The sequence below is a fragment of the Pseudomonas sp. FFPRI_1 genome, from assembly GCF_055384485.1.
Window position 1 is genome coordinate 5,422,911 of record NZ_AP029168.1, and the last position, 57,671, is coordinate 5,480,581.

Sequence of the window (57,671 nt, forward strand, 5' to 3'; positions counted from 1 at the left end):
CAATGATGCGGCCGTTGAAATCCGCCACCAGCATCAGCTCGGTGGACAACTGCCAGATCCGGTCGCGCTCCTGGGTGCGGGCCTGGACCCGCTGCTCCAGGGACTCATTGAGGCGCCGCAGCGCCTCTTCGGCCTCGCGGGTGGCGCTGATGTCCCGGGAGATGCAGAGGATCTTCTCCGGCAGGCCCGCCGCATCGAGCATCGGCGTGACCTGCACGTCCCACCATTTGCAGGTTCCGGCCAGGGTCTGGGCGGCGCCCTGGAAACGCGCGGCCTGGCCAGCCCGAGCAGCGGCGATCGCCGCCTGGGCGTCGAGGCGGCCCTGGTCCTGCCAGAACTCCGGCCAGGGGCAACCGGCGATCGCGTTGAAGTCGCTGACCTCCATCACCCGCAGGCCGCCTTCGCTCATGAACGACAGTTGGCCATTCAAGTCCAGGACCTTGATGCAGTCATTGCTGCTGGCCAGCACCCGGGTATTGAGCTCGCGGGTTTCCCGCAGGCGCGCCTCGGTCTGCCGCGCATGCTCGGCCAGGAGCACGCGATCGGTGGTTTCCACCGTATGGCACAGCACCCCGACCACCTGCTCGTCCTGTTCGTCATACACCGGGCTCATGGAGAACGACCACCAGGTCAGCGCCTCACCAGGGTAGCGATGCATGTTCACCGGCAGGTCCACATGGCGACAGCTGTGGCCGAGAAAGGCCTGCTCCACCATGAACTGGACATCGGGCCAGGCATCCGCCCACAGGGTCTCGATGGTCTGCCCCAGGGCCGTGTCCAGGCGCGGGCCCAGTACCGGTCGATAGGCATCATTGAAGAAAAACAGTTTCTGCGGCCCCCACAGCAGGTACAGGCTCTCGGGGGACTCAAGCACCAGGCTCAAGGTGCTGCGCAGCAGGCTGGGCCAGTGTTCCCGAGGGCCCACCGAGGTCTGCGACCAATCGTACCGACGGATCGCGGCACCCGTCTCGCCGCCACGGGACGTCGGAGAAGCTGCATCGCCAGAAGAGGAAATAGTCATGGACCGCATCACAGAAGAAAAAAGGGGCTGCGCTGCCAGCCGGTGGCCAGCGCAGGATAACTGACCCCTGGAATCCACGGAAGTTGAACGCCTCCGGCACATATTCCGCCCTTGAGCGCCAGGAGCCCTGCAAAGGTCTTTAAAGCCGGGGGCATTTTGGGCATGCTCGCTCAACGCCGATTCCCCCACTTGCCGACGAGAACGCGCTGCAATGAACACCACGACCCTGCTGCTGTACACCTCGAGCTGCTTTATCGGCGCGCTGATTCCAGGCCCCACCTCGCTGCTGGCAATGGCCAACGGGACTTCGCGCAATCGCCGGCTGGTGGCGGTGGGCATGGTCGGCGCGGCGCTCTCCGACGTCCTGATCATCGCCGCCGTGGGCCTTGGCCTGGGGGCGATGCTGATGGCCTCGCAGCAGCTGTTCATGGTCTTGAAGTGGGTCGGCGTGTGCTACCTGGCCTGGCTCGGCCTGCAGCTCTGGCGCAGTACGCCCCAGGCCCTCGGGGCCCAGCAGGTGCGCGCCGGCTCACGCCATGGCGAGGTGTTCCGGCGCAGTTTCTCGGTGACCCTGACCAACCCCAAGGTGCTGCTGTTCTTCACCGCCTTCCTGCCGCAGTTCGTCGATCCCGGGCAACCGATCTTCGCCCAGTACGCCACCCTGGCACTGGTCACGGCGGTGGTCGAGGTGCTGGTCATGGGGCTGTATGCCGCCGGCGGGGTACAGGCGGCGAAGTTCCTCACCGCAACCGGCATGCGCCGGCTCAATCAGTGCTGCGGCGCGACAATGCTGGCGCTGGCCGGCTTTCTCGCCCTGTACCGGCGCAACTGAGGCGGCGCCGGGTCTCAGAACGCCAGTTTGTAGCCGATGGAGAACAGCATCACCGCCAGGCACGGCCGCAGGACCTCGTCGGAGATGCGACCGGTCATGTGGCTGCCGATCCAGATCCCCGGCAACGAGCCCATCAGCAGGTAGCCCAGCAGGTGCCAGTCCATGTTGCCCATGCTGGCGTGGCCCAGGCCGGCCACCAGGGTCAGGGGCACGGCGTGGGCGATCTCGGTGCCCACCAGGCGCTTGGTGGCCAGGAACGGATAGAGGATGAACAGCGCCACGGTGCCCAGGGCGCCGGCGCCGATGGAGGTCAGGGCAACCATGGTGCCGAGGATCAGCCCGGTGACCACGGTCAGGCCGTTGAGGCCGCCGGGGCTTGGCTGGTAGTCGCCGCCATGGCGCTGGGCAAAGGCCATGAGCTTCTTCTTGAAGACAATGGCCAGGGCCGTCAGCAGCAGGACGAAACCCAATGCCTGCTTGATCACCGCGTTCAAGGCCTGGGGATCGGTGTCGAGGTTCTTCAGGAACCACAGGGTCACCACCACCGCCGGCACGCTGCCCAGGGTCAGCCAGCCGGTGATGCGCCAATCGATGTTGCGGTTCTTCTGGTGCACCAGCACCCCACCGGACTTGGTGATCGCGGCGTACAGCAGGTCGGTGCCCACGGCGGTGGCCGGGTTGATGCCGAACCACAGGAGAATCGGGGTCATCAGCGAACCGCCGCCGACCCCGGTCATGCCAACGATGAACCCGACCACCAAGCCTGCAATCACAAAACCGAAATTACCCACATCCATCAATAAAAGCCCTACAGGTCGTACGTGGTCAGGTCAAAAACTGGCGGCAGCATAGCGGCTAAAGCTTATGTCCATTTATATGAATAAAATCTAACGTTATAACCAGGGTCTTTTAAACCATGCGCTCAGCGCATGGATACCCCCAGCCACTTGCGCCTCTCACACGCCCAAAGCCACCTGGCCGCCTGCTGGCCCGAGGCCTGAAACCGGGGCCCGGCCCCAGCTACGCGGTGCGTCTAGAGCGCACACTTGGGCCAGCTCATCCGGTATTCTGCTGGGCGCTTGCCGGCGCACCCGGCCCCTCATCCCCCGGCCCGTGCCCCACCGTCCCAAGGAAGGCCCATGACACCCGACGAGACCCCGTATCAAATCGAGCAGCAACGCATCCGCTTCCGACGCCTGAGCCTGCACCAGGAAGCCCCCGGGCAAAGCCTTCCCGAGCGTGGCAACTGGGGGTTGGCGCTGTCCGGCGGGGGCATCCGCAGCGCGACCTTCTGCCTGGGGGTTCTCCAGGCCATGGCCCGGGCACCGGCGCCCAGCATGAGTTCGCCACCGGCATCGCCCGCCACGGAAACGGAAACGGAAACGGAAACGGAAACGGAAAACAGCCTGCTGTCACGCTTCGACTACCTGTCCACGGTCAGCGGCGGCGGCTACATCGGCAGCTTTTTTTCCAGCCTGTTCCTGCCCGGGCGCCTGCGCGCCCCCGATCCCCGGGACCCCGTGGGCCACGCTGCGCGCAACGCCTACCAGGCGCTGCGCTTCGAGCCACCGGGGCGCATCAGCACCGGCGTCGACTATGCCGAGCAGCCCGTGGGCCAGGGCCCCGGTGCCTGGCTGCGGGAAAACGGCCGCTACCTGACCCCCACCGGCGCTGGCGACATGCTCTATGCCCTGGCCATGACCTGGCGCAACTGGCTGTCACTGCACCTGATGATCGGCCTGCCGATTCTCCTGGTGCTCAGCCTGCTGACCCTGTTCCAGGTGCTGAGCCACGCCAGCCTGCTGCTGTGGCCACTGATGGCCGCGCTGTTGTTCGCCCTGCCCTGCGCTGTGGCGTACTGGCTGGTCATCCCCCGGGGCGATCTGGATCACCCCCCCACCCTGGGCAACGCGGCGTTTCGCAGCACGCTGGCGATTGTCGCCGGTCTGTGGATCTGCGGCGCCCTGGCCTACGGCATGGCCCAGTGGCAGGCCGTGGGAGCTCTGACTCTGGCCGCCGCCCTGGTCGGCAGCAACGCCCTGCTGATCACCTCTCAGCTGGTACGCCGGCTCGCCGACAACCGCGACCCGGCCAGGAGCAGTGCCTGCAACAACTGTGTGCGCAACTACCGGGTGCAGATCACCCGCGCCTTGAGCCGGGCCATGGTCGCCGTCGCCGTGCTGGGCTTCTTCGCCCTGCTGGTGAGCGGTGCCGAACGCCTGTACCGCTACCTGCTGGATTACCAGGCCCTGGGCACTCCGGTACTGCTGGCGCTGCTGGTGTGGCTGATCCGCCGCCTGGTGCTGTTGAAGGACGAAAAACCCCTGCCCGGCTGGATGCGCAAACTGCCGCTGGACGTCCTGGCCCTGATTGCCGGAGGCCTGCTGCTGACCCTGCTGTGCCTGTGCTGGGCACTGCTGGTGCAGTGGATCGCCCATGACGCCGGCGCCGTGTCCAACAGCAGCGCCGCGGCCTGGCGCCTGCTGGCCCTGAGCCTGCTGGCGGCCTTGCTGGTGTGCGTCAGCGGGCGCTTCATCAGCTTCCTCAACACCTCGTCGCTGCAGGCGTTCTATAGCGCAAGGCTGATCCGCGCCTACCTGGGGGCTTCCAACGGCATGCGTTTCAATGGCCCGGCGCACCAGCGCCGCACCTACCTCAGCGTGGCCGAGCCCATGTCCAGCGATGACCTGTCGCTGCAGCAGTACTACGCCAGCCCCAGCGCCGGGCCGGTGCACCTGATCAACGTCACCATGAACCTCACCGTGGACCCCGCCGAACAGCTGGTACAACGTGACCGCAAGGGCAAGCCGCTGTGCATCGCGCCGAACTGGGCGCCCGCCCTTGGCGGTGAGATGCCCGGGAACAACGGCCCGGCGGAGCGCTACACCCTGGACGGCAAGCACTACCCGCGGGACCTGAGCCAGGGCCCGGCGGCGGAGATCATGCAACCCCTGTCCCTGGGCCAGTGGATCGGTGTTTCCGGCGCCGCCTTCAGCACCGGCCTGGGGCGCGCCAGTTGCCTGGGCATGTCATTGATCCTGGGGCTGGCCAACGTGCGCCTGGGAATCTGGTGGCCCAGCCACTTCCTCGATCCCGGCCAGTCGCGCTGGGTGCCCCGGGACCGGAAACCCTGGAGCTACTACAGCACCCAGAGCTACCTGTTCTACGAACTGACCGCGCACTTTCACGGGCACCGTCGCGACTACCAGTACCTCTCCGACGGCGGGCATTTCGAAAACACCGCCACCTACGAGCTGCTGCGCGAGGGGCGCGGCTTGGAACTGATCGTCACCTGCGATGCTGGCTGCGACCCCGACTACCGCTTCGACGACCTGGCCAACCTGGTGCGCCTGGCCCGCATCGACCAGGCCCTGGAAATCCGCGAGGACCCGGGGGTGCTGGCCCACCCGCAACTCAAGGCGCTGTTCGCCAGCCTGGAAGAGTTTCGCCAACCCGCCAGCGCCGACAACCGCAAGTGCGCGCTGCTGCTCAATGTGCATGCCCACACCCCGGGCGCCGAAGCTGAGCTTGCGGCCACGCCGCACTGCCGGATCCTGGTGCTCAAGCCGCGGCTGATTGCCGGGTTGAGCCCGGACGTCCTCAACTACGCCCGGGCCAATCCGGCGTTTCCCAACCAGAGCACCGTGGACCAGTTCTTCGACGAAGCGCAGTTCGAAAGCTACCGCCAGCTGGGCCTGAACATCGGCCAGCAACTGTTTGGCCGCGCCGGGCAATCCGACGAGATCGCCGAGGCCCTGTGGCGCTACCTGCAATGATCCTGGCCATTCACCGCCGGACGGCGCCAGGCACTCAGCGCGGCTGGTGGGCCTTGACCGCCTCCAGCCAGCGCGCATCAAGGCGCTCCTGCTGCGGGTCGATGCCTTGCTCGGCCAGCAGCGCCAGGTGACGTTCCACCTCGCCGAGCATCTGCCCCTGGGCGCTGGAATTGGCGTCCAGCTGGTGCATCTGGATCAGGCCCAGGTGATAGAAGCGCAGCAGCTTGAGGGCCGCCGGATCACCGGCCGCCACCCCGGCGGTGACCTGGTGCATGACGTTGGTCACGCGCATCAGGCTGCGCTTGAGGCGCCAGCCGTAAACCGCCGAGGCCATCCACGGCTGCGTCCAGAACACTGTGCGCAGCAGGGCCGCGCTGATCAGCAGAGCGCTGAACACGCCGGCCGCATTCCATAGCAGATTGTCGCCGCCAGGTTGGCCGAACAGCGCCACTGCGGCACTGGAAAGCAGCATGGCCAGGACCATGAACACCAGGGCGATGACCAGGGTGCTGCGACGGGTCTGGCGACGATAGGTCTCGGGATCCTGCGGGGTGATGACGAACATGGGCGCGACGGGCTCCGGTGGCTGAAAGAGAGTGGGCTGGCGTGCATTATCACCGCGAAGGCCCGGTCCGGTGGCTTAAATTGATCCTGCCTGCGCAAAAGCATGATCTCGGTCATTGCCCGGGGCCCTGCCCCGATGCAGCAGCTCTGGCGACCTGGTCCATGGATCGCCGGCCTGTGCTCAACGCCGGCGCGAACGCAAGGTGCGCCCCAGGCGCCGCCAGCCCAACACCACGCCACTGATGCTGATCAACAAGCCACCGGCGCTGAACAGCAGCATCCATAGATCCCACAACGGCCGATGGGCCAGCAGCGGCAGCCAGTCCCAACTGTGCAGCAGGGCGAACAGCCAGCGCGAAGCCCGCCGCGGCTGGTCCAGTTGCCCGACGATGGCGCCGGTGTAGAGGTCCAGGTGCAACCAGGTCTGGGCCGGGTCGTCGAAACCCACCCGCAATACCGGCAGGCGCTGCTGCATGTGCCCCAGCATGCTGTGGGGTTCACGGGCGTAGTAATAGAAGTCGTAGGCCTGCAGCAGCTGGACGGTCATCGGCCGCTGGGGGCGAATGGCCCAGGCGGCCTGTTGCAGGGTGTCCGGGTTGAACTGGCGCAATACCTGCTGCCCGGCCATGGACAGGATCCGCGTGCGCCCGCCCCCGTCGTGACCAATGATGTAGCCGTTGCCACCGATCATCCGCCACTCCAGCTCCCGGGCCCGCAGGCCGTCATCGGCGAAGCGCTGCAGGGCCTGGGCGGCGCTCAGGGGAAAGGCCGCGGCGTCGAGCATTGCGCCCTGGTAGGCCGCCACCGACAAGGGCTGGGCACTGCGAAACAGGTTCCACGGGTTCATCGACATCAGGCCACTGAAGATCCAGGTCATGGCCAGCACCCCAAACACCATGCCTCCCAGGTGATGCCAGCGGGCAACCCCCTGGTAGGGCGAGTGCGAGCCGTTGCGATAGGGCCGCCCGAAGCGCCAGCGCAACAGGCCCAGCGTCAGGCCGAGGGCAGTCATCAGGGTCGCGGCCAGGGCCAGGTAGGTGACGATCGTCCCCCAGGCACCATCGATGCCGATGCCCCGCAGCGGGTACAGCCAGTGCAGCCAGGCACCGATCCAGTTCCAGCCGCGTTCAGTGGCGGTGGCGTCGCGCACCACCTCGCCGGTGGTCCCGGAGACATACAGCAGGCGCCGTTCGGCATCGTCGATGGCCACCCGGTGCAAGGGCCGATCGGCATCCAGCCCACGGGACAGGCTCCACAGGTCCTGGTCCACCGCGCCACGATCCTGCGCCGCCACCCCGGGGGCAAACTGCCAGGCCGCGGCCAGGGCTTCGGCGCTGTCGGTGGGCAGCGCCAGCAAGCCGCTGCGCAGCTCGACCGCGACTTTGCGCGCTCCCGGGTACTCGAGGATGTAACGCGGTTCGCCGGCCACCGTGGTCAGGCGGATGCTCGACGGTGCTTGCAGAGGATCGGCGGCTTGCAGCACCTGGGCCAGCTCGGCGCCCTTGGCGTCCAGGGCCAGGGGCGGCAGGTGGGCCAGGTGCTCGGCCGGGGTCAGCTTGGGGTAGCCGACATACAGCATCACCACCCCGGACACGAACCACAGGGCCATGAACAGGCAGGCAAGGATGCCCAGCCAACGGTGCCAGAGATACAGGTAACGCTTCATTGCAGGCATCTCGCAGATGCGCGGGACGCCATCGGGCGCCCCGCGGTCTCGGTTAAAAGCGCGTTTGCAGCGCCAGCTCGAAAGTCCGTGGTGCGCCCAGGTACATCTGGGTCGGCGCGGTGGTGCGGGCGTAGACCTGGTCAGTCAGGTTGCGCACCCGGCCGGTAATCCGCGTGTCGCGGTCCAGCTGATAGCCCACGAAAGCGCCGAAGATCGTGTAGGCCGGCGCATAGCGGGTGTTGGCCGCGTTGGCATACATCGACGACACGTAGCGCGCATCGCTGCCCACCTGCCAGGACGGCGCCAGGTCGTAGGTCAGCCACAGGTTGCCGACCTTGTCCGGGGTGTTGGTCGGGCTGTTGCCCTTGCGCGACACCGGACGACCGCCGACGTTTTCATAGAACTCGTCGTACTGGGCGTCGACATAGGCGAAGTTGCCTTCGGCCAGCAGCTTGGGGGTTACCCGCAACGAACCGGCCAGCTCCACGCCCCGGGACGATTGCTGGCCCACCGGCTGGCTTGTGCCGGGATTGCTCGGGTCGGCGGTGGACAGGTTCTTGCGTTCGATGCGATAGGCGGCCAGGGTTGCCGAGCCACGGCCATCGAGAAAATCGAACTTGCTGCCGACTTCCCACTGATTACCGGTGCTGAGGTCAAAGTCACGTACCTGACCGTAGCTGGCGGTGGTCAGGATCCCCGCCGGCGGATCGGCGGCGGTGCTGTATTGCACGTAGACGTTGGCCGCTGGGGTCAGCTCGTAGACCAGCCCCAGGCGCCCGGTGGTGGGCCGGTATTTGCGCTGGAAGAACGCCGGATTGGCCTCGGTGACGGCGCGGTAGTTGGTCACTTGCAGGTCGATCTGGTCGTGGCGCAGGCCGCTGAGCAGGGACAGGCGCTCGGTCAGTTGCAGGCGGTTTTCCAGGAACATGGCCCAGGTGTCCACCTGGTTGCGGCGGTTCTTTTCAAAACCGCGCTGCATGCCCGGCAAGTCCCAGAAGCTGCCCGGGTCGAAGTCGTCCGGGTCGACACTGCCAGCCGAGGCCGACAGGGAGCGCGGGTAGTTGCTCATGACGTTGTGGCTGTAGTCGACGCCCATCGACCACTGGCTGTCCAGGCCGAACAGGCTGTTGTGATGCAACAGCTCGAAGCGATTGCCATTGAGTTCCTGGGCGTGGCGCTGGAGCAGGATGCCGGAGCGGTTCACCTGGGTGTTGTCGCTGTTGTAGGCGTAGGTTTCCAGGTTGCGGTATTCGCGGTCGGCGTTGTAGTGGTACAGGGTGTTGCGCAGGGAGGTACGGTCATTGACCTGGTAATCGATGATCGAGCGCAGCCATTGCACCCGCTGCTCGTAGCGGCCGTCACGCACGTTGTAGTTCTCGAAGCGCCGGCTCTTGTCCACTTCCATCTTGCCGCCCAGAGGGTTGAGCGCCGGGGTGCCCCAGTAGGGGCTGTCGACGCTTTCGTCCTGGTACTCGTAGGCCAGGGTGTGGGACAGCTGATCATTGAAATCCGTCAGCAAGGAAAATGCCGTGGTCCAGGCATCACGCTGCTCGCGGTCGACGTAACCGTTGCTGGTGGTGTGGCTGACATCGAAGCGCGCGTAGTGCCGCGGCCCTGCCCCCTGGTTCAGCGCGTGGTTGAAACCAAAAGAGGTTTCAGTGCTGTCGTAGGAGCCGTAGCTGACCCGCCCTTCGTTGAACGACTCAGTGCGCGAAGGCAGCTTGGTGATGTAGTTGATCGAGCCGCCCACGGCGCCGGCGCCATAGAGAAAGCTCGACGGCCCGCCCACGGCCTCGACCCGATCGTAGATCCAGCTGTCCACCGGACGCGCGGCAATCGAGTCGTACTGCACGCTGATGCCGTTGAACAGCTGGGTGATCTGCGCGCCGGAAAAGCCTCGATAGGAGACGAAGCCCGGCACCCCGGGGGATGAGGCGGCGTTCATCCCCGGCACGCCGGCGAGGATGTCCTGAGTGTTGGCGGCGCCGCGGCGCTCGATCTGCTGGCGGTTGACCACACTGACCGACGCCGGGGTTTCCCGCGGGGTCAGGCCCAGGCGCGAGCCGGTGCTGCTCTGGGTATCGAGCTGCAGGCCGACGCTGGGTTCTTCGTCGGCGCTGATGCGCATCTGCGGCAACTCCAGCGGCGATTCGGCCAGGGCATTGAACGACAGGGCGCAGCACAGCGCCGCGCAACGGGGGGAGCGATAGAGGAACTTCATGGACTCGGACTCGAAAAAAAATCATCGAACAGCGTCCGGCAGCCGTCGCCACAGCGACCGCGCAGCTATTGCCGGAGGACGAGAAAGCGCGACCGCCTGCTGCGGTCGCCAAGGCGAGTCAGCCCAGAGGAGGTGCCCGGGGGTTGAGCGCAGGCCAGGAACAACGCGGTGGCGCCTTGCTGCGCTGCTCGCCCCCCAGCCGTGGCGGGCGTTGGCGGCGCAGCATCCAGCCCAGGCAAAACAGCAGCGCGATGCCCAGGCTCACGGCCGAGCACAAGGGGCACATGAAGGTGCTCAGCCCACCGGCGGCGGCCTGATCGCTGAAGTCGGCGTTCAGCGCCGGGCCCGGGTTGCCCATGGCGGAACAGAACTGCCCGCCGACGCCATTGAGCTCCAGCCCGGCCATCTGCCCATGGCCCAGACCGCAGACGAACACGTTGAACAGCACGCAGAAATACAGCGTCCAGGCAATGTGGGGGCGGTGGCAGGAGGCATGGGTCATGGCGGCAAGATTAACAGCGAAAAAAGCGGCGGAAAATCACCAATGCATGGCAAACGAAACTCATGGGCCCGCCAACGGTGAGGTTGTGCCGAGCTTTATAGCCGACTCCCGAAGAACCGAGGATAGGACCGGAACTAAAGTGCTGGCGGTTGGGCTGTTACCCTAGGTTGGCGGCCCGTCCCCCGTAGGAGCTGGCTTGCCAGCGAAGGCGCCCGCAAGATCAGCGCCCCATCCAGGGGCCTCTTCGCCGGCAAGCCGGCTCCTACAAGCTCCGGCATTGCCGGCCCCAAAACGCCTCGCGGGCTAGCGTCCAGCAACGCCTCCGCCAGCGCCCGGGCCATAACCCCCGCTCGATGCCGCTGCCCTGCCGGGTGATTTCAGCGCAGACCTCCTCGGCACATTTGAGCAACAACGACACCTGCTCCAGCGCCTCTTCAGCGCTGATCGCTTGTGCGCCTTGGCAGAGTTCGAGCTTGCATGCCCCAGGCCCCCTAGCCCGGCCACCCGGCGCATTCAAGCGGGCCGCAGCTTCTCGATTTTGCCTTACCAAAGACAGCCAATCGCCCCACCTCAAGCCCGCGTTCGATCTGCCCTGCCCTTCGTCAGACGGCGCCCGTCGCTTTCACCGCCAGGATGCTGCCCGGCATCGAATACAGCGCCCGCTCGGTGGTGCTGCCGATCAACCGGCCAAAGCCGGTGCGGTGCACGGTGCCCATGACCACCACGTCCACCAGGTACTCGTCGACGAACTGGGCAATGCCCGGCACCGGCGGGCCCATGATGAAGTGGCGAAATTCCTGGGGCACGTTGTGGGCGTCCCCCAGGCGCTCGAATTCCTTGTGCAGGGAGTCGCGCAACTCGTCCAGGCAGTTGACGCTCCAGGCGGTGGACGCCACCGGCGCCACGCCGTCGAGCATCGGCGTCAGGTCGTAGGCATACAGCAGGTGCAACTGCGCATCGCATTGCAGGGCCAGGGCGTTGGCGGTCTGGATGATCAGGCCGTTGAGGCCGCTGATCTGGGTGTCGGACTGGGCCGGGTCGACCGCCGCGACAATCCGCCGGGGCAGTTTGTGCGGGGCATCGTTGACCAGGTGCACCGGCACCGGGGCTTCGCGCAGCAGGTGGCAATCCAGCGGGGTGACGAACACCCGCTTGAGGGCCGATTCCAGGGTCACGTCCTTGATCAGCAGGTCAGGCTGGAACTCGTCGATGTAATCGAGCATGTCCTTGAGCACCTGGGTGCTCCAGATCACCTGGGTGGTGACCTGCACCCCCTGCTCGCGCATCCATTGGGCTTCCACCTGCAGCCAGCGCTCATGGCGTTGCAGATAGGCCTGGCGTTCACTCTCTTCCAGGTGCTCTTCCCACAGGTAGGTGCGCGCCGGCGGTTCGACGAACACCAGGGCATGCAGGGCCGCTCCGCTGGCCTGGGCCAGGGCGGCAGCGCGGCGCGCCGCGGGGGACTGGTGCTGCTGCGGATCGGCAATCAGCAACAGACGCTGGTACTGGCTCATGGTTGACCTCCTTGGACGGTAATGGCCTGAGTGTCGAGGCAGACGGGCCCGGGCGCCTTGATATGCATCAAGGCCACCCGGTGCACGGGTCATGGCGTCACGGCAATCTTCATCACGCCGTCGCGCTGGCTGGCGAACAGCTCATAGGCGGCTTCGATGTCATCCAGCTTGAAGCGGTGGGTGACCAGGGGCTTGAGGTCCACCTGGCCACTGGCGACCACCTCCATCAAGCGGCGCATGCGCTCCTTGCCGCCGGGGCACAGGGTGCTGAGGATGCTCAGGTCGCCAAGCCCGGCGGCGTAGGCATCCAGGGGAATGCGCAGGTCGCTGGAGTAGACCCCGAGGCTCGACAGCTTGCCGCCCGGGCGCAGCACCCGCAGCGCCGACTCGAAGGTGCCCTGGGTGCCCAGGGCTTCGATCGACACATCGACCCCGCGACCGTCGGTGAGGTCCATGATCTGCTTGACCACATCGCCCTGCTTGAAGTCCACCACGTGGGTTGCCCCCAGGCCGCGAGCCACGCTCATGCGCGCCGCCACGGTGTCGACGCCGATGATGGTGGTGGCGCCCTTGAGCCGGGCCCCGGCCACCGCGCACAGGCCGATGGGCCCCAGGGCGAACACCGCGACGCTGTCGCCGATGTTCACTTCAGCGCGCTCGGCGCCGGAGAAGCCGGTGGACATGATGTCCGGGCACATCAGCACTTGCTCATCGCTCAACCCATCGGGGATTGCGCAGAGGTTGGCCAGGGCGTCCGGCACCCGCACGTATTCGGCCTGGCAGCCATCGATGGTATTGCCGAACTTCCAGCCGCCGCTGGCCTTGAAGCCGTGACGGGTGTCGGGGCCGTCCTGGGAGCCGCAGCCACACAGGCAGGCAAAGCTCTGGCCGCTGGGGGTGATGGCCCCGGCGATGACCCGCTGGCCTTCATGAAAACCCCGCACCTGGGAACCCAGCCGCTCGATGATGCCCACCGGCTCGTGACCGATGGTCAGGCCCTTGGCCACTGGGTACTCACCGCGCAGGATATGCACGTCGGTGCCACAGATGGTGGTGGTGGTGATGCGTACCAGGGCATCCAGCGGACCGATTTCAGGGATGTCTTTGTCGTCCAGCACGATGCGGTTCTTTTCGACGAAAATCGCCGCTTTCATCTTTGCCATGATCAAGATCTCCGTTGCCAAGGGGGCCTGCACTGCTCCACAGGTCTGCTGACAGGCTGCGCGGATGCGTCCGGCCAGGGCTTGATCATGGTCAAACAATGGGACCTTGAGGGGCACTGACCGACAACCGGTCACACAAGCCGAAGGCTCTGGCACAGGCTTCAGCAGCGTTTTGCGGCCTGGGCCAGGGCCAACCCCAGCGCCGCGACACCGCACAGCATCAGGCTCGGGCCCAGGGCCTGGCCCCAGCCCACCAGCAGCAGGCCGGCACCGATCAGCAAGTAATAGAACAGGCCGAACAGGGCCCCGGCACTGCCCAGGCGCCCGCTGTAGGCCACCAGGGCCGAACCGAGGATATTCGGGATCGCCAGGCCAAACCCCAGGACCACGGCGAACATCGGCGCCACCAGCCAAAGGCTATGGCGCAACCCCTGAACCCCCAGCCCCCCGAGCACCACCGCCAGGGCCGCCAGCACCAGCAACTGCTCGCTGCGCCAGCCCCGGCCCAGCAGGCGCCGGTTGAGCCAGGCCCCCAGACCCGAGCCCAGGGCCAGCAGGGCGCCGCTGTAGCCGAACCAGGTATCGCCCTGCCCCAGGTGGCGAAACAGAAAAGGGCCCAGGCTGTAGTAACTGAGCAGGGCAATGTTGAACAGTGCCACCAGCAGCGCCGAGCGCCAGATGCCCAGGTCCCCCAGCATCTGTTTCAGGGTGGCGCCCAGGGGCGCCGGCAGTTGCGCCGCCGGACGGGTCTCCGGCAAGGCCCGCAGGCACCAGCCCAGCAACACCAAGGCCAGCACCAGCAACCCGGCCAATGCCCCCTGATACCCCCAGGCGCGGCTCAGGCCGGCGCCAGCGAACAGGCCTATGGCCGGGCTGGCGGCCAGGACCATGCCCACCTGGGAAAACACCCGGATCAGTGCCTGGCCCGAGTACAGGTCGCGCAGCAGGGTCTGGGTCACCACCGATGCCGCTGCGACGCCGAGCGCGGCCAGGGCCTGGGCCAGCAACAGGGCGCCAAAACTGCCCGCGAACATGCCCAGCAGTGTCGCCAGGGCATACAGTGCCAAGCCCCCGAGCAAGGCCGGGCGCCGGCCCCAGCGGTCGCCCAGCCAGCCCCACAGCACCACCCCGGGGGCGAAACCGAAGACCATCACCGACAGACTCTGGGCAGCCTGCTCCGCGCTCACCCCGAACGCCCGGCCAACGTCCACCAGGGCCGGGCTGTAGAGGGTCTGGGCGATCTGCACAAACATCAGCAGGGCCATGGCCAGGATCAACAAGGGAAGGGATTTCATCAGGCGCGCACTCGGCAAAAACGATGCCGGCGATTCTAGGCAGCCCCGGTTGGCGTATTATCGCAATCCTGCCAACTAACAGTGAAAATCGGACAACCATGGCATGGCTCGACGCCCAGGCACGCTTTGACCCCGACACCTTCCAGGCGCCGGTGATCGGCATTGCCGCCACCCTCGGCGACCACGACTCGGGGTTGCATCAGCACCGCCGCGGGCAACTGCTCTACACCCGCCAGGGCTGCACCCGGATCACCCTGGCCGATCGCCTGTGCCTGCTGCCGCCGTCCCGCGCCGCGTGGATTCCGTCCCAGGTCCGGCACCGTGCGCAGATGCAACAGAGCGTGGACTACCGCTCGCTGTACTTCAGCGCCGCCTTGTCGGCGCACCTGCCGCAACAGGTGGCGGTGATCGAAGTCAGCCCACTGCTGCGGGCCGTGCTGGAGCCCATGGCCCAGGCGCCGTTCGACAGCGACTGGAGCCTGGGCCGCTACCCGCACCTGCTGGGCCTGTGCCTGGAAGAGATCCGCGAGGCCGCGCAACACCCGCTGTCCCTGCCCCTGCCCCGGGACAAGCGCCTGCTCCCGTTGCTCGACGACCTGCAGCAGTTGCCCCCGGAACTGCAGGTACTGGCGACCCGGGTCGGCGCCAGCAGCCGCACCATCGGCCGGATCTTCCAGCGTGAAACCGGCCTCGGTTACCAGCAGTGGCGCCAGCAATGGCGCCTGATGCGCGCCATCGAGCTACTGGCCACCGGTCGCAGCATCGGCTACACCGCCTTCGAGCTGGGGTTTGCCAGCGACAGCATCTTCATCGCCTTCTTCAAGACCATGACCGGCACCACGCCCCGGGCGTATTTCAAGTAAGGCGCTCCAAGCGGCCCCACTGGCAACCCCCCGGGTCACGCTCGGAGGTTCTTGGGCGGTGGGCGACAACCAGCGGCGCGGCTGCTCCAGGCCAGCGCTCAGAAACAGGATCCGCGCTGCAAGCCACTATGGGGCTGGGCCTGCTTGAGAATCACGAGCCTTGCCGAGTCCGAATGGACGATGCGCCGCAAGCGCATCGGTGATCAGCCATCTCCGTCTCGGCGGCCTGTCAGGCCTCGGGCAGTTTGCGAAAGCCCACCGCCAGGCGGTTCCAGCTGTTGATGGTGGAAATCGCCACACTCAGGTCGACGCATTCGGCGGGGCTGAACTGGCTGGTCAGCAGTTGGTAGTCGCCATCCGGAGCATGGGTCTCGCTGAGCCGGGTCAGGGCCTCGGTCCAGGCCAGGGCGGCACGTTCGCGCGGGGTGAAGCAAGGGCTCTCGCGCCAGACCGAGACCGCGAACAGGCGACGCTGGGTTTCGCCGTGCTTCAGGGCATCCTGGCTGTGCAGGTCGACGCAAAAGGCACAGCCGTTGATCTGCGAAGCCCGCAGCTTGACCAGCTCGATCAGCGACTGTTCCAGGGGCAGCTGGCTGACGGCGGCCTCAAGGGCCAGCATGGCTTTCATGGCGTTCGGCGAAGCCGTGTAGAAATCGATACGAGGTTGCATGGTCGGGCTCCTGGCTTGGTGATTGATCCACCGCCACGTTACGTCCCTCGCGGCGCCCACCCAATATCCAATTGCGCCCAAGAGCAGGAGACCAATATCCTCGCCCTGGCATTGGCACCCGCAGGTGCCGCAACGCTTGCTCAGTGGCGCGCCCCGGATCAATAACCCATCGCAGGCATCAACGACGGCAGCCGCGCTGGGCGTGTCCAGCTTGCCGCTCGATCCCGGCGTCGACGGGGCCACCCCGGCGCTCTCAGGTGCGGCTGCGCAACCACTGCATGAAGCCCTTTCTGACCACCGGCTTGGGGGCATCCTGGGTCAGGGTCTGGGCCATGTGGCGGCGGAAATCCAGGAGGTTCTTCATCGCCTCAGCGATGTCGTGGCGGGCATCCAGGCACGGCTTGATGAACTCATTGTCGATGCGATAGAGACTGCAGAACGTCTTGGCCGAGAACGCCGCCATGGCCGCTTCGTCCAGTACCACGCCAGCCTCGCCGATGACTTCACCCGGGCCCATGCGCCCGGCTTCGAACGGCTTGCCGTCGCGCAGCATCGACACCGAGACCACCCCCGACTCGATGATGAACAAATGGTCGCTGATCTCCCCCGCCGGCAATATCACTTCACCGGCGCGAAAGGTCTGCAGGTGCATGTTCTGGCTGAAGCTGTCTTTCTCTTCCTGGCGCAGGGTGGAGAAGATGCTCGATCCATCCAGCAAGGCCCGGGGCCGCGACAGGCCGGCCGATTGCGCAGCCTCCCCCGTGGACAGCAGGCTGATGCCACTGGCGCGCAAATGACGAAAGGCCAGGTCGAACAGTTGGTTGCGCACTTCGCGCTTTTGTCCCATCTGCGCGACAAACCCGCTGATCTCGTACTCCGCGCCGCTGCTGCCGGAGGTTTTCAGGGCCACGCTGGGGGCCGGCGTGCTCAGCAGGAAGCGGCAGCCGAGCATGGCCCGCTCCAGTGCCTCGATGACTTTCTGCGGGCGCGCGTGGGGGCTGACCTGCAGGCTCACGGCAATCCCGTAGAGGTCGCTGGGCCGGCTGAAGTTGGTGATCTTGGCCTTGGACGCCAGGGAATTGGGGATCACCACCATGCTGCCCTGGGAGGTCTGCAGGCGAGTGGCGCGCCAGTCGATGTCCACCACCTTGCCTTCAGTGCCGTCGATGGCGATCCAGTCATCGATCTGATAGGGCTTGGTGGTGTTGAGCACGATGCCCGAGAACAGGTCGCTGAGGGTGCTTTGCAAGGCCAGGCCGACGATGATCGCCAGGGCCCCGGAGGTGGCCAGCACGCCCTTGACCGGCAGGTCCAGGACATAGGCCAGGGCGGCGATGATGGCAATCAGGAAGATCAGCGCCCCCAGCAGGTCCTGCAGCAGCCGGCCGGTGTGTCCTACCTGCTGCATCATCAGGGTGCCCAGCAGCACCGTCAGGGTCCGCGCGCCGAACAGCCACCAGCCGATCTGCAGGCCGGTGGCGGCCAGGTGCAGCGGTACGTCTTCCGGCCAGGGCGCGGTCTGCATGGGGTTCATGCCCTGGTTGAACAGCATCAGGCTGTAGAGGGAGAAAATCACTACCCGCACCGCCAGCTTCCAGTAATTGCCACGGCTGCCGATCAGGCGCCAGAGCACGATATCCAGGAACAACAGGAACAGCGCGGCCAACAGCGGATGATTGGCGAACAGGGCGAACATCAAGTAGCTCCGGCAAGACGAGGGCAGCAAGATCGCACAGAAGATGCAGAAGCAGGTATAGCTGGAAAAGACAAAAAACGGCGCGCGGCGTCATGCCGATCAGGCCTGCACCTGGGGAGTGGCAAGTCAGCGGTGGCGGTTGGACTGCCAGCCCTTGGACGGGGTGGGCGGATCAACCCGAGGGGTGCCTGAAAACCGGCCTGCTGCGCAGGCAAGCTCCCTCGCCACACATGGCCTGGTGGGCCTGGGACCGGGCGGGGCATCAGCGCTGTCCGCTGTCACCTGAACAGGCATCGGCGCGCTGCGGCTGCCAGTTGCCCTCAGGGGCGGCTGAACCAGCCTCGGGCGTTGCATGCGCTGGCCGATGGCGTCTGCGGTAGGACGCAACGCCGGCAAAGAGAGGCGGCGCCGGGTGGCGCCGCCGCGGGGGTCACTTGCCCTGGGTCAGGGTGTTGTAGCTGGTCATCAGGTTGCGATAGTCGGGGATGTGGTTGGAGAACAGCGTGCCCAGGCCTTCGATGTCGTTGCGCCAGTCGCGGTGCAACTCGCAGGCCAGGCCGAACCAGGTCATCAGCTGGGCACCGGCATTGGACATGCGGTTCCAGGCCGAGTCGCGGGTCAGTTCGTTGAAGGTGCCGGACGCGTCGGTGACCACGAACACCTCAAAGCCTTCTTCCAGGGCCGAAAGCGCCGGGAACGCGACGCACACTTCGGTGACCACGCCGGCAATGATCAATTGCTTCTTGCCGGTGGCCTTGATCGCCTTGACGAAGTCCTCGTTGTCCCAGGCATTGATCTGGCCCGGACGGGCAATGTATGGCGCGTCCGGGAACAGTGCCTTGAGTTCCGGCACCAGCGGGCCGTTGGGGCCGGTTTCGAAACTGGTGGTGAGGATGGTCGGCAGCTTGAAGTACTTGGCCAGGTCGGCCAGGGCCAGGACGTTGTTCTTGAAGCGATCGGGCTCGATGTCCCGCACCAGCGACAGCAGGCCGGCCTGATGGTCTACCAGCAGAACGGCAGCGTTGTCCTTGTCGAGACGTTTGTAGGCAGTAGTCATGGTGAAGTCCTCGCTAATGATCGATGCCGGATGACCCGGCTTGAGTGAAACCCGTTGCACGCGCCGCCGGGGTGACGGCAGGCGCCTGGGTGTAGCGCACGACCCGCACAGACTAGTTGCCCGTGCGCACCGCGCAAGCGCTGGCGGTCAGTGACCGCCGGCGTCCATCTGGCCGAAGCGTCCCGATTGGAAATCGACAAAGGCCTGATGAATCTCCTCTTCGCTGTTCATCACGAACGGGCCGTGGCCGACGATGGGTTCGTCGATCGGCTCGCCGCTGAGCAACAGCACAATCGCGTCGTTGTTGGCTTCCAGGCTGATACGCTCACCGTCCCTGGCCAGCAACGCCAGCTGGCCTTCACGCACCGGTTCCAGGCCATTGACCTGTACCGTGCCACGCAACACTACCAACGCGGTGTTACGCCCCGACTGCAGTTCCAGGTCCAGGTGCTTGCCGGCCTGCAGGCGGATGTCCCAGACGTCGATCGGGGTGAAGGTGCGGGCCGGGCCGGTATGGCCGCCGAACGAGCCGGCGATCAGACGCAGGCTGCCAGCGTTGCCCGGCAACGGCAGCTGTGGAATGTCCGCCGCGAGCAGGGTCTGGTAGCCAGGGGCCGCCAGTTTGTCCCGGGCCGGCAGGTTGACCCACAGCTGGACCATTTCCAGATTGCCGCCACGCTTGGCGAACTCCGCGGAATGAAACTCCTCGTGGAGAATCCCCGAGGCCGCGGTCATCCACTGCACGTCGCCCGGGCCGATCTTGCCGCCGCTGCCGGTGGAATCGCGGTGCTCCACTTCACCGTCGTAGACGATGGTCACGGTCTCGAAGCCGCGATGAGGGTGCTGGCCCACCCCGCGCCGGGCGCTGGTGGGGCTGAACTGCGTGGGGCCGGCGTGATCCAGGAGCAGGAACGGGCTGATGTGCTGGCCCAGGTTGTCGTAGGAAAACAGGGTACGGACCGGGAAGCCGTCGCCCACCCAATGGGCCCGTGGACTGGTGTAGATGCCGATGATGTCTTTCATGTCGTCCTCCAGAACTTTCTGATGGACACACCTTAAAACCCAGACCTTTGCCGCGCTAGACTGCAAAAATCGCCCTTAGCGTTCTATTTGGAGAACGATCTTGGAAGACCTGAACACCCTCTACTACTTCACCCAGGTGGTGGAACACCGAGGATTCGCCGCCGCCGGACGGGCCCTGGACATGCCCAAGTCCAAGCTCAGCCGGCGGATTTCCCAGCTCGAGGAGCGCCTGGGGGTGCGCCTGATCCACCGCACCAGCCGCCACTGTTCACTGACCGAAATCGGTCAGGAGTACTACCAGCGCTGCCTGGCCATGCGCATCGAGGCCGAAAGCGCAGCGGAGGTCATCGAGCGCAATCGCTCCGAACCCCAAGGGCTGGTGCGCATTGCCTGCCCCACGGCCCTGCTCAACTCCTGGGTCGGGCCGATGCTCACCCGCTTCATGCTCAAGTACCCCTTGGTGGAGCTGTTCATCGAGAGCACCAACCGCCGGGTCGACCTGATCCACGAAGGCTTCGACCTTGCCTTGCGAGTGCGCTTCCCGCCCCTGGAAAACACCGACCTGGTGATGAAGGTGCTGGGCAACAGCACCCAGTGCCTGGTGGGGCATCCGGACTTTCTCCAGCGCCTGTCGCGCCCCGCGTCGCCGGCCGACCTCAGCGGCCTGCCGAGCCTGCACTGGGGCGCCGCGCAGCGCGATTACCAGTGGCAACTGCTGGGCCCCGATGACGCCGAGGCGCAGATCCGCCATCACCCGCGGATGGTCACTGACGACCTGCTGGCCCTGCGTTGCGCGGTGCTGGCAGGGATCGGCATCGCCCACCTGCCCAAGGTGGTGGTGCGCGAAGACCTGGACGCCGGACGCCTGCACGAACTGGTGCCCGGCTGGGCACCGCGCTGCGGAATCGTCCACGCCATCTTCCCCTCGCGTCGAGGCTTGCTGCCCTCGGTGCGCAGCCTGATCGACTTTCTCGGCGAGGAATTCAGCCACAGCGACATGGCCTGACGGCTGAGTTTCGCGGCCCCACAGCTCCGGGCCCTGGGCCGCACCTGCTTGCCGGAGGGGTGCAGGGCCCGTCCACAGCTGGGCCGCCAGGCGATAGCGCAGCAACCCGGGCAACACCCCCGCGCCCTCGGGGATTCGTGACCGGCGGGCAATATTCCTTTGTCCACCTGGCGGTTTTTCTCCAGGGCCCGGATGCGGATACTCGCGGCCAATCCCACTGCATCCTCGGAGTTGACCATGCCTGTACCCGCTTTTGGCCTCGGCACTTTTCGCCTGCAGGGCCAGGTGCTCATCGATTCCCTGAGCACCGCCCTGGAGCTGGGCTATCGCGCCATCGACACGGCGCAGATCTACGACAACGAAGCCGAGGTCGGCGAGACTGTCGCCGCCAGCGGCATTCCCCGTGACGAGCTGTTCATCACCAGCAAGGTCTGGATCGCCAACCTGTCCCGGGAGCGCTTGATCCCCAGCCTCAAGGACAGCCTGCGCAAGCTGCGCACCGACTACCTGGACCTGGCCCTGATCCATTGGCCGTCACCGGACAAGCAAGTGCCGGTGGCAGAGTTCATGGAAGCCCTGCTGGAGGCCAAGACCCAAGGCTTGACCCGGCAGATCGGGGTGTCGAACTTCAATAATGGGCTGCTGCAGGAAGCCATCGAAGTGGTCGGCGCCGGGCAGATCGCCACCCATCAGGTGGAGCTGCACCCCTACCTGCAGAACCGCAAGGTGGTGGAGTTCGCCCGGAGCCAGGGTATCCACATCACCTCCTACATGACCCTGGCCTACGGCGAGGTGCTCAATGATCCGCTGATCAAGGCCATCGCCCACGCCCACCAGGCCACCGCGGCGCAGGTGGTACTGGCCTGGGCCATGCAATCGAAGTATGCGGTGATTCCGTCCTCGACCCGTCGCGCCAACTTGCAGGGCAACCTGCTGGCCTGTGACCTCAACCTGAGTGCCAGCGAGTTGCAGTCCATCGCCGGCCTCGAGCGCGGCCAGCGCCTGACCAGTCCGGCGGGCATCGCCCCGCAATGGGACTGAAGGGTCGTTGCCGGTGGCAGAACGCACAACGGCATCCCAGGGGATGCCGTTGTGCGTGCAGGGCCGGATCGATCAATTGGTACTGGCACTCCAGCCGCCCGGCTGCAGGTCCGGCCGGGGCGCTTGGAACAGCGGTGGATCGACGAAGAGCATCAGGCGCTTGATCACTTCGCGGTCGGGAAACTCGGCACGACAGGCCTGGATCTTGTGCCGCCGACTGCTGGGAATGGCTGAAAACTGCTGGCTGTCGTAGATCAGCGTGTAGTCGATCTGCGGGTTGTCCACACAGAATGCCAACAGGTCAAAACCGCTTGGCGTGGCCAAGGTGCCGTTGATGATCAGCAGGTCGAACGGGTCGCAGCCGTAATCCACCAGCGTCAGCAGTTCATCGAGTCGATGCACCGGCGCAATGCGGTAGTAGTTCAGTTGGTTCAGTGCTCGCTCGATCTGCATTCGATGAAAATGCTGATCATCGGCAATCAATATTCGCAGCGCTCTGTTGGACATATCTCTGATCCTGCTCATGGCACTCGACCCGTGAATACAGGCCTGGGTGCCTGGATCGGTAAAGCCTAAGGAAGTGTCTGGAGGTTTTCTCCAGGATTGCTCTGAAACCACTTCAAGGGTGGTCTCGAAGCCATCTTTGGGTACACATCAACAGGCCACGCCGACAGGCCTGTGAAGCTTTTTGCAGACTGCACACTACGATAATCGTCACCCGGTTTTTTTGCAGCGCGACAAGGGAGTGAATGTTCTCGTTGTCTTGTAAGGTCTTTCCCAGGCAAACCAAGGTGTATCTCATGCCCGCCTGCTGCGGTGCTCATTCAGTGGTGCTCGGGCTCCAGAAGGCCTGCTGCACCAGTGGCGAGGTGGACAGCCGCGCCACCAGGGCATCCAGTTCGTCACCGTCCACCGAGGTGGTGGCCAGGGTCGCCTCGATCTCCACCTCGTCATTGCCAAAGGCGTGCACGTCGACGTCGCTGGCGGGGTAGTTGCTGTGCTCCAGCTCTGCCTCCAGCAAGGCGAATACGGCTTTCTGTTTCGAGCGGTGGGCAATCACATAGACGATGTTGGTGACCTCGGCGGAGACCACGTCCAGGGGCTGGCGGTTGATGTTGTTGACGATGGGCCGCAGCAGGGTATTGGCCGCCAGCACGAACAGGGTGCCCAGCAGCGCCTCGAGGATCAGGTCGGCCCCCGCGCAGGCGCCCACCGCCGCCGAAGCCCAAAGCGTGGCAGCGGTGTTCAAGCCACGGACATTGCCCTCCTCACGCATGATCACCCCGGCACCGAGAAAGCCGATGCCCGAGACCACGTAGGCCACCACCCGCACCGCGCCCTCGGCCCCGCCCAGGCGGTTGGCCATGTCGACGAAGATCGCCGCCCCCACCGCCACCAGCACGTTAGTGCGCAGGCCCGCGGTGCGTTGGCGGTACTGGCGCTCGAAGCCGATCAGGCCGCCGAGGATAAAGGCCGCGCTGAGGCTGACCAGGGTATCGATCAGCGAATCCAGGTTGATGTTGTGCAGGGCTTGCATGGCGAAGATCCTTGAGCGGGGCGATATAGATGACACCCAGGGACTTTAGCAGCGGTCTGTGAAGGTCTCATGGCCCGCTGTAGGAGCCTAATGCTTTTCACTTAACAAAAAACGGCGCTTCCACGAGATAAGGATGCGCCGTTTTTCTTGGGCTTCGCTGCCGACCCGAGCGAGAAACTCTTCGTTCAGCAGCTTAAGAGAACAGCATTACGCCGTAGGAGCCGGCTTGCCGGCGAAGGGGCCGGTGAGGATCCCTTCGCCAGGAGGGTGATGTTGGCTGGCAGGGAAGCGGTCGCCTGCGGGGCAGTTTTTGCTGGTGAAAAAATTTGTCTGCTAGGTCGCTGTTGCTGGCGAAAAGCTTTGTCTGCGAGGTAGAGGTTGCTGGCAGAAAAGCTTCGCCAGCAAGCTGGCTCCTACAGGGGCAGCATTATTGCCAACCAAAACGCCGTACGTAGTAACCCTTGACTGCCTGGGTCAGGGCCATGTAGGCCAGCAGGATCAACGGCAGGAACACGAAGTACAGCGACGGCAGCGCCTGCAGCTTGAAGTAGTGCGCCAGCGGGCCCATGGGCAGGAAGATCCCCACCGCCATGATGATTGCGGTCATCACCATCAGCGGCATGGCCGCGCGGCTCTGCAGGAAGGGAATCTTCGGCGTGCGGATCATGTGCACGATCAGGGTCTGGGTCAGCAATCCCACCACGAACCAGCCGGACTGGAACAGGGTCTGGTGGTCCGGGGTATTGGCGTCGAACACGTACCACATCAGGGCAAAGGTGGTGATGTCGAAGATCGAGCTGATGGGCCCGAAGAACAGCATGAAACGTCCTACATCCGCCGGCTGCCAGCGCTGGGGCTTTTTCAGCATCTCCTCGTCGACGTTATCGAAGGGAATGGCGATCTGGGAAATGTCGTACAGCAGGTTCTGCACCAGCAGGTGCATCGGCAGCATCGGCAGGAACGGAATGAAAGCACTGGCCACCAGCACCGAGAACACGTTGCCGAAGTTCGAGCTGGCGGTCATCTTGATGTACTTGAGCATGTTGGCGAAGGTCCGGCGCCCTTCCAGCACGCCCTCCTCCAGCACCATCAGGCTCTTTTCCAGAATGATGATGTCCGCCGCTTCCTTGGCGATGTCCACCGCGCTGTCCACGGAAATGCCGATGTCGGCGGTGCGTAGCGCCGGGGCATCGTTGATGCCGTCGCCCATGAAGCCCACCACATGGCCATTGGCCTTGAGCAGGCGCACGATGCGCTCCTTGTGGGTCGGGGTCAGCTTGGCGAAGACATTGGTGGTCTCCACGGCCTTGGCCAGCTGTGTGTCGCTCATGCGCTCGATGTCGTTGCCCATCAGCAGGCCCTGTTGCTCCAGGCCCACCTCGCGGCAGATCTTCGCCGTCACCAGTTCGTTGTCGCCGGTCAGCACCTTGACCGCCACCCCGTGTTCGGCCAGGGCCCGGAGGGCCGGTGCGGTGCTTTCCTTGGGCGGATCGAGGAACGCCACGTAACCGATCAGGGTCAGCTCGCGCTCATCCGCCAGGCTGTAGGTGTCACGCCCTTCGATCATCGACCGCGCGGCCACCGCCACCACCCGCAAGCCTTCTTCGTTGAGGTCGGCCGTGACCTGGCGAATCCGCGCCAGCAAAGGTTCGGTCAGGGTTTCCTCGGCCTCGCCATGGCGCACGTTGCGGCACACCGCCAGCACTTCTTCCACGGCGCCCTTGCAGATCAGCAGGTGCGGCCGGTCCTGTTCCGCCACCACCACCGACATGCGCCGGCGGGTGAAATCGAACGGAATTTCATCGACCTTCTGGAACGCGGTGCCGACCTTGAGTTCGCGGTGCACCTCGACGTGTTCCAGCACCGCCACGTCCAGCAGGTTCTTCAGTCCGGTCTGGTAGTAGCTGTTGAGGTAGGCCATCTCCAGCACGTCATCGGAATCCTCGCCCCAGACGTCCACGTGCCGCGCCAGGAAGATCTTGTCCTGGGTCAGGGTGCCGGTCTTGTCGGTGCACAGCACGTCCATGGCGCCGAAGTTCTGGATCGCGTCCAGGCGCTTGACGATGACCTTCTTGCGCGACAGGAACACCGCGCCCTTGGCCAGGGTCGAGGTGACGATCATCGGCAGCATTTCCGGGGTCAGGCCGACGGCGATCGACAGCGCGAACAGCAGCGCCTCCATCCAGTCGCCCTTGGTGAAGCCGTTGATGAACAGCACCAGCGGGGCCATGACGAACATGAAGCGGATCAGCAGCCAGCTGACCTTGTTGACCCCGCTCTGGAACGAGGTCGGCGCACGATCGGTGGCGCTGACCCGTTGCGCCAGGGCGCCAAAGTAGGTGCTGTTGCCGGTGGTCAGGATCACCGCCGTGGCAGAGCCGGACACCACGTTGGTGCCCATGAACAGGATGTTGTCCAGGTCCAGGGGGTTGCTGGTGTCGGCGTCCTGCTGGCGGGGGAATTTCTCCACCGGCATCGACTCACCGGTCATCGCCGCCTGGCTGACGAACAGGTCCTTGGCGCTCAGTACCCGGCAGTCGGCGGGAATCATGTCGCCGGCCGAGAGCACGATCAGGTCGCCGGGCACCAGTTGCTTGATCGGCAACTCGATGCGCTGGGCGCCCCGGGCCTCGGCAGCCGCCCCCAGCAAGCGGCCGAGCATGGGCGCCGCCTGGGCCGGCGAGCCCGGACGCATCACCGTCGCGGTGTTGCTGACCATGGCCTTGAGGGCGTCGGCGGCCTTGTTCGACTTGGCCTCCTGCCAGAAACGCAGCAGGGTCGAGAGCACCACCATGGAGAAGATCACGGTGGCGGCCTTCATGTCCTCGGTCAGCCAGGAGATCACCGCCAGCAGGGTCAGCAGCAGATTGAAGGGGTTCTTGTAGCAGTGCCACAGGTGGGTCCACCAGGGCAGGGCCTGTTCGTGCTCGACCTCGTTGAGGCCATGCCGCTCACGCAGGGTCTGGGCTTCCTGGTCGCTCAGGCCATCGGTGTGGCTGCCGAGCTGGTCCAGCAACTGGCTGGCATCGCTGTTGGCGGCGGCCACCAGGGTTTGCGCCAGGGTCGGCGGCACGTCGCGATTGACGCTGGCGTCATTGAAGCTTTCCAGCAGGGCCAGGCGACGGAAGTGCCGGGCGAAGTGCCGGGTCCGCAGGAAACCGGCAAAGAACTCTTTGAGCAGGGTGAGCTTCATGGTGATGACTCCTACACAACCGGCCTGTGCAATGGCACATGGGGCGAGCGTGTTGAAACGAAACAGTCAGGGTAGTTGTACAGCAGGAGCGTGCAGGGCTTGCGCCCGAAGCAATCGCACCGTCAGTGACGGAAGGTGTTGCGGGCGATGGTGACGCTGGCTGATGTATCCCATGGCTGTTCCCCGGACGGACGGCGTTGGCAATCCCGCAGGCAGGTACGGCCGGACGTCGCGCGAAGGTCATGAACCCTCACGCAGGCCAGGCCCGCCGGTCCCAGGGACCGGCGCGTCGGAGCCGCCACGATGCGCCACAAGGGCCGGATCGGGCAGAAATCAGAGTCAAGAGAAGTGACGTCGGAAGGCGAGCCACCCAGGCCCGCGATCGGGATGCCGCATCTCGCTGGTCGGCGAGACAACGGCAGGAAAAGGCTGCGCGTTATCTTGCCGGGACGGCGCCGGTCATGAGAACCGGCCGACTCCTGTCACTCGAACAAGTACCCACAACGGGCCTCCACTGATTGAAAACGGGCGCAGCTTACGCCGCACTATTTGCAGAGTAAACCGGGGAAAAACCTTGGCCTGGGGAATTGAAAAGTTCTTCAGCCAAGGTTCAGGAAGGGGGTAGAACATGACACTTTCATGGCATTGGCCGCCGCTGCCGCAGGCGTCTGCGGCAGCGGCGGGTGATCAACTGGCAGTGGCCAGCAGCACGTCGCGCACTGAGCGGCTGTGGCCGCGAGTCTTGCCGTGTTCGTAGAGCGACGCGGCAATCTCCTCGGCCCGAATCGGCAGCACTGACAGCAGGGTATCGCTCAGGCCGTGGCTGGCCTGGCTGAAGCCCTGCAGGTAGATGCCCGCTTTGCAGCGATCATCAGTCAACAGACGATAATTGCGATCAACCTCAAAGTCGCCCAGGTAGGTTTCCAGCGGTGCCAGCAGCTCACGGTGCAGGTTGCGTTCGTAACCGGTGGCCAGGACCACAGCGTCGTAGTGGCGTACTTCGCGCTCGCCGCTGGCGCTGTTGCGCAGGATCAGCTCGATCCCCAGGTCGGTGGCGGTGGCCTTTTCCACGGTGGTCATGGTGCGGAAGGTGTGACGGGCGATGCCCGAGACTTTCTGTCGGTAGAAAATTCCGTAGATGCGTTCGATCAGGTCGATATCCACCACCGAGTAATTGGTGTTCTGGTACTCGCTGACCAGACGCTCACGCTCCCCGCCGTTCTGCTGGAACACCAGGTCAGTGAAGGCTGGAGAAAACACTTCATTGACGAAAGGGCTGTCGTCGGCTGGCTTGAGTGCCGAGCCACGCATGATGATGTCGGCCTGCACCGACGGGTAGCTGTCGTTAAGGTCGATGAAGGCCTCCGCCGCACTTTGCCCACCGCCGATGATAGCGATGTTCATCGGCTTGCCGTTGGCACATGCCTGCTGGGTCATGCGCTCCAGGTACTGGGAATGATGGAACACCCGCGGATCGTTCCTCAGCCCCTTGAATGTCTCAGGCACCCGTGGCGTGCCGCCGGCGCTGACCACTACCGAACGAGCGGTGCGCACGAACTCGGTGCCCTGGGTATCCCGGGAGGTCACACGCAACGCTTCGACCTGCTGGTTGTGCAGCACCGGCTCGATGCTCAGCACTTCTTCGCCATAACGGCTGTGCTCCTGGAAATGCCCGGCCACCCAGCGCAAGTAGTCGTTGAACTCCATGCGGCACGGATAGAAGGTACCCAGGTTGATGAAATCCACCAGGCGCCCGTGGTGCTTGAGATAGTTGACGAAGGAATAGGGGCTGGTGGGATTGCGCAGGGTCACCAGGTCCTTGAGGAAGGAAATCTGCAACTCGCTCTGGGCCACCAGAGTGTTGCCGTGCCATCGATAATCCGCCTGTTTGTCGAGAAACAGCGCGTCCAGTGGACCGTGCTCCTGCCCGCGCTCTTCCAGCGCAATGGCCAGCGCCAGGTTCGAGGGGCCGAAACCGATACCGATCAAATCGTGAACGTTGGCCGATGCAATTGCCTGTGTCATTTCCAGTGTCCTCTGGATAAGCCGCCTCAACGCGGGGAAAAAGTGTCACGGTGACCCGACTGGCCAATGCAGGACAGCAAGTCGTCTGTTGAGTAGGGACGAGGACAATGAAAAAAAATTTAACTAAATAAGTCTCAGTACCAGGGCTTCAGTGCCCATCCCACTGACGCAGGCGGACCCGGCAATGCTTCATCGCATTGACGATGTGTTTCTCCACCAGGCTGCGGGAAATCCCCAGTTGCTCGGCGATCTGCGGGTGGGACAGGCCTTCGAGCTTGCGCAGCAAAAAGCTCTCGCGGCACAACCGTGGCAACTCCGCCAGGGCCCGCTGCAGCATGTCCAGGCGCTGGCGGTGATCCAGGCTGGTTTGCGGCGAGGGATTGAAATAGCGCTCTTCGCTGTCCAGCACCTCAAGGGGCTCGGACTGGCGCAGGGCATTGCGTCGATGGCCATCGATCACCAGGTTCAGCGCCGTGCGATAGAGAAATGCCCGCGGCTGCTCGATGGGGGTGTCGCTGGAACGCTCCAGAACCCGCACGTAAGCATCGTGCACCACGTCCTCGGCCACCTGGCGATTGCCCAGCTTGGCATTGAGGAAGCACATCAGCTCGCGATAGTAACTTTCCAACATGGCTCCCGATCGCCGAAGGGAGGCGATTCTGTCCTTGAGCAAGACCGACGGCTGCCGGTTGGGCCCGGTAAATCAATGATGGCAGTTTAGAAGTGGCGTAATTTATAGTAATTCTCATATAGATTTAAAGTACCGCAGTGTCGCGGTGGGTTTATTTTCAGTCTTGCGACAGCTGTTACGCCATGTGTCGACCGTTAAATTCACCCTGCGGCATCTCGTTTACCTGACAGCTCCCCGTCTCTGCCGTTCCTGCGGCAGCTCCATGCCTCGTCGCCTTGCGCGCGCCGGCTGCAGCGACGGGCCGATATCTCCTGGCCGGAACCCTGCATGAAACGTCCTCGAACAACCCGACGCGCCCTGCTTGGCGCCTTATGTCTGATCCCTGTTGTGGCCATCACGGCCTGGAAATTCATCCCCGCCGGTCGCGATCAATTCGCCACGGTGCAGGTCAGCCGGGGCGATATAGAGAGCAGCGTCACGGCCCTGGGCACCTTGCAACCGCGGCGTTATGTGGATGTCGGCGCCCAGGCGTCCGGGCAGATCCGCAAGATCCATGTGGAAGCCGGCGACACGGTAAAGGAAGGCCAGTTGCTGGTGGAGATCGACCCCGCCACCCAGCAGGCGAAGCTCGACGCCAGCCGCTTCTCCATCGAGAACCTGCAGGCCCAGTTGCAGGAGCAGTACGCGCAGAACCAGTTGGCCCGGCAGAAATACCAGCGCCAGCAGAACCTTGCCGCCGGCGGCGCCACCCGCGAGGAAGACGTGCAGACCGCCCAGGCGGAACTCAAGGCCACCCAGGCGCGGATCGACATGTACAAGGCGCAGATCCGCCAGGCCCAGGCCAGCCTGCGCAGCGACCAGGCGGAGCTGGGCTACACCCGCATCTACGCGCCGATGAGCGGCACCGTAGTGGCCGTCGACGCCCGCGAAGGCCAGACCCTCAATGCCCAGCAGCAGACCCCGCTGATCCTGCGGATCGCCAAACTGTCGCCGATGACCGTGTGGGCCGAGGTGTCGGAAGCCGACATCGGTCACGTCAAGCCCGGCATGACCGCCTACTTCACCACCCTAAGCGGCGGCAACCGGCGCTGGACCAGTACCGTGCGCCAGATCCTGCCGATCCCGCCCAAGCCCCTCAATGAAACCAGCCAGGGTGGCGGCAGCCCCGCCAGCACCAGCAAGAGCGGCAGCGGCCGAGTGGTGCTCTACACCGTGCTGCTGGATGTGGACAATGCCGACAACGCCCTAATGGCGGAAATGACCACCCAGGTGTTCTTCGTCGCCAGCCAGGCGAAGAACGTTCTCACCGCGCCCATCGCCGCCCTGCAAGGCAGCAGTGCACCGGATCGGCAGACCGCCCGGGTAGTGGCCAAGAACGGCTCGATCGATGAGCGCGAAGTGCGGGTCGGCATCAGCGACCGCCTGCGCATCCAGGTAATGGACGGGTTGAACGAAGGCGATCACTTGCTGATCGGCCCCGCCAACAGCAGCGGGGGCTGAATGCAGACTCCGCTGATCGACCTCAGGAACATCCGCAAATCCTACGGCGGTGGCGACACCCCGCAAGTCGACGTCCTGCGGGGCATCGACCTGTCGATCCATGCCGGGGAATTCGTCGCCATCGTCGGCGCCTCGGGGTCCGGCAAGTCGACCCTGATGAACATCCTCGGCTGCCTCGACCGTCCCACTTCGGGCGAGTACCTGTTCGCCGGGGAGAACGTCGCCCACCTGGACAGCGACGAGTTGGCCTGGCTGCGCCGCGAGGCCTTCGGCTTCGTGTTCCAGGGCTACCACCTGATCCCTTCCGGCTCAGCCCAGGAAAACGTCGAGATGCCGGCCATCTACGCCGGCACCCCGGCCGCCGAACGCCACGCCCGCGCCGCCGCCCTGCTGGACCGCCTGGGCCTGGCCAGCCGCAGCGGCAACCGCCCGCATCAACTGTCCGGCGGTCAGCAGCAGCGGGTGTCCATTGCCCGCGCCCTGATGAACGGCGGCCATATCATCCTCGCCGACGAACCTACCGGCGCCCTGGACAGCCACAGCGGCGCCGAAGTCATGGCCCTGCTGGACGAACTGGCCAGCCAGGGCCACGTGGTGATCCTCATCACCCACGACCGCGAAGTCGCGGCCCGCGCCAAGCGCATCATCGAGATCCGTGACGGCGAGATCATCAGCGACACCGCCGACAGTGACCCCTCGGTGCAACTGAGTGCCAATGCCGGCGCCCTGCAAGCCGTGGACTTGCGCCAGCGCCTGGCCGACGGCAGCGAAGCCACCGGGGCCTGGAAAGGCGAGTTGCTGGAGGCGATCCAGGCCGCCTGGCGGGTGATGTGGATCAACCGTTTCCGCACCGCCCTGACCCTCCTGGGCATCGTCATCGGCGTGGCCTCGGTGGTGGTAATGCTGGCAGTGGGCGAAGGCAGCAAGCGCCAGGTGATGGCGCAGATGGGGGCGTTTGGTTCGAACATCATTTACCTGAGCGGCTATTCACCCAACCCGCGCACCCCAGAAGGCATTGTCACCCTCGACGACGTCGCCGCCCTGGCCAACCTGCCCCAGGTGAAACGCATCATGGCCGTCAACGGCGCCAAGGCCGGGGTGCGTTTCGGCAACGCCGACTACATGAGCTACGTGGGCGGCAACGACACCAACTTCCCGGAGATCTTCAACTGGCCCGTGGCCCAGGGCAGCTATTTCAGCGAAGCCGACGAACGCACGGCAGCAGCAGTGGCGGTGATCGGCCACAAGGTCCGGGAAAAGCTCCTCAAGGACGTGGTCAATCCCATCGGCCAGTACATCCTCATCGAAAACGTGCCATTCCAGGTGGTCGGCGTGCTCTCGGAAAAAGGCGCCAGTTCCGGCGACAGCGACAGTGACGACCGCATCGCCGTGCCCTACTCCGCCGCCAGCATCCGCCTGTTCGGCGACCACAACCCGCAGTACGTGGCGATCGCCGCCGCCGATGCCAGCCGGGTCAAGCAGACCGAACAGGAGATTGATGAGCTGATGCTGCGCATGCACGGCGGCAAGCGCGATTTCGAACTGACCAACAACGCCGCGATGATCCAGGCCGAGGCTCGCACCCAGAACACCCTGTCGCTGATGCTCGGCGCCATCGCCGCGATCTCACTGCTGGTAGGTGGCATCGGGGTCATGAACATCATGCTCATGACCGTGCGCGAGCGGACCCGGGAAATCGGTATCCGCATGGCTACCGGTGCCCGCCAGCGTGACATCCTGCGTCAGTTCCTCACCGAAGCAGTGATGCTTTCGGTGGTCGGCGGCCTGGCTGGCATCGGCGTGGCCCTGATCATCGGCGGCATCCTGATCCTCAGCGAAGTGGCGGTGGCCTTCTCCCTGGCGGCAGTGCTCGGCGCCTTCGGCTGCGCCCTGGTCACCGGCGTCATCTTCGGCTTCATGCCGGCCCGCAAAGCTGCCCGGCTCGACCCGGTCACGGCCCTTACCAGTGAATGATCGATCTATGAAAGTGCACCTGACCCTCCTGGCCGCCAGCGTCTTGCTGGCAGCCTGCAGCAGCCCCGCGCCGCGCCCGAAAAGTGGCCTGCAAGCACCGGCGGCCTGGCACTCTCCCGCCAGCCAAGGCACCCGGCAGCAGGACCTGCGCTGGTGGACCCGTTTCGGCAGCCCGGAGCTGGACCAACTGATCGCCGAAGCCCGGGCCGGCAGCCACGATCTGGCCGCCGCCATGGCCCGGGTCCGCCAGGCCCAGGCCAGCGCCATCGTGGCCGGGGCGCCGCTGCTGCCCAACGTCAATGGCACCTTCAACGCCAGCCGCAGAAAACAGATGCGCGGCAACAACTCCAGCCAGCTCGATTCCAGCAGCAACAGCAAGGTCACAAACTCGTTCGACGCAGGCCTGAGCGCCACCTATGAAGTCGACTTCTGGGGCGGCCGCCACGCTGCCTACGACAGCGCCCTGCTAGGCGTCCAGGCCAGCGAGTTCGACCAGGCCACCGTTGAGCTGACCCTGCTCAGCGGCGTGGCCAACAGCTATGCCCAGGTCCTGTCCCTGCGTGAACAGTTGCGTATCGCCGAACTCAACCTGGCCAATGCACAGAACGTGCTGCAACTGGTGCAGACCCGCTACGACTCCGGCTCGGCCACCGCCCTGGAACTGGCCCAGCAGAAAAGCCTGGTGGCCGCTCAGCAGCGCCAGGTGCCGCTGGTGCAACAGCAGGCCGAAGAGGCACAGATCACCCTGGCCACGCTGCTCGGCCGGCCAGTGCAAAGCCTGACTCTGAGCAACCAGCCCTTTGCCCAATTGAACTGGCCGACCATCGATGCCGGGGTACCCAGCGAGCTGCTGGCCCGGCGCCCCGATATCGCTGGCGCCGAGGCCCGGCTGGCCGCAGCACAAGCTGACGTCAAAGTGGCGCGAGCGGCGATGCTGCCGACCCTGACCCTGACCGCCAGCCTGGGCTCGGGCGCCGACAAGCTGGGCGACGTCTTGCGCAACCCCTTCTACAACCTCGCCTCCGGCCTGGTGGCGCCGATCTTCAACAACGGACGTCTAGGCGCTGAACGGGACAGGGCCACGGCGCGCCAGCAAGAGCTGCTGGAGACTTATCGCGGGACGATCATCAATGGTTTTGCCGATGTCGAGAAAGCCCTCAACAGCATTCGCGGCCTGGACCAGCAGCGCCAGTGGCAGGGCGAAGAGCTGAACCAGGCGCAGCGTGCCTTCGAGATCGCCCAGAGCCGCTATCAGGCCGGCGCCGAAGACCTGCTGACCGTCCTGGAAACCCAGCGCACCCTGTACACCGCCCAGGACCAGAACGTGCAACTGCGGCTGTCGCGCCTGCAGTCGAGCATTGCCCTGTACAAGGCCCTGGGGGGCGGCTGGAGCCACTGACACGGCGGGAGTGGCCGGCCCGGTCACTCCCGCACCCGGCGCAGCGGTCGAGCATGAAATCGCTTAGAATCCCCTCCTGCCCCACCGCCAACAGAACCCCATGCCCCTCGAAAATGCGCCGCACGACCCACTGACAGAGCTCCTGGCCCTGCTGCGCAAGGTCTACCCCGACGGGCTCGACAAACGTGACTACAAGTGCCTTCTGGTGCTGCTGTACCCGCACTTGTGCGACCGCAATTTGGCGCAGCTGATAGCGCAGTTCACCCACAGGGACGCGGACCTCATTCTCAACGACCTCTACGCTGCCGTGACCGGCCAGCCGCCGCCCGCCGCAGAGCTGGAAGCGTTGCAGGCACTACTGGAGCGGCACGGCGCCCGGACCATCCTGACGGACGACTGACTGCGCAAGGAGCAAACAATGAACATCGAGGACTTCAAGCAACTGCTGGAGGCGCGCAAGCGCAGCCATCCGATCTGGTTCGAACTGCCGTCGGACCGCCTTGCCAGCCAGGCCCAGGTCCTGGAGGCGCAGCAGGCCTTGGGGCTGCAACTGCCAGCCGATTACACCTGGTTCCTCAAGGAGTGCGGCGGCGGCTACTTTGCCCTGGCCATGCTCTACTCACTGGACAGCAGCAGTGATTTCCACCTGGTGAAGATCAACCGGGCCCACCCGGCCATCACCGGCCGTCACCTGCTGTTTTCAGAGAACGGTTGTGGTGACTTCTACGGGTTCAGGATCGAGAACCGGCACTGCCTGGCACCGGTCGAGTTTTTCGACCACAGCTGCGGGCAATGGCAAACCAGCCGATACAACGGGCTCTTGAGCTTTCTCGCCGAAGTGGCCCTGAGTAACTGAATCCCCCGCCTTACAGCTTCAAGTGCTGGGCATACCAGGGCCGCCGCGGTGCCCGCTTGAGCAGATCTGGCACCTCTTCGTCGCGGCTCAGGGCGATGCGCAAGGCCAGCTTCATGACCTCCTGATCCATCTCCAGGGACATTTCTCCCGGGGCATTGCCCAGGGGGCCGCAGCCATGGGTCGAGGCCCCCAACCACGGGTCGTCAATCTCGACCCAGCGCCCGGGGGCGAACCAGGGCACGCCATTGACCTCGCGGTGCAACACTTCTCCTGGGTGGTAGCGCTCATGGGCACGGAACCAGTCGTCGATACGGTCGTCGATCCAGCCATGGAATTTCCAGAACATCGGATGCACGTGGGACGAGAAGGGATCGCCGAGAAAGTCATTCTGCGGCTGGTACCAGCGCCCGGCGAAGTCCGAGGACAGGCGCGCCTCCATCACCGGCATGCCGTTGGAGGGATCGCGGGCGACATCGGCCCAGCGCATGTGCAGCCAGTCGTGCAGGCCCAGCTCGACCTCCGAGCCGAACTGGCCCAGGGTCAGGCGGCTGAGGTACTCGGGGTCCTGGTACTGCGATTCCCAGACCTGGAAGTTGCCATAGAACGCCGCATCGCTTTTCAGCCCGTGCAGCCATTGGGTGAACTCTTCATCGTCGTCGGCCACCCAGGCCGGCGGCACCGAACAGCCGTCATGGTTTTCGTAATAGCGGATAAAGGCCTGCCGGTCCTGTTCAAGACGGGCGCAGGGCAACGGCAGTTGGTGCCAGGACACCAGGTCCGGCTGCAGTGAGCGGGCATGCAGCAGCATGTGCCGGTGCATGAACAGGAAGTCGATGCCCGAGGCATTGCGATGCTTGCGCCGCCCACGGGCGTCGCGCTCGTGCTTGACCGGCCCCGGCTGCCAGCCGAGCCCCCGCAGGCTGTTGCGCTTGTCCTTGGGCAGGGAATGCCAACGGTCCCGCGAGGCATGCCAGAGCTGGTGGAACAGGCGGTGCTGGGGCGATACCAGCCACGCCAGCAAGGCAGGGCTCAGCCCGCTCTGGTCCCGGGCGGCTGGAAAGGTCCGCTTGCGCGCCACGAAACGTGCCGCGGATACCGGCGCCAGCGGCGAGGCCTGCAATGAATACAGGCTGCCACTGAGGGTGCCGCTGCCGGCATTGCCCCAACTGGCCCAGACCTCATCAAGCACCACCTGGCATTCATGACTGGGGGCGCCGGCGATCCGGCCACCGGCAAACAGGCGCCAACGCAGCTTGGCGGCGTCCACCGACGCCAGGTCGCCCTGCACCAGGAACTCCACCGGGCCGTCGCCGCGCAGACTCTGCGCACGCCCCAGCACGCCACGCAAGCCGCGCCCCGTGGGGCCGGCATCCAGCAGCAGTTCACACCCTTTACGAGGCAAGGACTGCGGTCCGTTGGCGTCCAGGAACTCGATATCCCAGATGCCTCGCAGGTGATCGGCAAGGCGTACACCAGGGTCCAGGGCCACCTCCAGCTTGGCTTCCCCGGGGGTGATCTCCTGCTCTTCCTTGCGCCGAACATCCTGACGCAGCAACTCCTTCTGGGTGTAGAACGCCACAGGGATAGCCGCTCCCGTCACCGCCAGACCGGTCAAAAATCCTCTTCTCGAAAACCTCATCGCTCTACCTTTATCCAGTGGCGCGTCACGCATCTAGCTAGAACGTTGGATTTGCAGGGAAATTTACCGGCCAGCGATTCCCGGAACGCTAAATTTGCTCTCGGCCAGCTCGTTTATCGCGGATAGATGTGCACAAAAGGTCGGACCCGGCAGCACTGAACCCCAGGGCCCGACCCCGTCATCAGCCCGCCTGCGACTGGGATAGCAATGATCAAAATATCTGGTAAGAAAACCCTCTATCTGAGCCTGCTGATACTTATCGTCGCCGCCCTCGGTGTCGGTGCCGGCGCAGCCTGGCACTACTACTGGAAGGACCGGGTGTCCTATCCCAACGAGATCGTCAAGCACGCCAACGACCTGCAAGAGCGCATCATTTCCTTCGACAGCCACATTACCGTGCCCCTGGATTTCGGCACCGAAGGCAGCGAAGCGGACAAGGACACCTCGCGCCAGTTCGACCTGGTCAAGGCCGGGCGCGGGCGCATGTCCGGCGCCGCCCTGAGCATTCTGGCCTGGCCGGAAATGTGGAACGGCGCCAACGCACCGCACCGCCCCACCGCCGGCTTCGTCGAGGAATCACGCCATCAACGCGAGACCCGTTACCGGATCATCCAGGGCATGGTGCGTGACTTCCCCAACCAGGTCGCGATTGCCTACACCCCCGCCGACCTGCGCCGCATTGCGTCCGAAGGCAAGGTGGCGGTGGTCATCAGCCTGCTCAATGCCTACGCCATGGGCGACGACCTGGACCAGCTGGACCAATGGGCCGCCCGGGGCATGCGCCTGTTCGGCTTCAGCTATGTCGGCAACAACGACTGGGCCGACTCGTCGCGCCCGCTGCCCTTCTTCAACGACACCCGTGACGCCCTCGGCGGTCTTTCGCCCATCGGCAAGCAGGCGGTGCAGCGGCTCAACGACCTGGGGGTGGTGATCGACGTCTCGCAGATGTCGAGCAAGGCCCTGGACGATGTTGCGAGCCTGACCCGGGCGCCAGTGGTGGCTTCCCACTCCGCCCCCAGGGCGCTGGTGGATATCCCGCGCAATCTCAGCGACCAGGAAATGCAACAGATCAAGGCCACCGGCGGGGTGATCCAGGTCGTGGGCTTCTCCACCTACCTGCGCCCCCTCAGCCAGCCGACCCTGGACAAGCTCAATGCCTTGCGCAAGCGCTTCGACCTCGGGCCGCTGCAAGGCCTGGAGAACGCCCTGATGCCCGGTGACGCGGTGATCACCATCTGGCCGGAACAGCGCTTTGGCGAATACGCCAGCTCCCTGTACGGCATCCTCGATGAAGAGCCCAAGGCCAGTCTCAAGGACTTTGTCGACGCCATCGACTACACGGTGAAGAAGGTCGGCATCGACCACGTCGGCATCAGCTCGGACTTCAACGAGGGCGGTGGCGTCAACGGCTGGATGAGCGTGGCGGACAACCGCAACGTCACCGCCGAGCTGATCCAGCGTGGCTACAGCGACATCGAGATCGCCAAGCTCTGGGGCGAGAACTATCTACGCGTCTGGGAACAGGTGCAAAAACTGGCCAAGCCTGCCAAACCCGCCCCTCAACCTGCCGTAGCGGGCTAACCCATGACCATGAGCCTTCCTGTGACCAATCGCCGGACCTTCCTCAAACAAGCAGGCCTGTTGGCCGCCGCTCTGCCCCTGAGCAATCTGGCCATCAGCCAGGCCCAGGCCGGCAGCACCACGACCACCAGCACCTCGCAATGGACGCAGTTGCGCCAATTGTTCGACCTGGACCCGGACTACGTGCACCTGGCCAACTTCCTGATCACCTCGCACCCGAGGCCGGTGCGCGAGGCCATCGAGAAGTACCGGGCGGTGCTCGATCGCAACCCGGCCATGGCCATGGACTATGACACCCAGTACACCTGGCAGCGCGAGGCCCAGGTGCGCGAAAGCGTCGGTCGCTACCTGCAGATCAAACCCGCCCAGGTGGCGTTGACCGGCAGCACCACCGAAGGCCTGGCCTTGATGTATGGCGGTATTCACGTGCGCCCCGGGCAGGAGATCCTGACCACGGTTCACGAGCACTATTCGACCCGCAACGCGCTGAAGTACCGCACCCAGCGCGACGGCACCCAGGTGCGCACCATCGAACTGTTCAAGTCGCCCCACCGGGTGTCCACCGACGAAGTGCTGGGCAACATCGACCGCAGCATCCGCGCCAACACCCGGGTACTGGGCATGACCTGGGTGCAGTCGGGCAGCGGCGTGAAGCTGCCGATCGGCGAGATCGGCAAGCTGGTGGACCAGCACAACCGCAATCGCGATGAAAAGGAGCGGATTCTCTACTGTGTCGATGGCGTGCACGGGCTGGGGGTGGAAGACATCACCTTCACCGATCTGAACTGCGACTTCTTCGTCGCCGGCACCCACAAATGGATGTTCGGCCCCAGGGGTACCGGGATCTTCTGCTCGCGCTCGGAACAACTCGAACACCTGACGCCGATGGTGGCGACCTTCTCCGAAAACCAGGACTTCGCCACCACCATGACCCCCGGCGGCTACCACAGCTTCGAGCACCGCTGGGCCGTGGACCAGGCCTTCGACCTGCACATGCAGCTGGGCAAGGCCAACGTCCAGTCGCGCATCCACGAACTCAACAGCTACCTCAAGCAGCGCCTGCAGGAACACCCGGGCATCGAACTGGTCACGCCCCTGAGCCCGGAGCATTCCGCCGGCTTCACCTTCTTCCGCGGCCAGAACCTGGACACCGACGCCACCGCCGCCTGGCTGATCGAGAACCGCATCCTGGTGGACGCGGTGGACCGCGATGCCGGGCCGGTGGTGCGCATGGCCCCCGGCCTGCTCAACAGCGAGGCGGATATCGACCGGACCATGGACCTGCTGGGCAAGCGCCTGCGCAGCAGCAAGACCGCCTGAACCGTTGCCACGCCCCCAGATCTCACATTGCACAAGGCTATTGACTGATGAAACCCGTCGCCTATTCCTCCCTGGCCGCCCTGGCCGGTTGCCTGATCAGCCTCAACGCCCACGCGGTAGAACCGCCCAAGCCCGGCAGCGTGTTCAAGGACTGCAAGAATTGCCCGGAAATGGTAGTCCTGCCTGCCGGCAGCTTTGTCATGGGCACCCCGGAAGACGAAGTGGGCCGCGAGCCTGATGAAGGCCCGCAGCACACCGTGACCTTCCAGAAAGCCTTCGCCATGAGCCGCTTCCACGTGACCGCCGCCGAGCTGGACGCCTACATCCGCGAAACCGGCACCGTGATCAAGGACGGCGACGACCGCCCCGGCCGCCTGTGCCAGGCCAGCAAGCCCCGCTATGAACAGGGGCCGCGCCAGCCGGCGGTCTGCGTCGACTACGCCGATGTGCAGGCCTATGCCCAGTGGCTGTCGAAGAAGACCGGCAAGCACTACCGCATGGTCAGCGAGGCGGAACGCGAATATGCCGCACGCGCCGGCAGCACCGGCTCCTTCCCCTTCCCTTTCGATGAAGAAGGCCAGTACCAGATCACTAAGCACGCCAACACCTACGGCCCCAAGGACGGCTTCAGCTTCACTGCCCCGGTGGGCAGCTATCCACCCAATGCCTTCGGCATGTATGACATGCACGGCAACGTCTATGAATGGGTCGCCGACTGCTGGCACCCCGACTACGTGGGCGCACCTGCCGATGGCCGGGCCTGGATGGAAGAGTCGCAAGGGGTATGCCTGGACGCCCAGATCCGTGGCAACGACTGGGGCGAGGCGCCGGTATTCTCGCGTTCGGGCAACCGCAACAGCCGCAAGCGCGAAGTGCGCGGGGACTGGCTGAGCTTTCGGGTCGTGCGCGAGCTGGAACAGCCAGGCGCCAGCCACAAGTAAACACCCCGATGAACAGCGGCCCGGCGCAACAAACGCACCGGGCCACTGGCAGTATCAGGCGACGTCCCGGGCTTTTCCGGCCTGAGCCTGGCGAAGGTTCTCCAGCATCAGCCACAGGCCCTGGCGCAAGGCCGGGAACAGGCTGTTGTTGAAGTTGTTCCAACGCAGTTCGAGGATGGTGTCCTCGGGGCCGATTTCGGTGTTGAGCACATCATGCAGCACCTCGCCGGAGTCGATACCGTTGTCCACGTAGTGGAACGAGGCACCGGTCAGGTATAGCGGAGCGGTCGGTACGGTTTCCTTCGTCGCCCAATCCACTACTTTCTGTCCACGAGCACCGTACAGGGCATTCCAGGTGGCATAGGCGCCGCGACGCTCATAGGGCGATTCGATGCGGGTGATGCCCGGATGGATGTTCATGATCCGCCGGGCGAAAGGCGCTCCCGGGCGCACCAGCTCATCGAGGATCACCAGCAGGCCGTCGAGCACCACGATATCGGCTTTGAGCTCCACTAGAGTGTCGTGCAGGCGGCGTTCGAAATCCTGCTTGCCGGCGACGTGCTCGGCACTGCCGCGGGGATGGCGGCGATAGGTGGACGGCACGCTCAGCAGCAAGTCGTTGACCCGCTTGCCCTGCACTTCCAGGTCCGCCGGGTACAGCCACTGGCGGCCCGGCTGGTAGGCAAAGCCGTAGTCGCTTACCAACTGCTGGTCCCGTGGCGACTGCTCGTCATCGTCGTAGACCACGCCCACCAGTTCGTAGGCCTCGCCCAACGGCGTCTGATTCAGCGTCTGAACCAGAAATTCCAGCACCGATTTCATATAGCGCTCGTGGTCCTTGTAGGCCACCGGCTGCCCGGCCTTGTCGGCGGCGGCATTTCGCAGGGACCAGACATACACCAGATTCTTCTTTGTCATTTGCTCGCTCTCGCTCATTGGTTCAGGCACTGCGTCGATACACGTGCGCCCACAAAACAAGAACGAAGCAGGGGGCAGCCGATTTATCACCATGGCGCATTGATCATCGAGACATGGCAGGCGGCGCTAAATACTCGCTTCAGCGTTTCGTTTGTCATGGGTAAGGGTCTGTGTGCCACGACCCCCTATTCACTTTCCGGGAAGTATCTATGACCGACCCCAAGCGCGGTGCATTTCGCGAACTGCTCGCATTACTCAAGCCCTTTCGCACCATCGTGATTGTCTCGGTAACCCTGGGCATGGCCGGCGGCCTGGCCATTACCCTGTTGCTGGCCACTATCAACAACGCGCTGCACTCACAGACTGGCATGACCCAGGGAGTAGTCCTGACATTCGCCGCCCTGTGCCTGCTGGCTCTGACCAGCGCGATCGTTTCGGATATCGGTACCAACTACGTGGGTCAAAGGATCATTGCCGCTCTGCGCAAGGACCTCGGCGCCAAGGTGCTCTCGGCCCCCATCACACAGATCGAACGCTATCGCTCCCACCGCCTGATCCCGGTGCTGACCCACGACGTCGACACCATCAGCGACTTCTCCTTCGCCTTCACTCCTCTAGCCATCGCCACCACCGTAACCCTGGGCTGCCTGGGTTACCTGGCGTACCTGTCGGTACCGATGTTCCTGATGATGGTGGTGGCAATCATCATCGGCACCAGCGTGCAGCTGGTGGCCGGCGGCAAGGGTATCAGGGGCTTCGACGAGGCCCGTGACCATGAAGACGAACTGCAGCGCTACTACAACGCCATCGCCTCTGGCGCGAAGGAACTGCGAATCCATCGGCCCCGACGTTTCCGGATGAATACCCAGCGCATTCAGGAAACCGCGGACCGCATCAGTGATATCCAGGTGCGCTCGGTGAACACCTACATCCTGGCCAAGAGCTTCGGTTCAATGCTGTTCTTCGTGGTCATCGGCCTGGCCCTGGCCATGCAGGCCTACTACCCGAACCCGGACCCCGCAGTGATCACTGGCTTCGTGCTGGTGCTGCTGTACATGAAAGGCCCCCTGGAACACGTGGTTGGCTACCTGCCGATCATCGGCAAGGCAAAGATCGCCTTCGCCCGCATCAGCGAACTGTCTGAACGCTTCTCCTCTCCCGAGCCGCATCTGTTGATGGACGACAGCGAAGCGCCGCAGATGACAGTGCACAGCCTGGAGTTAAAAGGTGTGAGCTATAGCCCTCCGGCGGTTGAGGGCAGCGAACCGTTTCACCTGGGCCCGATCAACCTGAGTATCAAGCAAGGCGATATCGTCTTCATCGTTGGCGAGAACGGCTGCGGCAAGACCACCCTGATCAAGCTGCTGCTGGGCCTGTATCAACCCCAATCGGGGGAAATCCGTCTCAATGGCGAAACCGTGACCGACCGGGTTCGCGACGATTATCGACAACTGTTCACCACAGTGTTCGCCGACTACTACCTGTTCGATGACCTGGTCCAGGGCAGTGCCGGCAAGTCACTCGATGTCGCTGCCCAGTACCTCGACCGCCTGGAGATCGCCCATAAGGTCAGCGTCAAGGATGGCGCCTTCACCACCACTGACCTGTCCACTGGTCAGCGCAAGCGCCTGGCGCTGGTCAATGCCTGGCTTGAAGAGCGCCCGGTGTTGGTATTTGACGAGTGGGCTGCGGATCAAGACCCGGCCTTCCGGCGAATTTTCTATACCGAACTGCTGCCGGACCTCAAACGCTTGGGCAAGACCATCATCGTCATCAGCCACGACGATCGTTATTTCGACATCGCCGACCAACTGGTACGCCTGCGCGCTGGCAAGGTCGTGCAGGAGATGGAACCGGCGTAAATATTTCCGGTTTATGGCAACTGGTGCGTCATACAGATAGAACTGAGAATTAATACCATTAACAGTCACTACATTTGCCGGATCTATAAGAGCACATGAGCATGCCCGCACAACACCGACTGACCCCTCTGACGAAAGCACTGCTTCGCCAGGCGTTCTCGCCAAAAATGGCTTCCCGCACCCTGGGCCTGGCCCTGACCCTGCCCTTGATGGCTCAGGTCCAGGCCCAGGAGATCCATTTCAACATCGTCTCGCAGTCCATGTCTGCGGCCCTGCAGGAGTTCGGGCGCCAGGCCAATATGCAGGTGCTCTACAACCCTGACGATGTGCAAGGCAAGCGCAGCAACGCTCTCAGCGGCAGCTATTCGCCGGAGCGGGCCATCGCGGCGATGCTCAATGGCACGGGGGTGGCCTACACCCTCAAGGACAACTCGGTCACTATCCGCAACCATGGTGGCAACGGCTCGCTGGAACTGGGGACCAGCACCATCAGCGGCCAGGGCCTGGGCACCACCACCGAGGACACAGGTTCCTACACCACCGGGGCCATGCAGACCGCCAGCAAGCTGTCGCTGACGGCTCGGGAAACCCCGCAGTCGGTCACGGTCATCACCCGCCAGCGCATGGATGACCAGAACATGAGGTCCCTGGAGGATGTGCTCAAGGCCACCCCCGGCATTTCCATCACCAAGGACGGTCCGCAGCGGCCGACCTTCTACTCCCGTGGTTTTGCCGTCGAAAACCTGATGACCGACGGCTTGCCCAACGATTTGACCCACTACCTGAGCCGGGACATGAACTCCTCGGCTGACATGGCGATCTTCGACCATGTGGAAGTGGTGCGTGGCGCCACTGGGATGATGCAGGGCGCAGGTAACCCGTCGGCAGCGATCAACATGGTGCGCAAGCGCCCCACCGCCACACCGCGGGTCACCGTCACCGGCAGCGCCGGCAGCTGGGACGACTACCGCACCGAGATCGACGCCTCCAACGCCCTCAACGACAGCGGCACCCTGCGCGGCCGGGTGGTCGCCGCCTATCAGAGCAAGGGCAGCTTCCAGGACTTCGTCAGCAGTGAACGCAACGTGTTCTACGGCATCACCGAGGCCGACCTGAACGAAGACACTACCTTCACTTTTGGCGTCTCCAACCAGAGCGGCAGAAACAACACTTCCTGGGGTGGCCTGCCGGTTGCAGCCGACGGCAGCGACCTGCACCTCAAGCGCTCGACCTACCTGGGCAGCAAGTGGGAGTACTGGGATCAGAACAACACCACCGCGTTCAGCCGCCTGGAGTATCGCTTCGCCAACAGCTGGAAAATGCTCCTGTCCGCCAGCAAGAGCTGGTCGGACCTGAACATGCTCGGCTCCATTCCGGAACGCATGGGCGCCAACTACGATGAGTTCGGCCAGAACATCGGCCGCTACGACTACGAAGACCAGCAAAACAGCTACGACGGTTACGTCACCGGCCCCTTCTCGCTGTTCGGGCGCACCCATGAACTGGTGGTGGGTGCCAGCCGGCGCGACTTGACGTTCAAGGGCAAGGGCCTGCCCATCGACCTCGAGACCCATACCAACATCTACAAGCCCAGCGGCATTCCCAAACCGGACATGAGTGCCAACCCCTGGACACAGCGCCGTACCAGCCAGTTGGAAGGCACCTACGTCACCACCCGTCTGAGCATCACCGATGACCTGAAGCTGATCCTTGGCGGACGCCTGGACTGGTACGACTACGACGTGACCACCACCTGGAACGGCAAAGCCTCCGCCTCCAGCCTGCCCAACAAAGTGACACGGCACCTGACCCGCTATGCCGGAGCCATCTATGACCTGGACCAGAACCACTCGGTCTATGTCAGCTACACCGATATCTTCAAGCCACAGACCGAACTCGACGCCTCCAACGGCGCGCTCAAGCCCATCGAAGGCAAGAACTACGAACTGGGCATCAAGGGCGAGTACTTCGACGGCAAACTCAATGCCAGTGCGGCGATCTTCCGCATCGACCAGGAAAACCGCGCCAAGGTACTCAACCCCAACCAGTGCAACCCGGTGGGAAGCACCTGCTACGAAGCCGCGGGCCAGGTGCGCAGCGAAGGTATCGAACTGGAAATCAACGGCACCCTGGCCCCGGGCTGGGAACTAGGGGCGGGTTACACCTATGCCTCGGTCAAGTACACCAAGGACTCCAACGAAGCCAACGTCGGCCGCCTGTTCGACACCGATATCCCGCGCAGTGTGTTCAAGGCCTTCACCACCTACCAACTGCCTGGCGACCTGAACCGCTGGACCATTGGTGGCGGGATCTATGGCCAGAACACCATCTACAACAAAGGCACTAACGACTACCTGAGCACCTTCGACTACCGCATCGAACAGAAGTCCTACGCCCTGGTGGACCTGATGACCAGCTACAAGGCCTCGGAGAATGTGAACATCCGCCTCAACGTGAACAACCTCTTCGACAAGCGCTACTACCAGAGCATCGGCACCAACACCGACTACGGCACCAGCCTCTATGGCGACCCGCGCAATGCCATGGTCACGGTCAGTTGGTCTCTGTGAAACACCCCCTCCTGTAGGAGCCGGCTTGCCGGCGAAGGCGCCCTTGAGACTCGTGCGCATTCGCTGGCAAGCCAAATCCTGCAACGCGATGAATTCCCCTCCCCTCCCACATCCCCTTCCGTAGGAGCCGGCTTGCCGACGAAGGCGCCCGCAAGTCATGCAGCGCCCCGGGTGACGTCTTCGCTGGCAAGCCAGCTCCTACAGCAGTCAGGTACACGGCGCAGATCCCCGTAGGAGCCGGCTTGCCGGCGAAAGGGCCCGCAAGTCATGCAGCGCCCCGGGTGACGCCTTCGCTGGCAAGCCAGCTCCTACAGCAGTCGGATACACGGTGCAGATCCCCGTAGGAGCCGGCTTGCCGGCGAAGAGGCCCGCAAGTCATGCAGCGCCCTGGGTGACGCCTTCGCTGGCAAGCCAGCTCCTACAGCAGGCAGATAGACCGTGCAGATCCCCGTAGGAACCGGCTTGCCGACGAAGGCGCCCGCAAGTCATGCAGCGCCCCGGGTGACGCCTTCGCTGGCAAGCCAGCTCCTACAGAGCGAGGGCGAGCCGTTGATTTGCTTATGACGAAAACGACAAAGGCCTGGACCGTTGCCGGTCCAGGCCTTTGTCGGTGACTCAGTTCAAGCAGGTCAGCAACTGCTCTGTGAAGCTCTCCAGCAAGGCTCGGCTGTCCACCATGGCTTCATGGCGGGCTTCGATACGGTATGAAGCGGCTATCTCGCCACCCTGCACCTCGCGACCCATGGCCTGCTCCATGACCTGGATCCGCTCCCGGGCATAATCGCTGGACCACCACAGCCGCGGCGCAACCTGCAACGGACGGTAGGCATAGGCCGCAGACAAGGCACTCAAGTCATTGAACACGGCGCTGACCAGCGAGGCGTCAAACTCGGCCTTGAACAGCCCCACCACCCGATCCAGCTCGCCGGGAGCCAGGGGGATATTGCCAGCCACCCAGCCATGGATGCTCTGCCAGTCGAGCTCGGCTTCGCGCCTCAAGCGGCTCTCGATCATCTGCGCACTGCCCGGGAACTGCTGGCAGAGCTTGTCGACGATCGCCCGCCACTCGGACTCGGCCGTCACAGTGACGGGCATCTCCTGCGTCTGGACCTGATCGTCCCCGGCGCCCTGAGGCGGTGTCGGGTCGAGCAGGCCAAGGAAACGCACCGTCTCTCCCGCCGCCTCCAGTTCACTGGCCACGTCCATGGCAATGGACCCGCCCAGGGACCAGCCTGCCAGGTAGTAAGGACCTGTCGGCTGCACCTGGCGGATGCTGGCGACATAGCGCTGAATCATGGCCAGCCATGAAACCTCGCTCCAGTCGGCTTGCAGGTAGGCCTGATGCAGCACGCCATACACCGTGCAATGGTCGCGCAACTGCGCCGCCAACGGCAGGTAGCCATATACGCTGCCCCCCGCCGGGTGGAAGCAGAACAGCGGTTGGCCGGCGCCGCCCAGGGCGACGACGTTCTGCGCGCTGTCAGCCTGGCCAACGGCGATCGCACCAGCCAGTTGCCCCACAGTCGGCGCCGCGAACAGGGCATTGATGCTCAGTTGCACAGCCAGTGCCTGGTTGATGGCGCCGATCAGGCGCAAGGCATCCAGGGAGTGGCCGCCCAGTTCGAAGAAGTTGTCGTCCAGGCCCACCTGTTCGATGTCCAGCACCTGGCTCCAGAGGGCGGCGACCTGCTGTTCCAGTTCGCTCTGCGGAGCATTGTAGGCTTGCTGCAACTGACTAGCCTCGGCTTTAGGCAGGGCCTTGCGGTCCAGCTTGCCGTTGGGGCTCAACGGCAGCGCTTCGAGGAACAGCAGGTGCGCCGGCAGCATGTAGTCCGGCAGCACCTCCTTGAGAGCCCCCTTCAATTGCTCGCGCAATTGCGCCTGGGCCTCGGGCGTATCGGCCGCCACCTGCGCGGCTGGCACGACGTAAGCCACCAGTTGCGGCCCGCTCGCACCGTCCTGGGCCAGCACAATTGCCTCGCGTACTTGAGCCAGCTCCAGCAACCGCGCTTCTATCTCGCCCATTTCGATGCGGAAACCGCGGATCTTCACCTGGTGGTCGATGCGCCCGGCGTACTCGATCACGCCTTCGGCGTCATAACGGGCCAGGTCGCCGGTGCGGTACAGACGACCGCCATCGGTGTTGAACGGATCGGGAATGAAACGCTCGGCGGTCAGGCCTGGGCGGTCGTGGTAACCCCGGGCCAGCAGGTCGCCGCCAATCATCAGCTCACCCATCACACCGTTGAGCGGCAGGTTGCCGCTGTTGTCCAGCAAGTAGATAGAGCGGCCCGGCAGGGCCTTGCCCAGTGGAATCACCGCCGGCATCGGCTGAGCACCATTCAGGTAGGCGCCGCAATCATGGGTCGTGGCACTCACGGTGGCTTCGGTAGGCCCGTAGGTGTTGAGCAGGCAGACCTGATCCAGGCCGGCCTGTTTCCACGCCGCCACGCCTTCCGCCGGCATGGCCTCGCCCCCCAGGTTGAGCTGACGCAGGCGGCCAAAGTCCCGTGGCCCCTTGGCGGCGAAGTCCTTGCCCAGCATGAACCAGTAGGCGGTGCTCAAGTCGACGATGCTGATGCCCTGCTCGATCAGCTCGCGGTAGAAGGTTTCGCTGTCCCACAACGCCTTGCCGCGGATCACCACCGACGCACCACAGATCAGCGCCGGGTACAGCTGTTCGACAAAGGCGTCGAAGTTGAAGGTAGAGAACTGCAAGCCACGGTCGGCAGCCGTCATGTTGAAATGGCTGGCGGTGGCCCGTGCGTGCTGGCTCAGGGCATTGTGGGTGATGCCTACGCCCTTGGGCCGGCCGGTGGAACCGGAGGTGTACATCACGTAGGCCAGGTTTTCTGCACTGCTGCGTTCTGGCGGGTTGCCCTGCGCCATACCGGCCAGCCAGACGGGAGCCTGGTCCAGGCACAGGTACGGCACCGCGAGGCCATCCTGCAAACGCTCCAGCAGCGGCGACTGGGTCAGCAGCAACTGGATGCCGCTGTCCTGCATCATGTAGTGCAGGCGCTCCTGAGGGTATTCAGGGTCCAGCGGCACGTAGGCGCCGCCAGCCTTGAGCACCGCCAGCAGGCCAACAATCATGTCCAGCCCACGCTCCACGGCAATGCCGACCCGCACGTCCGGGCCCACGCCTTGCTCGATCAGCTTGTGGGCCAACTGGTTGGCCCGCTGGTTGAACTGGCCGTAGCTCAGTTGCTCACCGGCACACAATAGCGCCACGGCATCCGGCGTGCGTGCGGCCTGGGCTTCGATCAACTGGTGGATATTCAGGTCCCGACCCACTTGCCCGGCCGCCCGGCGGGATGCTTGTTCAACGGCCATCCGTTGCCCATCGCTGAGCAGCGAGAGGTCCCCCAGGCACTGCCGGGGGTTGCCGATCATGGCCAGCAGCAGCTGTTGCAGGCCCTCGGCCAACTGCTGGATCGCGGCGGCACTGAAGTGCTGGCACGAATAGCTGTAGTCGAACGACAGGCGCTCAGCGACGAACACCGACAGGGTCAGCGGGTAGTTGGTCTGCTCATGATTGCCTACCGCGCCAAATTGCAGCTGTGCCGGCGAGCCTTTTTCCAGGGCTTCGGACACCGGGTAGTTCTCGAACACCAGGATGTTGTCGAACAGCGCCTCGCCCCCCAGGCCGGCCCAACGCTGCACGTCGTACAGCGGCGTGTGTTCGAAGTCACGCAGGGCCAGGTTGCGTTCCTGCACCGCCTGCAACCAGTCGCTGACCGACATCTGCGGACGTGGCGCGGCCACCACCGGCAAGGTGTTGATGAACAGCCCGATCTGCTGCTCCACCCCCTTGAGTTCTGCCGGCCGGCCAGACACGGTGGCACCGAACACCACAGTGTCCTGCCCGGTGCAGCGTTGCAGCAGCAACAGCCAGGCGGCTTGCACCAGGGTGTTGACCGTAACTTTCTGCTGTCGGGCAAACTCGCCCAGGCTGCGGGTCTGAGCCTCGTCGAGGGTGCAGCCGTGGCTGCCATGGCCCTCCTCCAGCGGCGCGCGTGCACCGCCAGCAATGGCCTGGGCCAGACGGGTCGGCTCATCCAACCCCTGCAGTTGCTGTTTCCAGAAATGTTCACTGAGGGTGGCGTCCTGGCGTTGCAGCCAGGCGATGTAGTCGCGGTAGCGCCCGGTCAGGTGCTGCGGCAATTGACCGGCATAACGTTGCAGTACTTCACCGAGCAACTGCGAGTTGCTCCAGCCGTCCATCAGGATGTGGTGGTTGGTGTAGATCAGGTGGTAGCGCTGCTCGCCAGTGCGCACCAGGGTCAGGCGCAGCAGGGGCGCAGCGGCCAGATCGAAGCCCCGTTGACGCTCGGCCGCAGCCAGGGCGTCCAGGGCTTGCGGGGTCTGCTCTGGCGAGCGCCAGTCGTGCTCGGCACACTCCAGGCTGACCTGCTTGTACACCACCTGGATCGGCGCCGGCAGTTCGCCCTGCCAGAGGAAACCGCTGCGCAGGATGTCATGGCGCTCGATGGTTGCCTGCCAGGCCTGGCGGAAGCGCTCGGGATCGAGCCCGTCCACATCTACCCGCAGCTGGTTGATGTAGTCGCCGCCCTCCTCTTGATACAGGGTGTGGAACAGCATGCCTTGCTGCATCGGCGACAGCGGGTAAAGGTCTTCGACCTGGGCCAGGGCCAGCGGCAAGCGGTCCAACTGCTGCTGGTTCAGGCCGGCCAGCGGGAAGTCCGACGGGGTGGCGCCACGGTGCTCGGACTGGCTGCAGTGTTCGATCAGGGCCTGGAGCTCCTGGGCATACTCGTCTGCCAGGCGCTGGATGGTGGCGGTATCGAACATCGCCCGGCTGAAGTTCCAGCCCAGGCTCAGCTCACCGCCATAGACCTGACCGTTGAGGGTCAGCCAGTTGCCCAGGGGGGCGTGCAGGCTCTGGTCGTCGCCCTTGGCCTCATTGGCCGGGGCAAACCATGCCTGCTGGTCATCGAAGCTGCCGTCGAACTGCCCCAGGTAGTTGAAGGTGATGCGTGGTACGGCCAGTGCGGCGAGGGCTGCCTGGGCTTGAGCATCCCCCAGGTAGCGCAGGGCACCGAAGCCGATGCCCTTGTCGGGCACGGCACGCAGCTGTTCCTTGATGAACTTGATCGAGTCGGCCAGGGCCGGCTGCGGCGTCAGCTTCACCGGGAACACGCTGGTGAACCAGCCCACGGTGCGGCTCAGGTCGATGCTGTCGAACAGCTCTTCACGGCCGTGGCCTTCCAGTTGCACCAGGGCGCTGCTGTCGCCGGTCCAGCGGGTGATGACTCGGGCCAGGGCGGTCAGCAGCAGGTCGTTGATCTGGGTGCGATAGGCTGCCGGCGCATCCTGCAACAGGCGCTGGGTATCACCCTTGCTCAGCCGGGTTTCGACACTGGTCGCGTGCTGGTTCTGCAATCCGTCATGATCGTGGTCGCAGGGCAGGTTTGACTCGACACCCTGCAGCTGCGTCTGCCAGTAACCCAGCTCCTGCTGCAGCGCTGTGCTGCTGGCATAGGCTTGCAGCTGCCCGGCCCAGGCCTGGGTCGAGCTGGACTTGGCCGGCAGTGCCTGATTGCCCAACAGGGCTTGCAGATCCTCCAGGAGAATCCGCCAGGACACCCCATCCACCACCAGGTGATGAACGATCAGCAACAGGCGCTGGCTCTGGTCGGCCAGGGTGAACAACACGGCCCGCAGCAACGGCCCCTCTTGCAGGTTGAGACTGCGCTGGGCCTGCTCGGCAAACTGTTGCAACGCCTGGGCGTCGGCGACATTGGCCTGCCACAGCAGTTGCACCGGCTCATCGGCATCGGCAAAGGCTGCGCTCCACGTTTCCTGATGTTCGGTAAAGCGCAGGCGCAGGGCATCGTGCTGCACCGTCAGGGCCTGCAAGGCGCTTTCCAGGGTCTGGGCTTGCAGCGCCTGTAGCGGTTTGAGCAGCACCGACTGGTTCCAGTGATGACGCTCCGGCACCGGTGTATCGAAGAACCACTGCTGGATCGGCAGCAGCGGCATTTGCCCACGCACCGGGCCCTGGTCGATCTGCAAACCGCCCTCGCCCTGCTCCGCCACCGTGGCCAGCCCCTGCACCGTCTGGTGCTGGAACAGGTCCTTGGGGGTGAAGCGGATACCGGCCTGCCGCGCCCGGCTGACCACCTGGATCGAGATGATCGAGTCGCCGCCCAGCTCGAAGAAGTTGTCGGTGACGCCCACCTGCTCAAGCTTCAGCACATCGGCCCAGATCGCCGCGATCTGTTGCTCCAGATCGTTCTGCGGCGCCACATAAGTCTGCTGCATCAGCTGCGCATCGACTTTCGGCAGCGACTTGCGGTCCAGCTTGCCGTTCGGCGTCAGCGGCAGCGCTTCGAGGAACAGCAGGTAGGTCGGCACCATGTAGTCCGGCAGGCTCTCGCGCAGGCGCGCCTTGATGCTCTCGCGCAACTGCGCCTGGCGCTCGTTGCTCGACGCCACCTCGGCGTCCACCGGCACGATGTAGCCCACCAGCTGCTGGCCGCTCGGCCCTGGCTGGGCGATCACCGCCACTTCCAGCACCGGGTCCTGCTCCAGCAGCCGCGCTTCGATCTCGCCCAGCTCGATACGGAAGCCCCGTACCTTCACCTGATGGTCAACACGGCCCACATATTCCACCAGGCCGTCGGTACGGTAGCGGGTCAGGTCGCCGCTGCGGTACAACCGGGCGCCGGTGGTGCTGTAGGGGTCAGGGATAAAACGCTCGGCCGTCAGCCCAGGTCGATCCAGGTAACCCCGGGCCACGCCCAGGCCACCCAGGTACAGCTCGCCCGCCACGCCCACCGGCAACAGGTTGAGGTTGGCATCGGCCACATAGGCGCTGCGATTGCCGACGATATTGCCGATAGGCGCGTAGGCCGCATCACAGGGATCACCCGCCTTAGCCTTCCAGATCAACGGGGTAACCACCGTCTCGGTCGGGCCATAACCGTTGAAGATGTACTTGGGACGCAGCACCCGCCACGCCAAGTCGTAACTGGCCTGGGGCACGGCATCGCCGCCGAAGCAGTAGACCCGCACCGCCGGCGGATTGCCGTCGCGCTCGGCGTGCACCGCCAGTTGCTGCAGGTACACCGGCGGGAACACACCCACGGTGACGCCGTAGCGGTGCATCTGTTCGTAGGTGAACTCCGGCGACCACAAGCTATCGTCGCGGATCAGCACGCTGGCGCCGTAGATCAGTGGGTGCATCCAGCCTTCGTGGGAGCCGTCGAAGGCGAAGGACATGAAGTGCAGCTCGCAATCCGCCGGGCTCATTTCATAACGCTCGCCGGTGGCCAGGCTGTGCATGGCCAGCGGACCATGGGACACCGCCACGCCCTTGGGCAAGCCGGTGGAACCGGAGGTGTAGATCACGTAGGCGAGGTTTTCCTCGGCCAGGGCTACCTCGGGGCTGGTCACCGGATAGGCTGCAAAATCCGCCGCGCCTTCGACGCTGAGGGTCGGCAAACCGTCCGGGATCGGCAAGCGGTCCAGCAGATGGTTCTGGGTCAACAGCAGCCAGGCGCCGCTGTCTTGCATCATGTAGCGCAGGCGGTCCTGGGGGTATTCGATATCCAGCGGCACATAGACCCCACCGGCCTTGAGCACGGCCAGGAAGGCCACCATGATTTCCGCACAGCGCGGCATGGCGATGGCCACCCGCACCTCCGGGCCAACGCCCAGTTCGATCAGCTTGTGCGCCAGTTGGTTGGCTTGCGTATCCAGCTCGCGGTAGCTCAGGCGCTGCTCGGCGAAGAACACTGCCGGCGCATCCGGGGCCTTGGCCGCCTGATCGGCAAACAGCTGGTGGACAAAACGGTGAGTCGGGTAGACCACATCGGTGTGGTCCCACTCCTGACGAATGCGCCGCTGCTCGTCCCGAGTCAGCAATGGCAACTCACCCAGGCCGGTTTGCGCATGCTCCATCAGGCTCAGCAACAGGCCCTGCAAGTGCCCGCCCAACTGCACCATCGAAGGTTCAGAGAAGGATTCACGGGCATAAATGAACTCGAACGACAGGCTCGCCCCCAAGTTGACCGCAACCGTCAGTGGGTAGTTGGTCTGCTCGTGGTTGCCCACCGCGCCAAAGCGCAGTTGCGCCGGGGCGCCTTTTTCCAGGGCCTCTGACACCGGGTAGTTCTCGAACACCAGGATGTTGTCGAACAGCGCGTCCCCGCCCAGCCCGGCCCAGCGCTGCACTTCGTACAGCGGCGTGTATTCATAGTCACGCAGCGCCAGGTTGCGGTTCTGTACCGCCTGCAGCCACTGGCTCACGGTCATGTCCGGGCGTGGCGTGGCCACCACCGGCAAGGTGTTGATGAACAGGCCTACCTGCTGCTCGATGCCCTTGAGCTCAGCGGGGCGCCCCGCCACCGTGGCGCCGAACACCACGCTTTCCTGCCCGGTGCAACGTTGCAGCAACAGCAGCCACGCCGCCTGCACCAGGGTATTGACCGTGACCTTCTGCTGCCGGGCAAATTCGCCAAGGCGTGCCGTCTGTGCCAGGTCCAGCTCGCGATGATGCTTGCCGTGGCCGGTGCCAGCCGGAATCTCCGCGACCCGGGACAGCGCCTGGGTCAGGCGGGTCGGTTCATCCAGCGTCTGCAGCTGTTCTTTCCAGAAGCTTTCACAGGCCTGGGCATCCTGGCGTTGCAGCCAGGCGATGTAGTCCCGGTAACGGCCCGGCGCGTGGCTCGGCAGTTGACCGGCATAGCGCTGCAGCACCTCACCGAGCAGCTGCGAGTTGCTCCAGCCGTCCATCAGGATGTGATGGTTGGTGTAGATCAGGTGGTAGCGCTGCTCGTCGATACGCACCAGGGTCAGGCGCAACAAGGGCACCGCATCCAGCTCGAAGCCACGCTGGCGCTCGGCGGTGGCCAGGGTGTCCAGGGCCTCCTGCTGCTGTGGCTGGCTGCGCCAGTCATGCAGGGTGCAATCCAGGGCAATGTGCTTGTGCACCACTTGCAGCGGCGTCGACACCTCGCCCTGCCAGATAAAGCCGGTGCGCAGGATGTCATGCCGATCGATGGCCGCCTGCCAGGCCTGCTGGAAGCGCAGCGGATCGAGGCCGTCCACGTCCACCCGCAGTTGATTGATGTAGTCGCCCGCCGCCTGCTCATAGAGGGTATGGAACAGCATGCCCTGCTGCATGGGCGACAGGGGGTAGAGGTCTTCGACCGAGGCCATCGACACCGGCAGACGATCCAGTTGCTGCTGGGTCAGGCCCGCCAGCGGGAAGTCCGACGGGGTCGCGCCCGCCTGCTGCGGTGCGCAGCAATGCGCCACCAGCGCCTTGAGCTCCTCGGTATAGTCGTCGGCCAGCCGCTGCACGGTGGCGGTATCGAACATCTGCTGGCTGAAGGTCCAGTTCAGGCTCAACTCGCCGCCATAGACCTGGCCATCCAGGCTCAGCCAGTTGCTCAGCGGGGCCAGTGGGCTCTGATCGTCGCCCTTGGCTTCACCGCTGGGTTTGAACAGGGAATCCTGCTCGTCGAAACTGCCGTCGAACTGGCCCAGGTAGTTGAAGGTAATACGCGGCACGGCCAGGGCTGCCAGGGCCTGCTGCGCCTGAGCATCCCCCAGGTAACGCAGGGCGCCAAAACCGATGCCCTTGTTCGGCACCGCCCGCAGTTGTTCCTTGATGAACTTGATCGAGTCGGCCAGGGACGCCTGGGGCGTGAGCTTCACCGGGAACATGCTGGTGAACCAACCCACGGTGCGGGTCAGGTCGATGCTGTCGAACAGGTCTTCGCGGCCGTGGCCTTCCAGTTGCACCAGGGCACTGGCTTCGCCGGTCCAGCGGGTGATGACCCGGGCCAGGGCGGTCAGCAGCAAATCGTTGATCTGGGTGCGGTAGGCCGCCGGGGCGTCCTGCAGCAGGCGCTGGGTATGGGCCTTGTCCAGGCGTGAGCTCAGGTTGCTGGCGTGCTGGTTCTGCAACTCGGTGACCGGGCGATCCTGCGGCAGGTTCGACTCGACGCCCTGCAACTGAGCCTGCCAGTACTTGAGTTCTTCCTGCAGCGCTGCACCTTGGGCATAGGTCTGCATCTGCTCGGCCCAGGCCTGGGTCGAGCTGGTCTTGGCCGGCAACGCCAGGGTCTGGCCGGCGCTGAGTTGAGTGTGGGCCAGTTGCAGATCCTCCAGCAGGATCCGCCAGGACACGCCGTCCACCACCAGGTGGTGGATCACCAGCAACAGACGCTGGCTGCCGTCCTCCAGGCTGAACAGCACGGCCCGCAGCAGCGGCCCGTCCTGCAGGTTCAGGCTGCGCTGCGCCTCGATCGCCGACTGCTCCATGGCCTGGGCACTATCCACCGCAACCTGCCAGAGCAGCTCCGGCCGCTGGCTGGCATCGGCAAAACGCGCCGACCAGCCATCAGCCTCCTGGCGGAACTGCAACCGCAAGGCGTCATGCTGCACCCGCAGCGCCTGCAAGGCGCTCTCTACCACTTCGGCGCGCAGCGGCTGAGACGGCTTGAGCAGCACTGACTGGTTCCAGTGATGGCGTTCGCTCATGGGCAGCTCGAAGAACCACTGCTGCACCGGCAGCAGCGCAGTCGCGCCATGCACCGGGCCCTGGTCGATCTGCACCCCGCCTTCACCCTGCTCGGCCACTGCCGCCAGCCCCTGTACCGTCTGGTACTGGAACAGATCCCGCGGGGTGAAGCGGATACCGGCCTGCCGCGCGCGGCTGACCACCTGGATCGAGATGATCGAGTCGCCACCCAGTTCGAAGAAGTTGTCGGTCGCCCCCACCTGCTCCAGCTTGAGCACATCGGCCCAGATCGCCGCGATCTGCTGTTCCAGCTCGCTCTGCGGCGCCACATAGACCTGCTGCATCTGCTGGGCATCGACCTTGGGCAGGGCCTTGCGGTCGAGCTTGCCGTTGGGGGTCAGGGGCAATGCTTCGAGGAACAGCAAGTACGCCGGCACCATGTAGTCCGGCACATGCTCCTTGAGTGCACTCTTGATGTTCTCGCGCAGGGTGGCCTGGGCATCCCCGGCGACGGCCATTGCCGCGTCGCTCGGCACAATGTAGGCCACCAGTTGCTGGCCGTTGTCACCCTCGTGGGCCAGGACGAAAGCCTCGCGCACCGCCGCTTGCTGCACCAGCCGCGCTTCGATTTCCCCCAGCTCGATACGGAAGCCGCGGATCTTCACCTGATGGTCGATGCGACCGATGTACTCGATCACCCCATCGGCGCGATAGCGGGTCAGGTCGCCGGTGCGATACACCCGGCCACCGTCGCTGGAGAACGGATTGGGCACGAACTTCTCGGCGGTCAACGCCGGGCGTGCCAGGTAGCCACGGGTGACCCCGGCACCGGCCAGGTACAGCTCGCCGGCACTGCCCACCGGCACCGGTTGCAGGTCCGGGCTGAGGATGTAGCTCTGGGTATTGCTGATGGCCCGGCCGATATTCGCCTGCCCTCCCGCCTCGCGCCGGGTGTAGGTCGAGTAGGTGGTGTCTTCCGATGGGCCATACAGGTCGTAGACATGCACCAGCCCCGGCTGTTGGTAGAGGCTGTCCACCAGGGCCTGTTTCAGCGGCTCACCCGCCAGGTTGATGATCCGTACGCTGGGCGGAATCTGCCCGCTGCGCTGCAGCGCGGCAATCGCCGACGGCACGGTGTTGATCAAGCGCACCCGGTCGCGGTCTGCCAGCTCCGGCAGCTCAAGGGCGTTGCGGGCCAGGACGATGGAGCCGCCGCTGGACAGGGTGACAAACAGCTCCCACACCGACAGGTCGAAGCAGATCGAAGTCGAGGCCAGCACCCCTTGCAGGTCTTCAGTGCTGTACACCCGATTCGAC

At 64.6% G+C, this 57,671-nt stretch carries 36 protein-coding genes (2 of these 36 cut by a window edge); 15 read left to right on the top strand and 21 right to left on the bottom strand.

The genetic code is table 11. The features are described from left to right. Nucleotides 1-1,021, bottom strand: partial view of a hybrid sensor histidine kinase/response regulator gene (locus tag ACZ5BO_RS24180; protein WP_025126367.1) — the 5' end (the start) only. The gene continues 1,412 nt to the left of window position 1, outside the view; the window shows 1,021 of its 2,433 coding nt (coding positions 1-1,021); it begins with the start codon at nucleotides 1,019-1,021; its stop codon lies beyond the left edge, outside the window. Between the two features lie 211 nt (nucleotides 1,022-1,232). Between ACZ5BO_RS24180 and ACZ5BO_RS24185 the strand changes: the two genes are divergently transcribed. Next, a complete protein-coding gene (locus ACZ5BO_RS24185) occupies nucleotides 1,233-1,853 on the top strand; it encodes a LysE family translocator (RefSeq protein WP_464696745.1) in 621 nt (206 codons plus the stop codon). Between the two features lie 14 nt (nucleotides 1,854-1,867). Here the strand turns inward: ACZ5BO_RS24185 and ACZ5BO_RS24190 are convergent, their stop codons facing one another. Beyond that, nucleotides 1,868-2,650 (bottom strand): sulfite exporter TauE/SafE family protein, encoded by a 783-nt coding sequence (locus ACZ5BO_RS24190; RefSeq protein ID WP_025126365.1) that lies wholly within the window; start codon nucleotides 2,648-2,650, stop codon nucleotides 1,868-1,870. Between the two features lie 342 nt (nucleotides 2,651-2,992). On the opposite strand from ACZ5BO_RS24190, the gene ACZ5BO_RS24195 reads away from it, so the two are divergent. Then, entirely contained in the window at nucleotides 2,993-5,629 is a 2,637-nt protein-coding gene (locus ACZ5BO_RS24195) for a hypothetical protein (protein WP_464696746.1), read from the top strand. Nucleotides 5,630-5,663: 34 nt separating this feature from the next. Here ACZ5BO_RS24195 and ACZ5BO_RS24200 read toward each other — a convergent pair whose 3' ends face one another. The 7 genes from ACZ5BO_RS24200 to ACZ5BO_RS24230 all read right to left on the bottom strand — a co-directional run bounded on the left by ACZ5BO_RS24200 (nucleotide 5,664) and on the right by ACZ5BO_RS24230 (nucleotide 14,554). Beyond that, nucleotides 5,664-6,194 (bottom strand): DUF3087 family protein, encoded by a 531-nt coding sequence (locus tag ACZ5BO_RS24200; protein ID WP_025126363.1) that lies wholly within the window; start codon nucleotides 6,192-6,194, stop codon nucleotides 5,664-5,666. Nucleotides 6,195-6,374: 180 nt separating this feature from the next. After that, the gene (locus ACZ5BO_RS24205) at nucleotides 6,375-7,859 is read right to left on the bottom strand and encodes a PepSY domain-containing protein (protein ID WP_464696747.1); all 1,485 of its coding nucleotides are present in this window, start codon (nucleotides 7,857-7,859) and stop codon (nucleotides 6,375-6,377) included. Nucleotides 7,860-7,911: 52 nt separating this feature from the next. After that, nucleotides 7,912-10,080 carry a TonB-dependent receptor gene (locus ACZ5BO_RS24210; protein WP_464696748.1) on the bottom strand — a complete coding sequence of 723 codons (2,169 nt, stop codon included), beginning with the start codon at nucleotides 10,078-10,080 and terminating at the stop codon, nucleotides 7,912-7,914. 118 nt (nucleotides 10,081-10,198) lie between these two features. Next, on the bottom strand, nucleotides 10,199-10,582 hold the full coding sequence (locus tag ACZ5BO_RS24215; RefSeq protein WP_464696749.1) for a DUF2946 family protein: 384 nt from the start codon (nucleotides 10,580-10,582) through the stop codon (nucleotides 10,199-10,201). 602 nt (nucleotides 10,583-11,184) lie between these two features. Beyond that, nucleotides 11,185-12,096: a universal stress protein gene (locus ACZ5BO_RS24220; protein WP_464696750.1), complete on the bottom strand. Its 912-nt coding sequence runs from the start codon at nucleotides 12,094-12,096 to the stop codon at nucleotides 11,185-11,187. 89 nt (nucleotides 12,097-12,185) lie between these two features. Further along, nucleotides 12,186-13,259, bottom strand: a complete 1,074-nt coding sequence (locus ACZ5BO_RS24225) for an NAD(P)-dependent alcohol dehydrogenase (RefSeq protein WP_464696751.1) — start codon at nucleotides 13,257-13,259, stop codon at nucleotides 12,186-12,188. 161 nt (nucleotides 13,260-13,420) lie between these two features. Beyond that, nucleotides 13,421-14,554, bottom strand: a complete 1,134-nt coding sequence (locus ACZ5BO_RS24230; RefSeq protein WP_025126353.1) for an MFS transporter — start codon at nucleotides 14,552-14,554, stop codon at nucleotides 13,421-13,423. 98 nt (nucleotides 14,555-14,652) lie between these two features. On the opposite strand from ACZ5BO_RS24230, the gene ACZ5BO_RS24235 reads away from it, so the two are divergent. Beyond that, nucleotides 14,653-15,417, top strand: a complete 765-nt coding sequence (locus ACZ5BO_RS24235; protein WP_025126352.1) for an AraC family transcriptional regulator — start codon at nucleotides 14,653-14,655, stop codon at nucleotides 15,415-15,417. A 229-nt stretch (nucleotides 15,418-15,646) separates the two neighbouring features. Here ACZ5BO_RS24235 and ACZ5BO_RS24240 read toward each other — a convergent pair whose 3' ends face one another. The 4 genes from ACZ5BO_RS24240 to ACZ5BO_RS24255 form a co-directional block, all read right to left on the bottom strand. Beyond that, the gene (locus tag ACZ5BO_RS24240) at nucleotides 15,647-16,087 is read right to left on the bottom strand and encodes a carboxymuconolactone decarboxylase family protein (RefSeq protein ID WP_025126351.1); all 441 of its coding nucleotides are present in this window, start codon (nucleotides 16,085-16,087) and stop codon (nucleotides 15,647-15,649) included. 253 nt (nucleotides 16,088-16,340) lie between these two features. After that, nucleotides 16,341-17,783, bottom strand: a complete 1,443-nt coding sequence (locus ACZ5BO_RS24245) for a mechanosensitive ion channel domain-containing protein (RefSeq protein WP_464696753.1) — start codon at nucleotides 17,781-17,783, stop codon at nucleotides 16,341-16,343. A 430-nt stretch (nucleotides 17,784-18,213) separates the two neighbouring features. Beyond that, nucleotides 18,214-18,840 carry an isochorismate family cysteine hydrolase YcaC gene (gene ycaC, locus ACZ5BO_RS24250; RefSeq protein WP_025126349.1) on the bottom strand — a complete coding sequence of 209 codons (627 nt, stop codon included), beginning with the start codon at nucleotides 18,838-18,840 and terminating at the stop codon, nucleotides 18,214-18,216. A 147-nt stretch (nucleotides 18,841-18,987) separates the two neighbouring features. Next, entirely contained in the window at nucleotides 18,988-19,863 is an 876-nt protein-coding gene (locus ACZ5BO_RS24255; protein WP_025126348.1) for a pirin family protein, read from the bottom strand. A 97-nt stretch (nucleotides 19,864-19,960) separates the two neighbouring features. On the opposite strand from ACZ5BO_RS24255, the gene ACZ5BO_RS24260 reads away from it, so the two are divergent. Together ACZ5BO_RS24260 and dkgB are read left to right on the top strand one after the other, a co-directional pair. Beyond that, nucleotides 19,961-20,869 carry a LysR substrate-binding domain-containing protein gene (locus tag ACZ5BO_RS24260; RefSeq protein ID WP_025126347.1) on the top strand — a complete coding sequence of 303 codons (909 nt, stop codon included), beginning with the start codon at nucleotides 19,961-19,963 and terminating at the stop codon, nucleotides 20,867-20,869. 237 nt (nucleotides 20,870-21,106) lie between these two features. After that, nucleotides 21,107-21,910: a 2,5-didehydrogluconate reductase DkgB gene (gene dkgB, locus ACZ5BO_RS24265; RefSeq protein ID WP_025126346.1), complete on the top strand. Its 804-nt coding sequence runs from the start codon at nucleotides 21,107-21,109 to the stop codon at nucleotides 21,908-21,910. Between the two features lie 72 nt (nucleotides 21,911-21,982). Here the strand turns inward: dkgB and ACZ5BO_RS24270 are convergent, their stop codons facing one another. The 5 genes from ACZ5BO_RS24270 to ACZ5BO_RS24290 form a co-directional block, all read right to left on the bottom strand. After that, nucleotides 21,983-22,417 carry an ANTAR domain-containing protein gene (locus ACZ5BO_RS24270; RefSeq protein ID WP_025126345.1) on the bottom strand — a complete coding sequence of 145 codons (435 nt, stop codon included), beginning with the start codon at nucleotides 22,415-22,417 and terminating at the stop codon, nucleotides 21,983-21,985. Between the two features lie 313 nt (nucleotides 22,418-22,730). Further along, complete coding sequence (locus ACZ5BO_RS24275; RefSeq protein WP_025126344.1) at nucleotides 22,731-23,447, bottom strand: MgtC/SapB family protein; 717 nt, start codon at nucleotides 23,445-23,447, stop codon at nucleotides 22,731-22,733. A 427-nt stretch (nucleotides 23,448-23,874) separates the two neighbouring features. Further along, complete coding sequence (gene mgtA, locus ACZ5BO_RS24280) at nucleotides 23,875-26,640, bottom strand: magnesium-translocating P-type ATPase (RefSeq protein ID WP_464696754.1); 2,766 nt, start codon at nucleotides 26,638-26,640, stop codon at nucleotides 23,875-23,877. Nucleotides 26,641-27,327: 687 nt separating this feature from the next. Next, nucleotides 27,328-28,665, bottom strand: coding sequence for a lysine N(6)-hydroxylase/L-ornithine N(5)-oxygenase family protein (locus ACZ5BO_RS24285; protein ID WP_025126341.1), 1,338 nt, complete (start codon nucleotides 28,663-28,665; stop codon nucleotides 27,328-27,330). A 148-nt stretch (nucleotides 28,666-28,813) separates the two neighbouring features. Next, the gene (locus ACZ5BO_RS24290; RefSeq protein ID WP_025126340.1) at nucleotides 28,814-29,296 is read right to left on the bottom strand and encodes a sigma-70 family RNA polymerase sigma factor; all 483 of its coding nucleotides are present in this window, start codon (nucleotides 29,294-29,296) and stop codon (nucleotides 28,814-28,816) included. 327 nt (nucleotides 29,297-29,623) lie between these two features. On the opposite strand from ACZ5BO_RS24290, the gene ACZ5BO_RS24295 reads away from it, so the two are divergent. The 5 genes from ACZ5BO_RS24295 (at nucleotide 29,624) to ACZ5BO_RS24315 (ending at nucleotide 35,025) form a co-directional block, all read left to right on the top strand. Further along, nucleotides 29,624-30,796: an efflux RND transporter periplasmic adaptor subunit gene (locus ACZ5BO_RS24295; RefSeq protein ID WP_025126339.1), complete on the top strand. Its 1,173-nt coding sequence runs from the start codon at nucleotides 29,624-29,626 to the stop codon at nucleotides 30,794-30,796. Beyond that, nucleotides 30,797-32,770: a MacB family efflux pump subunit gene (locus ACZ5BO_RS24300; RefSeq protein ID WP_464696755.1), complete on the top strand. Its 1,974-nt coding sequence runs from the start codon at nucleotides 30,797-30,799 to the stop codon at nucleotides 32,768-32,770. A gap of 7 nt (nucleotides 32,771-32,777) precedes the next feature. Then, nucleotides 32,778-34,169, top strand: coding sequence for an efflux transporter outer membrane subunit (locus ACZ5BO_RS24305; protein WP_464696756.1), 1,392 nt, complete (start codon nucleotides 32,778-32,780; stop codon nucleotides 34,167-34,169). A gap of 100 nt (nucleotides 34,170-34,269) precedes the next feature. Beyond that, nucleotides 34,270-34,569, top strand: a complete 300-nt coding sequence (locus ACZ5BO_RS24310) for a hypothetical protein (RefSeq protein WP_464696757.1) — start codon at nucleotides 34,270-34,272, stop codon at nucleotides 34,567-34,569. Nucleotides 34,570-34,587: 18 nt separating this feature from the next. After that, the gene (locus ACZ5BO_RS24315) at nucleotides 34,588-35,025 is read left to right on the top strand and encodes an SMI1/KNR4 family protein (protein ID WP_464696758.1); all 438 of its coding nucleotides are present in this window, start codon (nucleotides 34,588-34,590) and stop codon (nucleotides 35,023-35,025) included. A gap of 10 nt (nucleotides 35,026-35,035) precedes the next feature. Here ACZ5BO_RS24315 and pvdP read toward each other — a convergent pair whose 3' ends face one another. Next, a complete protein-coding gene (gene pvdP, locus ACZ5BO_RS24320) occupies nucleotides 35,036-36,664 on the bottom strand; it encodes a pyoverdine maturation tyrosinase PvdP (RefSeq protein ID WP_025126334.1) in 1,629 nt (542 codons plus the stop codon). A gap of 207 nt (nucleotides 36,665-36,871) precedes the next feature. Between pvdP and pvdM the strand changes: the two genes are divergently transcribed. Genes pvdM through pvdO form a run of 3 tightly spaced genes read left to right on the top strand, consistent with a single transcriptional unit; the run spans nucleotide 36,872 to nucleotide 40,506 of the window. Next, nucleotides 36,872-38,245, top strand: a complete 1,374-nt coding sequence (gene pvdM / locus ACZ5BO_RS24325) for a pyoverdine-tailoring dipeptidase-like protein PvdM (protein WP_025126333.1) — start codon at nucleotides 36,872-36,874, stop codon at nucleotides 38,243-38,245. Nucleotides 38,246-38,266: 21 nt separating this feature from the next. Next, nucleotides 38,267-39,565, top strand: a complete 1,299-nt coding sequence (gene pvdN, locus ACZ5BO_RS24330) for a pyoverdine-tailoring periplasmic protein PvdN (RefSeq protein WP_464696759.1) — start codon at nucleotides 38,267-38,269, stop codon at nucleotides 39,563-39,565. A gap of 47 nt (nucleotides 39,566-39,612) precedes the next feature. Continuing rightward, nucleotides 39,613-40,506: a dihydropyoverdine dehydrogenase gene (pvdO, locus tag ACZ5BO_RS24335; RefSeq protein ID WP_464696760.1), complete on the top strand. Its 894-nt coding sequence runs from the start codon at nucleotides 39,613-39,615 to the stop codon at nucleotides 40,504-40,506. Between the two features lie 54 nt (nucleotides 40,507-40,560). Here pvdO and ACZ5BO_RS24340 read toward each other — a convergent pair whose 3' ends face one another. Continuing rightward, a complete protein-coding gene (locus ACZ5BO_RS24340) occupies nucleotides 40,561-41,424 on the bottom strand; it encodes a formyltransferase family protein (protein ID WP_025126330.1) in 864 nt (287 codons plus the stop codon). Nucleotides 41,425-41,633: 209 nt separating this feature from the next. On the opposite strand from ACZ5BO_RS24340, the gene ACZ5BO_RS24345 reads away from it, so the two are divergent. Next, nucleotides 41,634-43,286 carry a cyclic peptide export ABC transporter gene (locus ACZ5BO_RS24345; protein WP_025126329.1) on the top strand — a complete coding sequence of 551 codons (1,653 nt, stop codon included), beginning with the start codon at nucleotides 41,634-41,636 and terminating at the stop codon, nucleotides 43,284-43,286. 95 nt (nucleotides 43,287-43,381) lie between these two features. After that, on the top strand, nucleotides 43,382-45,856 hold the full coding sequence (locus tag ACZ5BO_RS24350) for a TonB-dependent siderophore receptor (RefSeq protein ID WP_464696762.1): 2,475 nt from the start codon (nucleotides 43,382-43,384) through the stop codon (nucleotides 45,854-45,856). A gap of 615 nt (nucleotides 45,857-46,471) precedes the next feature. On the opposite strand, the gene ACZ5BO_RS24355 is transcribed toward ACZ5BO_RS24350, so the two are convergent. Further along, a protein-coding gene (locus ACZ5BO_RS24355; RefSeq protein ID WP_464696763.1) for a non-ribosomal peptide synthase/polyketide synthase crosses the window boundary here: on the bottom strand, nucleotides 46,472-57,671 show its 3' portion. 2,039 nt of this gene lie beyond the right edge of the window; only the last 11,200 of its 13,239 coding nucleotides appear in the window; the start codon falls outside the window, past its right edge; the stop codon is at nucleotides 46,472-46,474.

What these genes read in the sequence shown, in the direction of transcription:
- ACZ5BO_RS24185 (WP_464696745.1), top strand. Translation starts at nt 1,233, where the DNA reads ATGAACACCACGACCCTGCTGCTGTACACCTCGAGCTGCTTTATCGGC.
- ACZ5BO_RS24190 (WP_025126365.1), bottom strand. Translation starts at nt 2,650, where the DNA reads ATGGATGTGGGTAATTTCGGTTTTGTGATTGCAGGCTTGGTGGTCGGG.
- ACZ5BO_RS24195 (WP_464696746.1), top strand. Translation starts at nt 2,993, where the DNA reads ATGACACCCGACGAGACCCCGTATCAAATCGAGCAGCAACGCATCCGC.
- ACZ5BO_RS24200 (WP_025126363.1), bottom strand. Translation starts at nt 6,194, where the DNA reads ATGTTCGTCATCACCCCGCAGGATCCCGAGACCTATCGTCGCCAGACC.
- ACZ5BO_RS24205 (WP_464696747.1), bottom strand. Translation starts at nt 7,859, where the DNA reads ATGAAGCGTTACCTGTATCTCTGGCACCGTTGGCTGGGCATCCTTGCC.
- ACZ5BO_RS24210 (WP_464696748.1), bottom strand. Translation starts at nt 10,080, where the DNA reads ATGAAGTTCCTCTATCGCTCCCCCCGTTGCGCGGCGCTGTGCTGCGCC.
- ACZ5BO_RS24215 (WP_464696749.1), bottom strand. Translation starts at nt 10,582, where the DNA reads ATGACCCATGCCTCCTGCCACCGCCCCCACATTGCCTGGACGCTGTAT.
- ACZ5BO_RS24220 (WP_464696750.1), bottom strand. Translation starts at nt 12,096, where the DNA reads ATGAGCCAGTACCAGCGTCTGTTGCTGATTGCCGATCCGCAGCAGCAC.
- ACZ5BO_RS24225 (WP_464696751.1), bottom strand. Translation starts at nt 13,259, where the DNA reads ATGGCAAAGATGAAAGCGGCGATTTTCGTCGAAAAGAACCGCATCGTG.
- ACZ5BO_RS24230 (WP_025126353.1), bottom strand. Translation starts at nt 14,554, where the DNA reads ATGAAATCCCTTCCCTTGTTGATCCTGGCCATGGCCCTGCTGATGTTT.
- ACZ5BO_RS24235 (WP_025126352.1), top strand. Translation starts at nt 14,653, where the DNA reads ATGGCATGGCTCGACGCCCAGGCACGCTTTGACCCCGACACCTTCCAG.
- ACZ5BO_RS24240 (WP_025126351.1), bottom strand. Translation starts at nt 16,087, where the DNA reads ATGCAACCTCGTATCGATTTCTACACGGCTTCGCCGAACGCCATGAAA.
- ACZ5BO_RS24245 (WP_464696753.1), bottom strand. Translation starts at nt 17,783, where the DNA reads ATGTTCGCCCTGTTCGCCAATCATCCGCTGTTGGCCGCGCTGTTCCTG.
- ycaC (WP_025126349.1), bottom strand. Translation starts at nt 18,840, where the DNA reads ATGACTACTGCCTACAAACGTCTCGACAAGGACAACGCTGCCGTTCTG.
- ACZ5BO_RS24255 (WP_025126348.1), bottom strand. Translation starts at nt 19,863, where the DNA reads ATGAAAGACATCATCGGCATCTACACCAGTCCACGGGCCCATTGGGTG.
- dkgB (WP_025126346.1), top strand. Translation starts at nt 21,107, where the DNA reads ATGCCTGTACCCGCTTTTGGCCTCGGCACTTTTCGCCTGCAGGGCCAG.
- ACZ5BO_RS24270 (WP_025126345.1), bottom strand. Translation starts at nt 22,417, where the DNA reads ATGTCCAACAGAGCGCTGCGAATATTGATTGCCGATGATCAGCATTTT.
- ACZ5BO_RS24275 (WP_025126344.1), bottom strand. Translation starts at nt 23,447, where the DNA reads ATGCAAGCCCTGCACAACATCAACCTGGATTCGCTGATCGATACCCTG.
- mgtA (WP_464696754.1), bottom strand. Translation starts at nt 26,640, where the DNA reads ATGAAGCTCACCCTGCTCAAAGAGTTCTTTGCCGGTTTCCTGCGGACC.
- ACZ5BO_RS24285 (WP_025126341.1), bottom strand. Translation starts at nt 28,665, where the DNA reads ATGACACAGGCAATTGCATCGGCCAACGTTCACGATTTGATCGGTATC.
- ACZ5BO_RS24290 (WP_025126340.1), bottom strand. Translation starts at nt 29,296, where the DNA reads ATGTTGGAAAGTTACTATCGCGAGCTGATGTGCTTCCTCAATGCCAAG.
- ACZ5BO_RS24295 (WP_025126339.1), top strand. Translation starts at nt 29,624, where the DNA reads ATGAAACGTCCTCGAACAACCCGACGCGCCCTGCTTGGCGCCTTATGT.
- ACZ5BO_RS24300 (WP_464696755.1), top strand. Translation starts at nt 30,797, where the DNA reads ATGCAGACTCCGCTGATCGACCTCAGGAACATCCGCAAATCCTACGGC.
- ACZ5BO_RS24305 (WP_464696756.1), top strand. Translation starts at nt 32,778, where the DNA reads ATGAAAGTGCACCTGACCCTCCTGGCCGCCAGCGTCTTGCTGGCAGCC.
- ACZ5BO_RS24310 (WP_464696757.1), top strand. Translation starts at nt 34,270, where the DNA reads ATGCCCCTCGAAAATGCGCCGCACGACCCACTGACAGAGCTCCTGGCC.
- ACZ5BO_RS24315 (WP_464696758.1), top strand. Translation starts at nt 34,588, where the DNA reads ATGAACATCGAGGACTTCAAGCAACTGCTGGAGGCGCGCAAGCGCAGC.
- pvdP (WP_025126334.1), bottom strand. Translation starts at nt 36,664, where the DNA reads ATGAGGTTTTCGAGAAGAGGATTTTTGACCGGTCTGGCGGTGACGGGA.
- pvdM (WP_025126333.1), top strand. Translation starts at nt 36,872, where the DNA reads ATGATCAAAATATCTGGTAAGAAAACCCTCTATCTGAGCCTGCTGATA.
- pvdO (WP_464696760.1), top strand. Translation starts at nt 39,613, where the DNA reads ATGAAACCCGTCGCCTATTCCTCCCTGGCCGCCCTGGCCGGTTGCCTG.
- ACZ5BO_RS24340 (WP_025126330.1), bottom strand. Translation starts at nt 41,424, where the DNA reads ATGACAAAGAAGAATCTGGTGTATGTCTGGTCCCTGCGAAATGCCGCC.
- ACZ5BO_RS24345 (WP_025126329.1), top strand. Translation starts at nt 41,634, where the DNA reads ATGACCGACCCCAAGCGCGGTGCATTTCGCGAACTGCTCGCATTACTC.
- ACZ5BO_RS24350 (WP_464696762.1), top strand. Translation starts at nt 43,382, where the DNA reads ATGAGCATGCCCGCACAACACCGACTGACCCCTCTGACGAAAGCACTG.